Source organism: Nocardioides sp., from assembly GCF_035503875.1.
Lineage (GTDB): Bacteria > Actinomycetota > Actinomycetes > Propionibacteriales > Nocardioidaceae > Nocardioides.
In genome coordinates, this window is sequence record NZ_DATJTA010000078.1 from 109,752 (window position 1) to 156,120 (window position 46,369).

Annotated in this window: 53 protein-coding genes and 1 tRNA gene (1 of these 54 running past the window's edge); 41 read left to right on the forward strand and 13 right to left on the reverse strand. The window is 71.4% G+C overall.

Annotation, left to right across the window (positions count from 1 at the left end):
• Together VMF51_RS18165 and VMF51_RS18170 are read left to right on the forward strand one after the other, a co-directional pair.
• Positions 1-102, forward strand: partial view of a hypothetical protein gene (locus tag VMF51_RS18165; protein ID WP_325475870.1) — the final stretch only. The gene continues 114 nt to the left of window position 1, outside the view; 102 of the gene's 216 nt are visible here — the last part of the coding sequence; the start codon falls outside the window, past its left edge; its stop codon occupies positions 100-102.
• Complete coding sequence (locus VMF51_RS18170; RefSeq protein WP_325475871.1) at positions 95-367, forward strand: hypothetical protein; 273 nt, start codon at positions 95-97, stop codon at positions 365-367. The genes VMF51_RS18165 and VMF51_RS18170 overlap by 8 nt, the downstream gene beginning before the upstream one ends.
• A 111-nt stretch (positions 368-478) precedes the next feature.
• On the opposite strand, the gene VMF51_RS18175 is transcribed toward VMF51_RS18170, so the two are convergent.
• Both VMF51_RS18175 and VMF51_RS18180 read right to left on the reverse strand, forming a co-directional pair.
• A complete protein-coding gene (locus tag VMF51_RS18175) occupies positions 479-835 on the reverse strand; it encodes a hypothetical protein (RefSeq protein ID WP_325475872.1) in 357 nt (118 codons plus the stop codon).
• 4 nt (positions 836-839) lie between these two features.
• Positions 840-1,169 (reverse strand): GNAT family N-acetyltransferase, encoded by a 330-nt coding sequence (locus tag VMF51_RS18180; RefSeq protein ID WP_325475873.1) that lies wholly within the window; start codon positions 1,167-1,169, stop codon positions 840-842.
• Between the two features lie 418 nt (positions 1,170-1,587).
• Here VMF51_RS18180 and VMF51_RS18185 point away from each other — a divergent pair, with 418 nt between their 5' ends.
• The 7 genes from VMF51_RS18185 (at position 1,588) to VMF51_RS18215 (ending at position 7,339) form a co-directional block, all read left to right on the forward strand.
• Positions 1,588-2,199, forward strand: a complete 612-nt coding sequence (locus tag VMF51_RS18185; protein ID WP_325475874.1) for a hypothetical protein — start codon at positions 1,588-1,590, stop codon at positions 2,197-2,199.
• 34 nt (positions 2,200-2,233) lie between these two features.
• Positions 2,234-2,473, forward strand: a complete 240-nt coding sequence (locus tag VMF51_RS18190; RefSeq protein ID WP_325475875.1) for a hypothetical protein — start codon at positions 2,234-2,236, stop codon at positions 2,471-2,473.
• A 306-nt stretch (positions 2,474-2,779) separates the two neighbouring features.
• Entirely contained in the window at positions 2,780-3,133 is a 354-nt protein-coding gene (locus tag VMF51_RS18195) for a hypothetical protein (protein ID WP_325475876.1), read from the forward strand.
• The gene (locus VMF51_RS18200; RefSeq protein WP_325475877.1) at positions 3,133-3,462 is read left to right on the forward strand and encodes a hypothetical protein; all 330 of its coding nucleotides are present in this window, start codon (positions 3,133-3,135) and stop codon (positions 3,460-3,462) included. Before VMF51_RS18195 ends, VMF51_RS18200 begins: the two co-directional genes overlap by 1 nt.
• 244 nt (positions 3,463-3,706) lie before the next feature.
• Positions 3,707-5,053 (forward strand): DNA methyltransferase, encoded by a 1,347-nt coding sequence (locus VMF51_RS18205; RefSeq protein WP_325475878.1) that lies wholly within the window; start codon positions 3,707-3,709, stop codon positions 5,051-5,053.
• Entirely contained in the window at positions 5,053-5,808 is a 756-nt protein-coding gene (locus VMF51_RS18210) for a hypothetical protein (RefSeq protein ID WP_325475879.1), read from the forward strand. The genes VMF51_RS18205 and VMF51_RS18210 overlap by 1 nt, the downstream gene beginning before the upstream one ends.
• 40 nt (positions 5,809-5,848) lie before the next feature.
• Positions 5,849-7,339, forward strand: coding sequence for a hypothetical protein (locus VMF51_RS18215; protein WP_325475880.1), 1,491 nt, complete (start codon positions 5,849-5,851; stop codon positions 7,337-7,339).
• On the opposite strand, the gene VMF51_RS18220 is transcribed toward VMF51_RS18215, so the two are convergent.
• Together VMF51_RS18220 and VMF51_RS18225 are read right to left on the reverse strand one after the other, a co-directional pair.
• Positions 7,304-7,486 (reverse strand): hypothetical protein, encoded by a 183-nt coding sequence (locus VMF51_RS18220; protein WP_325475881.1) that lies wholly within the window; start codon positions 7,484-7,486, stop codon positions 7,304-7,306. The two genes, VMF51_RS18215 and VMF51_RS18220, sit on opposite strands and share 36 nt — an antisense overlap.
• A 14-nt stretch (positions 7,487-7,500) precedes the next feature.
• Positions 7,501-7,734: a hypothetical protein gene (locus VMF51_RS18225; RefSeq protein WP_325475882.1), complete on the reverse strand. Its 234-nt coding sequence runs from the start codon at positions 7,732-7,734 to the stop codon at positions 7,501-7,503.
• Positions 7,735-7,808: 74 nt separating this feature from the next.
• Here VMF51_RS18225 and VMF51_RS18230 point away from each other — a divergent pair, with 74 nt between their 5' ends.
• The 27 genes from VMF51_RS18230 to VMF51_RS18360 all read left to right on the forward strand — a co-directional run bounded on the left by VMF51_RS18230 (position 7,809) and on the right by VMF51_RS18360 (position 29,250).
• Positions 7,809-9,059 (forward strand): phage portal protein family protein, encoded by a 1,251-nt coding sequence (locus VMF51_RS18230; RefSeq protein WP_325475883.1) that lies wholly within the window; start codon positions 7,809-7,811, stop codon positions 9,057-9,059.
• Between the two features lie 29 nt (positions 9,060-9,088).
• Positions 9,089-10,453 (forward strand): head maturation protease, ClpP-related, encoded by a 1,365-nt coding sequence (locus tag VMF51_RS18235; RefSeq protein ID WP_325475884.1) that lies wholly within the window; start codon positions 9,089-9,091, stop codon positions 10,451-10,453.
• Between the two features lies 1 nt (position 10,454).
• Complete coding sequence (locus VMF51_RS18240) at positions 10,455-10,829, forward strand: hypothetical protein (RefSeq protein WP_325475885.1); 375 nt, start codon at positions 10,455-10,457, stop codon at positions 10,827-10,829.
• A gap of 19 nt (positions 10,830-10,848) precedes the next feature.
• On the forward strand, positions 10,849-11,754 hold the full coding sequence (locus tag VMF51_RS18245; protein WP_325475886.1) for a major capsid protein: 906 nt from the start codon (positions 10,849-10,851) through the stop codon (positions 11,752-11,754).
• Complete coding sequence (locus VMF51_RS18250) at positions 11,747-12,508, forward strand: hypothetical protein (RefSeq protein ID WP_325475887.1); 762 nt, start codon at positions 11,747-11,749, stop codon at positions 12,506-12,508. The genes VMF51_RS18245 and VMF51_RS18250 overlap by 8 nt, the downstream gene beginning before the upstream one ends.
• Entirely contained in the window at positions 12,505-12,771 is a 267-nt protein-coding gene (locus VMF51_RS18255) for a hypothetical protein (RefSeq protein WP_325475888.1), read from the forward strand. Before VMF51_RS18250 ends, VMF51_RS18255 begins: the two co-directional genes overlap by 4 nt.
• 1 nt (position 12,772) lies before the next feature.
• Positions 12,773-13,213, forward strand: a complete 441-nt coding sequence (locus VMF51_RS18260; protein WP_325475889.1) for a hypothetical protein — start codon at positions 12,773-12,775, stop codon at positions 13,211-13,213.
• Between the two features lies 1 nt (position 13,214).
• Positions 13,215-13,643 (forward strand): hypothetical protein, encoded by a 429-nt coding sequence (locus tag VMF51_RS18265; RefSeq protein WP_325475890.1) that lies wholly within the window; start codon positions 13,215-13,217, stop codon positions 13,641-13,643.
• On the forward strand, positions 13,640-14,194 hold the full coding sequence (locus tag VMF51_RS18270; protein ID WP_325475891.1) for a hypothetical protein: 555 nt from the start codon (positions 13,640-13,642) through the stop codon (positions 14,192-14,194). Before VMF51_RS18265 ends, VMF51_RS18270 begins: the two co-directional genes overlap by 4 nt.
• A gap of 4 nt (positions 14,195-14,198) precedes the next feature.
• Entirely contained in the window at positions 14,199-15,323 is a 1,125-nt protein-coding gene (locus VMF51_RS18275; RefSeq protein WP_325475892.1) for a hypothetical protein, read from the forward strand.
• Positions 15,320-15,727 (forward strand): hypothetical protein, encoded by a 408-nt coding sequence (locus VMF51_RS18280; protein WP_325475893.1) that lies wholly within the window; start codon positions 15,320-15,322, stop codon positions 15,725-15,727. The genes VMF51_RS18275 and VMF51_RS18280 overlap by 4 nt, the downstream gene beginning before the upstream one ends.
• A complete protein-coding gene (locus VMF51_RS18285) occupies positions 15,727-16,278 on the forward strand; it encodes a hypothetical protein (RefSeq protein ID WP_325475894.1) in 552 nt (183 codons plus the stop codon). Before VMF51_RS18280 ends, VMF51_RS18285 begins: the two co-directional genes overlap by 1 nt.
• Positions 16,227-16,514 (forward strand): hypothetical protein, encoded by a 288-nt coding sequence (locus VMF51_RS18290; RefSeq protein ID WP_325475895.1) that lies wholly within the window; start codon positions 16,227-16,229, stop codon positions 16,512-16,514. The genes VMF51_RS18285 and VMF51_RS18290 overlap by 52 nt, the downstream gene beginning before the upstream one ends.
• A 13-nt stretch (positions 16,515-16,527) precedes the next feature.
• Positions 16,528-18,918 (forward strand): hypothetical protein, encoded by a 2,391-nt coding sequence (locus tag VMF51_RS18295; RefSeq protein WP_325475896.1) that lies wholly within the window; start codon positions 16,528-16,530, stop codon positions 18,916-18,918.
• Between the two features lie 50 nt (positions 18,919-18,968).
• Positions 18,969-19,448 (forward strand): hypothetical protein, encoded by a 480-nt coding sequence (locus VMF51_RS18300; protein ID WP_325475897.1) that lies wholly within the window; start codon positions 18,969-18,971, stop codon positions 19,446-19,448.
• Entirely contained in the window at positions 19,448-20,746 is a 1,299-nt protein-coding gene (locus VMF51_RS18305) for an NlpC/P60 family protein (RefSeq protein ID WP_325475898.1), read from the forward strand. Before VMF51_RS18300 ends, VMF51_RS18305 begins: the two co-directional genes overlap by 1 nt.
• Positions 20,746-21,012, forward strand: a complete 267-nt coding sequence (locus tag VMF51_RS18310) for a hypothetical protein (protein WP_325475899.1) — start codon at positions 20,746-20,748, stop codon at positions 21,010-21,012. The genes VMF51_RS18305 and VMF51_RS18310 overlap by 1 nt, the downstream gene beginning before the upstream one ends.
• Positions 21,012-21,326, forward strand: a complete 315-nt coding sequence (locus VMF51_RS18315) for a GPW/gp25 family protein (RefSeq protein WP_325475900.1) — start codon at positions 21,012-21,014, stop codon at positions 21,324-21,326. Before VMF51_RS18310 ends, VMF51_RS18315 begins: the two co-directional genes overlap by 1 nt.
• Positions 21,327-22,541: a baseplate J/gp47 family protein gene (locus VMF51_RS18320; RefSeq protein ID WP_325475901.1), complete on the forward strand. Its 1,215-nt coding sequence runs from the start codon at positions 21,327-21,329 to the stop codon at positions 22,539-22,541.
• Positions 22,538-23,146 (forward strand): hypothetical protein, encoded by a 609-nt coding sequence (locus tag VMF51_RS18325; RefSeq protein WP_325475902.1) that lies wholly within the window; start codon positions 22,538-22,540, stop codon positions 23,144-23,146. The genes VMF51_RS18320 and VMF51_RS18325 overlap by 4 nt, the downstream gene beginning before the upstream one ends.
• On the forward strand, positions 23,146-24,615 hold the full coding sequence (locus VMF51_RS18330; protein WP_325475903.1) for an SGNH/GDSL hydrolase family protein: 1,470 nt from the start codon (positions 23,146-23,148) through the stop codon (positions 24,613-24,615). The genes VMF51_RS18325 and VMF51_RS18330 overlap by 1 nt, the downstream gene beginning before the upstream one ends.
• A gap of 2 nt (positions 24,616-24,617) precedes the next feature.
• Positions 24,618-26,609 carry a hypothetical protein gene (locus tag VMF51_RS18335; protein ID WP_325475904.1) on the forward strand — a complete coding sequence of 664 codons (1,992 nt, stop codon included), beginning with the start codon at positions 24,618-24,620 and terminating at the stop codon, positions 26,607-26,609.
• Between the two features lie 10 nt (positions 26,610-26,619).
• Positions 26,620-26,817, forward strand: coding sequence for a hypothetical protein (locus VMF51_RS18340; RefSeq protein WP_325475905.1), 198 nt, complete (start codon positions 26,620-26,622; stop codon positions 26,815-26,817).
• A gap of 70 nt (positions 26,818-26,887) precedes the next feature.
• Positions 26,888-27,898, forward strand: coding sequence for a hypothetical protein (locus tag VMF51_RS18345; RefSeq protein ID WP_325475906.1), 1,011 nt, complete (start codon positions 26,888-26,890; stop codon positions 27,896-27,898).
• Positions 27,895-28,356, forward strand: a complete 462-nt coding sequence (locus VMF51_RS18350) for a hypothetical protein (protein WP_325475907.1) — start codon at positions 27,895-27,897, stop codon at positions 28,354-28,356. The genes VMF51_RS18345 and VMF51_RS18350 overlap by 4 nt, the downstream gene beginning before the upstream one ends.
• Positions 28,357-28,358: 2 nt before the next feature.
• Positions 28,359-28,838 carry a hypothetical protein gene (locus VMF51_RS18355; protein ID WP_325475908.1) on the forward strand — a complete coding sequence of 160 codons (480 nt, stop codon included), beginning with the start codon at positions 28,359-28,361 and terminating at the stop codon, positions 28,836-28,838.
• Positions 28,819-29,250 (forward strand): hypothetical protein, encoded by a 432-nt coding sequence (locus VMF51_RS18360; RefSeq protein WP_325475909.1) that lies wholly within the window; start codon positions 28,819-28,821, stop codon positions 29,248-29,250. The genes VMF51_RS18355 and VMF51_RS18360 overlap by 20 nt, the downstream gene beginning before the upstream one ends.
• A 75-nt stretch (positions 29,251-29,325) precedes the next feature.
• Here VMF51_RS18360 and VMF51_RS18365 read toward each other — a convergent pair whose 3' ends face one another.
• The 4 genes from VMF51_RS18365 to VMF51_RS18380 form a co-directional block, all read right to left on the reverse strand.
• A complete protein-coding gene (locus VMF51_RS18365; protein WP_325475910.1) occupies positions 29,326-30,075 on the reverse strand; it encodes a DUF2510 domain-containing protein in 750 nt (249 codons plus the stop codon).
• 43 nt (positions 30,076-30,118) lie between these two features.
• Positions 30,119-30,919 carry a tyrosine-type recombinase/integrase gene (locus tag VMF51_RS18370; protein WP_325475911.1) on the reverse strand — a complete coding sequence of 267 codons (801 nt, stop codon included), beginning with the start codon at positions 30,917-30,919 and terminating at the stop codon, positions 30,119-30,121.
• A gap of 107 nt (positions 30,920-31,026) precedes the next feature.
• Positions 31,027-31,293 carry a hypothetical protein gene (locus VMF51_RS18375; RefSeq protein WP_325475912.1) on the reverse strand — a complete coding sequence of 89 codons (267 nt, stop codon included), beginning with the start codon at positions 31,291-31,293 and terminating at the stop codon, positions 31,027-31,029.
• Positions 31,290-31,646 carry a hypothetical protein gene (locus tag VMF51_RS18380; RefSeq protein WP_325475913.1) on the reverse strand — a complete coding sequence of 119 codons (357 nt, stop codon included), beginning with the start codon at positions 31,644-31,646 and terminating at the stop codon, positions 31,290-31,292. Before VMF51_RS18380 ends, VMF51_RS18375 begins: the two co-directional genes overlap by 4 nt.
• 255 nt (positions 31,647-31,901) lie before the next feature.
• Here VMF51_RS18380 and VMF51_RS18385 point away from each other — a divergent pair, with 255 nt between their 5' ends.
• Positions 31,902-34,619, forward strand: coding sequence for an HAD-IC family P-type ATPase (locus VMF51_RS18385; protein WP_325475914.1), 2,718 nt, complete (start codon positions 31,902-31,904; stop codon positions 34,617-34,619).
• A gap of 103 nt (positions 34,620-34,722) precedes the next feature.
• Here VMF51_RS18385 and VMF51_RS18390 read toward each other — a convergent pair whose 3' ends face one another.
• Positions 34,723-35,469 (reverse strand): PIG-L deacetylase family protein, encoded by a 747-nt coding sequence (locus tag VMF51_RS18390; RefSeq protein ID WP_325475915.1) that lies wholly within the window; start codon positions 35,467-35,469, stop codon positions 34,723-34,725.
• A gap of 105 nt (positions 35,470-35,574) precedes the next feature.
• Between VMF51_RS18390 and VMF51_RS18395 the strand changes: the two genes are divergently transcribed.
• A complete protein-coding gene (locus VMF51_RS18395; protein WP_325475916.1) occupies positions 35,575-37,227 on the forward strand; it encodes an LCP family protein in 1,653 nt (550 codons plus the stop codon).
• Between the two features lie 30 nt (positions 37,228-37,257).
• Positions 37,258-37,331: transfer RNA gene (locus VMF51_RS18400), tRNA-Ile, on the forward strand.
• A 30-nt stretch (positions 37,332-37,361) separates the two neighbouring features.
• On the opposite strand, the gene VMF51_RS18405 is transcribed toward VMF51_RS18400, so the two are convergent.
• From VMF51_RS18405 to VMF51_RS18420, 4 genes are all read right to left on the reverse strand, one after another.
• Positions 37,362-38,339, reverse strand: a complete 978-nt coding sequence (locus tag VMF51_RS18405; RefSeq protein ID WP_325475917.1) for a zinc-binding dehydrogenase — start codon at positions 38,337-38,339, stop codon at positions 37,362-37,364.
• A gap of 70 nt (positions 38,340-38,409) precedes the next feature.
• Positions 38,410-38,616: a hypothetical protein gene (locus VMF51_RS18410; protein WP_325475918.1), complete on the reverse strand. Its 207-nt coding sequence runs from the start codon at positions 38,614-38,616 to the stop codon at positions 38,410-38,412.
• A gap of 79 nt (positions 38,617-38,695) precedes the next feature.
• A complete protein-coding gene (locus VMF51_RS18415; RefSeq protein WP_325475919.1) occupies positions 38,696-41,917 on the reverse strand; it encodes a response regulator in 3,222 nt (1,073 codons plus the stop codon).
• A gap of 53 nt (positions 41,918-41,970) precedes the next feature.
• Entirely contained in the window at positions 41,971-43,374 is a 1,404-nt protein-coding gene (locus VMF51_RS18420; RefSeq protein WP_325475920.1) for a serine/threonine-protein kinase, read from the reverse strand.
• Between the two features lie 119 nt (positions 43,375-43,493).
• Here VMF51_RS18420 and tyrS point away from each other — a divergent pair, with 119 nt between their 5' ends.
• Positions 43,494-44,762: a tyrosine--tRNA ligase gene (gene tyrS / locus VMF51_RS18425; protein ID WP_325475921.1), complete on the forward strand. Its 1,269-nt coding sequence runs from the start codon at positions 43,494-43,496 to the stop codon at positions 44,760-44,762.
• Positions 44,759-45,808 (forward strand): alpha-hydroxy acid oxidase, encoded by a 1,050-nt coding sequence (locus VMF51_RS18430; RefSeq protein ID WP_325475922.1) that lies wholly within the window; start codon positions 44,759-44,761, stop codon positions 45,806-45,808. The genes tyrS and VMF51_RS18430 overlap by 4 nt, the downstream gene beginning before the upstream one ends.
• Positions 45,809-46,369: the final 561 nt, after the last annotated feature.

Consider the following 46,369-nt stretch of genomic DNA (forward strand, 5'->3'; position numbering starts at 1 on the left):
GCGAACGTCACCGCCGTCACCCGCCAGATGGGCTCGCAGCGAGACCCGGTCGAGGCCACTGTCGGCCTGACTGCGAAGTGGAGCGAGGTGCGCCGTGGGTGACGTCCAGACCGAGACTGACGCGGAGATCGAGCGCCTCCGTGCAGAGGTGAAGCACTGGAAGGACCACGCCCAGGAGGCCGGCGAGGGGTTCTCGCAGGCTTGCCGGGACTACGCCCGGGTGAACGCTCGGCGCTCCGAGCTGATCCGCAAGCTCGAAGCGTGGATCCGTCACGGCGAGGCAGTCCCCGCCGACGTCACCACCTACGACCGCGCGATCGTCAACGCCGAGCTGCGCGCCCTCATCGAGGAGGCCCGCCATGGCTGACGTCCAGGCCGAGAAGGGGGCGCACGACGACGAGTGCGAGGTAGGCGACTCGCTGCTCCACCCGCTCGCTTGCCGCTGCGCTTCACGGGCCGCTCAGGCGGACGAGAAGGGTCAGATCTTCCCGAGCAGCTTCCGAACCGTCATCCGGTCGAGGCCGGCCCGGCGTCCCGCCTCGGCCTCGGCCATGCCGTCACGGACAGCGAGGAGCGCGACCTGCTGCGCCGCGATCGAGGCGTGTCGGGCCGCCTCGCGGGTCCGCTGGCGCTTCCGGCCCGCCTCGTCGATGTCGGTCTCGCCGAGCAGGTACTGCGTGAGCGCGGCGAGCGCGGTGTCGCGCTCGGGCTGCAGGTCGGGGTCATCCCCGATGCGTGCGATCGCGGCCTCGGCCTCGGCCTCGAACCGCTCGCGCTGCTCGTCGGTCATGGCCTCGGCGGCGGGGCCGAGCCAGGCAGTCCAGTCGGTGCTCACTGGGTCAGTCCTCCATCATCTCGTGGTAGGTGGCGAGCTCGTCCATGTCGTCGGCGACCGGGCCGCCCATCGCCTCGGCGAACGCCAAGCCCTCCGGGGTGCAGGCTGCGGCCGGCGCGTGCCTCAGCTCGACGAGCTGAGCGTCCGCGGCCTCGTACAGGGCTCGGGCGATGCCCTCGCCCCGGTGGGCGGCGTCGACCTCGATGTTCATGATGATCTCGGTGTCGATCGCGACGTACAGCTCGCCGACCTGCTCGCCGTCGATGACCGCGAACCAGCGGTGCAGGGTCTCGGCCTCGCCGTAGTAGGTGCCGGTGCTGTACGTGATCTCCATGTAGAGCACTCTACAGACGGAACTGTAGAGTTGTCTACAGGTCGGGGCAGGATCCTTCCGCCCGGACCGCTCACGCCCGAGGACGGCACCAGGTGAGCGGCTACGACTGGGTGCGCGCCTGGGACGAGCTGGACGCTGAGGACGCCGCGGCTGAGAGCGAAGCCAGCGAGTGACCGGCCACCCAGCGGCCGGGCTGCTTCGCAAGGTCCTCCCGCGGCGCGCCACCCGGATCGAGATGGACCACGCGGCGTCGAGGTGGGATCGCACCTCGCGGAGCCTCTGTGCAGAGGCCGTCGACACCCTGGAGCACGTCCAGCTCGCCGGGTGGACTGAGGTGGCCGGCGCTCGCCGCTCTCGCGACCTGACACGCGTCCTGGAGCGCAACGGGTGGGAGCTCTTGCAGGGTGGTCCCGGCCCGATGGGGGAGACCGCGCTCGCTGCTGACGGGTCCGTGTGGCTGGTCGTGTCGTGGCGGTCGTACGAGATCGGCCCCGACCTGGGGCCGGGCGACATCGTGGTGTGCACCGTCGCCGTCGTACGGCACCTGCTCACCGGCGAGACGGGCATCATCACCGACGCCCACCTACCCGCCTCCGTCGAGGCCGCCTGGGGAAGCGATCGCGCCCGGCAGTACCGCCTCGCGGTGCAGCGCTACCGCAGCATCGTCACCGACTGGACGGCCAAGCACCGGCCCGACTTCGTGGTGGTGTGGGCCGACTGGAACCTCGACGTCCACAAGGCGTGGGTCCGGGCCTACCTTCGCGAGGCCTGGCCAGAGCTGCAGCTCCCGGCCATCCCAGACGAGAAGGGCACGCACGGCGGGTCAGGACGGTGGATCGACTTCTGCCTCGTCGCGGGCCTGCTGGAGCCGCAGCTGGTCGCGCTTCCGTACACCGAGGCATCCGACCACCGGAAGGTCCGCCTCCGTGGCCGGCTCCTCACCCGCGCCCAACGTCGCCGGCGACGCCGCCGCGCCCGCCGTGCCCGACGCCGTGCTCGACGACGCGCACGCCGCAAGGCACGTCGCTGATCGAGGCACTGACGAGAGCCTGCACACTGATCGGATGCGTGCGAACGACGGGACCGGAACCAAGGGGTACACCGTCCCGCAGCACGTCTGGGTCGCGTTCGATGGCCGGTGGCACGAGCGGAAGCCTGGAGTGCTCGTCGAGTGGCGACGCAACCCGAAGAGCGGCGGCTGGGAGGGCATGGTCGTGTGGTTCTCGGGCGGCGGGAACATCTCCTGGTCTGGCCGTCAGGGCTGGGTCCCGGCCGACCACATCAAGCCTCTCGATCAGACCTAGTCAGACCTCATCATCCCTGGTCAGAGGCCGGTTCGGTCCGACACGCGGGGTCTAGTCCGGGTAGTTGACTTCGTTCACGCTCGTACGTCACCCTCCTGTCACTGTTGCTCGTCTTGTACCTACCGCCCCGCTGACCACCGGTCCGCGGGGCTTCTGCATTTCCGGGGTCCACGTGGTGCGGCTGGGGCCGGCCACGGCGGCAGCGTGACCGGCCCGGTGTCACCGTGACCTCGGGCCGGGCCGGTCACGCGACAACGGCTACTTGAACGAGACAGTTCAAGGCTTCGACGCGAGGAGGTGATCCTCGTGAACCGCATCGTCATGTCCGGCCTGCTGTTGCAGATGAGGTTCGACAAGCGCGTGCTGGTGCTGAGCCCGACCATGCACGACGTTCGCGAGGCACTGCACCTGGCGCGCCAGGACCCGCTGTTCCACGACGAGACCGACTCCGTGCACCTGGCGAACGGGCGCGAGCGCATCACGTCGCTGACTGGCGGATGGATCCGGTTCGAGGTGCTGACCGATCCGCGGCACCTGAACCCCCGTGCCGATCTGGATCTCGTTTACGTGACTACGCCCGCTGCCGGCTGGACCGGTGACCACTACGTCGAGCTCCTACCCCACCTCGATCGCCGCTCCGGAGAGGTCGTGCTCGGCTGATGGTCGTCGACGCTGACCTCTCGCTCGAGGAGATCGACGAGGCGCTGACCCACCTCAGCGCCGGTCGTCTCGCAGCCTGTCGTGCCTCCGACGTGGCTCGGCAGCTCCGGCTCGGCGCGGAGATCGACAGCCTGCTCGACGCGCGCTCTGAGCACGTCTCTCGGGGCCTCGCTGAGGAAAAATTCGGGGACCCCACGTCGTTCCTGACTGCCGCTCAGGCCGTCTCTCCCCGTCATCGGGAAAATTCTGAGGACGGCGTCGGCAGCCGCGGCCTGGCGGCCGGCTCGGGGCTCGACCCGGCCCACCGCCCGCACGGGGAACCGGTGTGAGCAACCCTCGTGGGTGGTCCCACCAGCAGCGCCGCGAGCAGCTGCTTCCGCACGCGCTCAACACGCCGTGTCCGCGGTGCGGCGAGCCGATGCTGAAGGGGCAAGACCTCGACCTCGGCCACTCGGTGGACCTCGCTGACGACCCGAACGCCGTCGGCGACCGAATCGAGCACGCGAGCTGCAACCGGAAGGCCGGCGCCGAAGCAGCGCTGCAGCGCAAGCGATTCAACCCGTCGAGGGACTGGTGAGCAGCGCCGCTCGGGTCGTCGACGGCCTGGCCGCCTCGGCCGCAGTACTCCTCGAGCAGGAGTACGCGCTCGTCGACGTCAACGAGCTGCGACCCCACCCGCGCAACCCGCGCCGCGGCGACCTCGACGGGATCGCCGGCTCGATTGACGTCAACGGGTTCTTCGGCGCGATCGTCGCCCAGCGCTCGACGACCCACGTGCTCGTCGGGAACCACAGACTCGCCGCGGCGAAGGCACGCGGCGCCACGGTGGTCCCGGTGCTCTGGGTCGACGTCGACGACGACGCCGCCCTGCGGATCCTGCTCGTCGAGAACCGCATGAACGACCTGGCATCGACCGACGACGCCGTGCTCGCCGAAGTCTTCGAGCTCCTGCAGGCGAGCGGCGCCGGCACCGATGGCACCGGGTACGACGACGACCTGGTCGCCGAGATCCTGGCGGCCGCCAGACCGGCCGAGGCGCTGACCGACGTCGACGACGCCCCGGACTACCCAGAGGCCGACCCGATCTCGATCGAGGGCGACGTCTGGCAGCTCGGCCCGCACCGGGTGGTGTGCGGCAACGCGACCTCGATCGAGGACGTCCGCGTGGCGCTCAATGAGCGTCCTGCCGGCCTGCTGTTCACCGACCCGCCGTACGGCGTCTCGTACCGCGGGGGCACGGCGAAGCAGCTGACCATCCAGAACGACGACCTGACGCCCGAGCAGCTGCGCGAGCTGCTCGACGGCGCCTTCGCCGCGGCCGCCCAGGTCCTCGCGCCGGGTGCGAGCTTCTACGTGTGCTCGCCCTCGGGGGCGCTGGAGACCCTGTTCCGGCTCGCGCTCGACCAGGCGCGGCTCCCGCTCCGCCAGCAGATCGTCTGGGTCAAGGACCGGTTCGTCCTCGGCCGCGCCGACTACCACGGCCAGCACGAGACGATCTTCTACGGCTGGCAGCTCGACGGGACCCCTGCCGTGCCGCCCCACTTCGAGGACGAGCACGGCACGGTGCTGTACGGGTGGAAGCCTGGCGCCGGCCACACGTGGGAGGGCGGTCGCAAGCAGTCCACCGTGTGGGAGCACGAGCGGCCCGCTCGCTCGGCCGAGCACCCCACCATGAAGCCGGTCGAGCTCGTACGACGCGCGATCGAGAACAACACCCGCCCGGGTGCGCTCGTGCTCGACACGTTCGGTGGATCCGGATCGACGCTCATTGCGTGCCACCACGCCGGCCGTGTCGCCGCGCTCGTCGAGCTCGACCCGAAGTACGTCGACGTGATCTGCCGTCGGTGGGAACAGCACACCGGCGAGCTCCCCGTTCGAGCTGCCACGGGTGAGGCGGTCTCGTTCCTCGAGGCCGCCTGATGACCCCTCCGAAGAAGCGCGCGGCCGCCAAGCCGGCTGCGAAGAAGAGCACCGCGAAGAAGGCGCCTGCGAAGAAGGCCACCGCGGCGAAGAAGACCACGAAGCGCGCGCCGGCGAAGAAGGCTGCGGCTCCACGAGTCACCGCCCGCGATCGCAACGTCCTGGAACTGCGCCGCGCCGGCGTCCCGTTCGACGTCATCGCCGACCGCCTCAACTTCCGCGACGTCTCGACCGCTCACGCGTCGTACCTGCGAGCGCTGGCCGGCAGCCTGCCGCCGGCTCGGGACGAAGCGAAGGCGCTGGAGGTCGACCGGCTGGAGAAGCTGCAGACCGTCCTGTGGCCCAAGGCGTTGAAGGGCGACCTGAAGGCGATGGCGCAGCTCGTCGACGTCGCGCAGGAGCGCATGCGGATCATCTCGACCGACCCGCTGCCCGTCACCGACCAGCTCGGCCCGATCGAGACCGCCACCGCCGAGGAGGTCGACCGGCTGCGGACCGCGGCGCCGGCACTCGCCGCGGCCGCCCTCGTCCTCGCCCGCGTCGTCGACGAGCACCGCGGCGACCCGAACGCAACCGCCACCGCGGCGCGCGAGCTCCGCATGACGATGTCGCAGCTGCGAGGGCTGGCCGGCACGACCAGGACCCCGATGCCGAGCGGCGGTGGCGACGCCCCCGACGGCGAGGGCTCCGGCAAGGGAGGCAGCGTGACCTGGCTCGACGAACTCCGGCAGCGAAGTGGCCGTCGCACCTCCTGAGCACATCCTCGGGTCCCAGGACCCGACCCACCGGCTGTGGGTGCCCGACACGAAGTACTCCCGGGGCGACGAGGCCGTCGAGCTGTGCGACCGCATCGGCCTCGACCTCGATGAGTGGCAACGCAACTTCCTGATCGACGGCTGCGCGATCGTCGACGGGTACGACGCCGCCGGCAACCCGGCCGAGCGCTGGGCCGCCGATGACGTGCTCGTTGAGCTCAGCCGCCAGAACGGCAAGAGCGTGGTGTTCGAGGCCCGCGTGCTCGCTGGCCTGTTCCTGTTCGGTGAGCAGCTGATCGTCTACTCAGCCCACGAGGGCGACACCGCCAAGAACGCCTTCGAGCGCATCGAAGGGCTGATCCGGTCCGATCCCGTCCTGCACGAGCAGGTCGTCAACGACGGCCGCACCAGCGGCTTCCGCCGCACCAACGGCCAGCTGTCCATCACCCTGTGGACCGGCCAGATGGTCAAGTTCCGCACCCGCACGGCCGGCGGCGGCCGCGGCCTCACGGGCGACTGCGTCATCCTCGACGAGGCGCAGGAGATCACCGACGACCACATCGCCGCTCTCGGACCCACCCTCAGCGCCCGCCCCAACCCTCAACTGTGGTGGGGAGGGAACGCCGGCAACAGCCGCTCCGTCGTCCTCGGCCGCATGGTCCGTCGCTCCGAGAAGCGCGCAAGCCGGATGGTCGCCTACCGGTGGGTCGCCGCAGACGAAGACGACCCCACGTCGCCGAGGACCTGGGCGCTGGTCAACCCCGCCTTCGGGCGCCGCATGACGGCGAGCTACATGGAGAGCGAGCTGGGCCGGCTCTCCCTCGAGAAGTTCGGCCACGAGCACCTCGGGATCGGCGACTACCCCCGCGAGGAAGGCGAGGACTGGATCATCCCGCGGATGCGCTGGGAGCGCGCCCAGGACAAGGACTCGACGATCGTCGGCAAGGTCGTCTTCACCATCGAGACCAAGTGGGACCGGATGCGGTCCTCGATCACCGTCGCCGGCCGGCGCGCCGACGGGCGTAAGCACATCGAGTGCATCAAGAACGAGCCCGGCACGCAGTGGACCGTTAAGGAGATCGCGCGGCTCCACGAGAAGCACGACAGCCTGGGCGTCGCGATCGACCCGATGTCGCCGGCGAACAACCTCGTCGGGCCGATCATGGATGAGGGCGTGCCCGTGCACCTCCTCACCGTCGAGGAAGTCACCCGCGCCTGGGGCAACATGCACGACGTCATCGTCGAGGCGGACCCCAACGAGGGACTGCCCGACCTCGTCCACCGCGGCGGGAGCGTCCTCACGTCCGCCCTCGCCGAAGCCAGCGTCCGAACCGTCCGCGGCACCACGACCCTCCGCCGCGCAGTCGCCGCCGACGTCTCCGCGTTCCTCGGCGGATGCTGGGCAGCTGAGGCGCTCGACATCCTGACCGACGCCAAGGAGCCGCCGCCGGACCCCGAGGCACTCGACGAGGAGCGCCAGGGGAAGACGCCCGGGTCAGGTCAGTTCGACGTCAACACCGTCGGCTTCTGACGGCGGCGCGTACTCGTCCAGGAACGCGTTGAACACGGCGCTGATCGTCGTCCCGTCAGCGGCAGCCTTCGCCTTCGCTCTCGCCCACCGCTCGTCAGGGACCCGGATGCTCCGGTGCTGGGTCTTCGGCTGGTTCGGCGGCGTCATGGCGGCCATTGTGCCTAGCCCTCGTCGTCGCCGAGCCTCGCGGCCAGCTGAGCGTGCAGCTTCGCCCACGTCTCGTGCCGCTCGACCAGGCGCGCGTCGCCCGCCCGCCGCCACCACGCAGCCGCCTCCCGGTGCAGCTCGACCGCGTGCAGATTCGCCGTCGGGGTCTTCGCTTTCGCCGCGGCGTCGCTCGCCAAGTCCGCGTCCAGCGACCGCCGGCCAGCGGTGCTCGCCGCCTCCTCGTCCATCCCCGTGTCCCATCCCGCCGTAGGTGTACGTACACCCACGGTAGCGGGCCGCGCCCTCACCGAGAGGAGGTCCGATGACCGAGACGACCACCGAGCCGGCCCCCTCGCCCGTCGCCGTCCGCGAGAAGGGCTACGCCCACGACGACACCGTTGGCGGCCGCGGCTTCTGGAACGACCTCAGCAACGAGGACACCCCCGAGCTCGTCTGGCCGCTTTCGATCCCGATCTTCGACAAGATGCGCCGGCAGGACGCGCAGGTGTCCTCCGTGCTCCGCGCCGTCACCTCGCCGATCCTGCGCACCCGGTGGTCCGTCGACGGCACCGGCTGCCGGCCCGAGGTCACCGAGTTCGTGGCCAGCAACCTCGGCCTGCCGATCAAGGGCCAGGAGTCCGAGGGCAACAACCAGGCCCGGCTCCGAGGCCGCGACCGGTTCTCCTGGAACCAGCACACCCGGATGGCGCTGCTGATGCTGCCGTTCGGCCACATGTACTTCGAGCAGGTCTACCGCTACGACGAGCAGGGCCGTGCCCGGATCCGGAAGCTCGCGCCCCGGATGCAGCGGTCGATCTCGCAGATCAACGTCGCCCGCGACGGCGGCCTGGTGTCGATCGAGCAGTACGCGCCCATGTCGGTGATGACCGGGGCCGGCGGCAGCAAGATCCCGGTCAACCGGCTCGTGGCGTACGTCCTCGACCGCGAGGGCGGCAACTGGCTCGGCACCAGCCTGCTGCGCTCTGCCTACAAGAACTGGCTGCTGAAGGACCGCGCGCTGCGCCACTGGTCGATCGGCGTCGAACGGAACAGCGTCGGGCTCCCCGTCTACACCGCGGCCGAGAAGGAGACCAGCCTCGAGAAGGGCAAGGCGATCGCCACCCAGGCCCGCGGTGGCAGCAACTCCGGCGCGGCCCTACCGCACGGCGCCGAGCTCGCGCTGAAGGGCGTCGAGGGCCAGCTCCTCGACCCCGAGAAGTTCGTCCGATACCAGGACGAGCAGATCGCCCGCGCCGTGCTCGCCCACTTCCTCAACCTCGGGTCGCAGACCGGCTCCTGGGCACTCGGCAGCTCGTTCAAGGACTTCTTCACGCAGTCGCTCGACCACGTCGCCGGCGACTACGCCGACACCTCGAACTTCCACGTCGTCGAGGACCTGGTCGACATCAACTTCGGCCGCACCGAGCCCGCTCCGCTCATCGTGTTCGAGCCCATCGGCACCGCCACCGAGGTCGACGACGAGATCTCCCTGCTCCGGAAGGCCGCCGGTCTCGAGGACGACGACGACCTGGCCGCCTTCCTCCGCCAGCACGTGAGCCGGGCCGCCGCATGACCACCCCGACCGTCCGCCAAGGAGGCGACATGTCCCAGCCCGGACTCCTCACCATCCGCACCCCGCACCAGGTGGCAGCCCAGGCCCAGATGCTCGTCGGCGACCGCTCCCGAGTCGCCGCCGCCGCCGTCGACGACGAGACCACCGAGGCCCCGCCTGCCGGCTCCGTCGGCGAGCTGTGGCTCTACGGGCTCGTGGGCGGCTGGTGGCGAGGCTTCGACGCCGAGTCCGTCAGCAACGCCCTGCGCACGATGGACGACGACGTCATCTACGTCCGGATCCACTCGCCCGGCGGCCATGCCGCTGACGGCATCGCGATCGCCAACCTGCTGCGGAACCACACCGCGAAGATCATCGTCGTCGTCGACGGGCTGGCCGCCTCCGCGGCATCCGTCATCGCGATCGCCGGCGACGAGATCGTGATGTGCCCCGGTTCCCAGCTCATGCTCCACGACGCCTCCACCGGCGGCTGGGGCAACGCCGACGAGCTGCGCGCGGCAGCCGAGTGGATCGACGGGCAGAGCGCCAACTACGCCGGCGTCTACGCCTACCGCGCCGGCGGCACCGCCGAGCAGTGGCGCCAGGTGATGCTCGCCAACAACGGCCGCGGCACCTGGTACACCGCTGAGGCCGCGGTCTCCGCCGGCCTCGCGGACAGCGTCGGAACTCGACCGGCCGCGGGCAGTCCGCCCGTCGCTCCCGAGGACGAGATCGACGAGGACGACGACGAGATGGTCGCGCGGATCGCGCACGACCTCGCGCTCCTGGAGCAGACGGTCCACCCCGCCGCCCGCGCCGCCTGGCAGGGCGAGCGGCCCGCAGCCGCCGGCGCTTCGCGCAGCGGCACCCCCAAGCCCCCGGTCGCGTCCGCGCCCGGGTCCAACAGAACGGAAGGAGCTGCTCTCGTGGATCTCACCGACGAGCAGATCGCAACCCTGCGTGAGCAGGTCGGCTTCCCCGAGACCGCGGACGCCGAGACCATCGTGGCTGCGATCACGGAGGCGCTCGCCGAGCGCGCCGAGGACGCCGGCACGAGCACCACCAGCGCGGCCACCACCGCGACGGCGCCCGAGGGCTTCACCCTCGTGCCCACCGTCGCCTGGGAGACCGCGCAGAGCAACGCCCAGCTGGGTGCCCAGGCCGCCGAGCGGCTCCGCACCCAGGACCGGGAGGCGTTCCTGGACGCGCACCGCGACCGGTTCCCCCCGGCCGCCCGAGCGGCCTGGCAGCAGCAGTACGACCGCGCCCCCGCCGAGACCCGCGCCTACCTCGAGAGCGCCCCCGTGATCGTGCCCATCGAGGAGCTCGGGCACGACGCCACCTCGGCGGAGGCCTCCGCCAGCGACGACGGCTGGTTCCCGGGCTACCCGGCCCCGGCCGTGAAGGGAGCCTGACATGGCGAACGAGAACCACGGGGTCTACGAGCCCGGTGCCGACCTGACCGTGCACGCGAGCGCGGCCGTGATCGGCAAGCGGTTCCTGAAGATCTCGGGCAACCGGACCGGCGGCCTGATCAGCGTGGCCCACGCCGACGCCGCCGGGCGCGCCATGGGCGTGTCCACCCAGGACGCCGCGCTCGGCAAGCCGCTCGGCACCCACCGCGGCAACAGCCGCGTCACCTTCGTCACGGCCGGGGGCAACATCGCGGCCTTCGCCGAGGTCGAGGTGGGCGCCAACGGCACCGCCGTCACCAAGGCCGCCGGTATCGCCGTCGGCTACGCCGTCACGGCCGCCGTCAACGGCGGCGACGCCGAGATCAGCCTCTACTGAGAGCAGGAGAACAACCTTCATGGGAACCGCACCCGTCACCTACCCGCTCGGCCCGCCGGTCGTCACCGGGGACACGCTCACCGTCGACACGGCGCTGAAGCAGCCCACCCGCATCACCCGCCGCATCGCCGACATGACGCTGCAGAACTTCATCGTTACCCGGATCTTCGCCCAGGGCGGAACCGTGGTCGGCGGCGCCGTGATCTACGACCAGGCCGTCCTCAACGAGCTCTACCTCGACCGCGACGTCGAGCGCGTCATGCCCGGCCAGGAGTTCCCCATCGTGGGCTCCAGCCGGCGGGCGCCGAAGGTCGCCGAGGTCGAGAAGTACGGCGGCAAGTTCTACGTCTTCGACGAGGCGCGCGACCGCAACGACGTCAGCCACTTCAACAACCAGGTCACCCTGCTGGCCAACACGATCGTGCGCAAGGTCAACACCCGCGCGATCGCCGAGCTCGAGGCCGCGATCACCGCCCTCGGTGGCGCCGGCACCTTCGTCGGCAACGACTGGGGCAACGTCGTCACCGGCGGCTCGTCGCAGACCAACAACACCCTGTGGCCGGCCGCCGACTTCGCCAAGGCGCAGCTCATCGCTGACCAGGACGAGCTGGGCGTCCAGTACGACACCTGGATCATCAACCCGACCCAGCACTACCAGCTGGTCGTGACGTACGGAGACAAGCTCGCCCAGGTGCTCGAGTCGATGAAGATCAAGGAGGTCTTCAGCTCCAACCGGGTCCCCAACGGCACCGGCTACGCCGTCGCGTCGCAGCAGGTCGGCGAGATGCGCGTCGAGCAGCCGCTGCGCACCGAGACCGACCGCATCGTGAAGAACGAGAAGACCCTCGTCCAGTCCTCGGTGCGGCCGGTCATGTACGTCACCAACCCGTACGCGATCAAGAAGGTGACGGGGCTCGATGGCTGAGCACACCGTCACCATCGCCCACGCGCTGTTCTCCTACGCCCGGGAGAACGGCTCCGAGCGCCTCGCGCGCCGCGGCGACACGATCACGATCGACGGCGAGGACTTCGAGCGCGGCCAGCGCCACGGCGCCTTCGTCGACGACCCCAGCCAGCTGCAGCGCCACGGCGTGCTCGACGTCTTCGCCATGGAGGACCTCGACGACCTGGAGCAGGACGAGCTCAACGACTGGATGCGCTCCGCGTCGGTCAGCGACGTCGAGGGCGCGATCGCCAAGGCCGCGGCCGAGGGCATCGACGTCACGTCGCTGCTCCTCGCCGGCGAGCTCAACCGCGGCTCCGAGGCCCGCCAGGAGGTCCTCGACCTGCTCGGCGGATCGAGTGCCCCCGGGACGGAGCCCACGACGCCGGCGACCCCGGCCGACCAGGCCGCCGTCGACGCCGCCGAGCGGCAGCTGAAGGACGACCAGACGGCCGCGGCCGCCGCGGCCACGCCGAGCGAGCTCGACGAGGCGGCCCTGGCCGCCGCGGCCGCCGCCGGAGACATCACGTCGACGAGCCCCGTCCCGCCGGCCCAGCCGCTGACGGACCGCATCGACGACGTCCTCGCCTGGGTTGACGGCGACGTCACCCGCGCCCAGGTCGCCCTCGACAAGGAGCGCGCGGAGAAGGGCGACAAGGCGCGGCCGCGGCTCGTCACCCAGCTCCAGGAGACCCTGGCCGGCGCCACCCCGCCGACGAGCGGGGTGACGTCGTGATCGGGCACGCGCCCGTGACCTACGTCCGCACCGAGAGCGGCACGGTCAAGGTCCTCCAGGGCGAGCCGATCCCGGACAACGCGCTGGCGAAGCACGTCGCCACGCTGTTGAGCCTCGGAGCCGTCGGGGACAAGCCGGTGCCGGTCGCGCCGGCCGGTGACGAGGGCAGCGAGGGAGGCGGCCAGCCCAACACCGGCGGGACGTCGACCGACGACCCGCCGCCCCCGCCGCTGCCCAAGCCGCCGAAGTCGCAGCGGAGCTGACGTGCTCGACGGCATCGCGGCCGCGGTGAGCAAGGACCAGGTCAGCGCCCTGCTCCTGGCCCGCGCACCGCAGCTGCTCGACAGCGAGACAGAGGAATCCACGCTGTTCGAGGAGACGGTCAGGGGGATCGCCACGGAGGTGATCCCCCTGGCCGGGGCCAATCCCGACCCGGGACCCCGCCACGATCTGGCCGTCTGGTGCATCACCCTTGGCACGGCCGCGCAGCTCGAGGCCGCGCTGTTCCCCGAACAGCAAGGCCCGGGCGACCTCGGCCGTGCCGCGTTCCTCGAGCGCCGCTACCTGCGCGCGCTCGCCCAGCTGCAGGCGATCCCGCTCGGCGAGAACGGCGAGGACGGCGCCACCCCGGCTCTCGGGCCGGTCGGCGACTTCCCGCCCGCCGAGCGGTTCCCCGACCCGGCCGACCCGAGACGGAGGTGCTGACGTGATCGACATCGACGTGGACACCCGGGCCGCCGAGCGGTTCCTCGGCGACATCTTCGACCGTGTCGACCAGCCCCGCCCGCTGCTGCAGCTCCTCGCCGGCGAACTCCGCGCCTACGAGGAGGAGGTGTTCGCGACCGCCGGGTTCGGGACCTGGGCCGCGCTCGACCCCTCCACGGTCCGCGCGAAGGGCAGCAGCCGGATCCTCGTCGACACCGCCGGCCTCCTGGACAGCCTCACGAAGCCCGGCGCCGAGCGAATCACCGAGGAGAGCGTCACCCTGCTCTCCGACTCGCCCGCCGCCGCGTACCTGAAGCGAGGCGCTCGCGGCATGCCGAAGCGCGACCCCGCCCCCGTTCCGCCGGCCAGCAAGGTCAGCGAGTGGGCGCAGGACCTGCTCGGCTACCTGGTCAACGGAGCCGGCGCATGACCGCCCGCATCATCAGCGCCGACGACCTGTGCCAGGCCGCCGAGGAGATCCTGACCGAGCAGCTCCCGGAGCTCATCACCCTGCTGGGCGTCACCGGCTTCAAGCCGGTCACGACCTGGCAGCAGGTGCCGGCGATCGAGGCGCTCACCTCGGCCAACTTCCCGGTCGGCGCCATCACCTCGCCGGGGCTCGTCGACCGTCCCAGCAAGTCCCGCGGCAAGGGCTGGACCGCCACCTGGCGACTCGCCGTCGGGATCTACGACCGTGGCACCGACCACCGCGACACCGCTGCGCGATCGCGGAAGTGGGCGTCGTACGTCCGCACCGTGCTGCTCCAGAACCGAACCCTCGGCGGCGTCGCCAAGACGGTCACCTGGGCCGGCGAGGAGTACGCGCAGCTGCCGCAGAAGACCGCCGCCCGCACCCTCGGCGGCTGCGCCGTCGCCTTCGACATCGAGGTCGAGAACGTCGTCGACCTTGACGCCGGCACCGCCTGGCCGCTCGTCCAGAGCACCCACCCGCACGTCTCCGTCACGACCCCACAGGAGTAACCGCATGTCCCGTCCGCAGATCATCGTCAACGTCACCGGGGCGCTCCCGCGCCGCGGTGACCCGACGCCGACCGGCACCTGCTTCATGGTGTACGCCGGCGCCGACGGTCCCGCCGTCCCCACCAAGTGCCTGTCGTCGGCCGACGCGACCGCGGCCAACGTGCCGGACACCGTCGCCGCGCTCGTCGGCGACGCCCTCGAGCAGGGGGCGCCCCTGGTCGTCATCGTCCGCGCGGCCGCGGCCAACGTCGCCGCCGTCACCGAGGCCGAGTGGACCGCCGGCCTCCGCAAGCTCACCAAGGACCACGGGCCGGGCCAGGTCTGCATCCCCGGGGTCACGACCGCGGCGGCGTACGCCGCGCTGATCGACCACGCCGAGGAGTTCGACGAGCGCGCCGTGCTGCTCGACACCCCCGCCGTGGTGGTCACCGCCACCACGGCCGCTGCCGCGGCGGGCCTCAACGCCGCGGCAGGTTCGATCCGGGCGAGCATGGTCGGCCCCTGGGTCACCGTTCCCGGCCCCGGCGGCACGACCCGTGACGTCCCCGCATCCGTCATCGCCGCTGGTCTCGCCGCCCGCGGCGACGCCGCGGTCGGGCACACCAACCACGCCCCGATCTTCGACCAGGGCCGCGATGTCGGGCTCGTGCGCCGCGGCCTGGGCGTCACGACCGTCTTCAGCGACGTCGACGCCGACACCCTCTACGACGCCGGGGTCAACCTCATCCGACTCCGGAACGGCAAGCCGACCCTCACCGGCTGGCGGTCTCTGTCCGACGACGACACCTTCCGCCAGTTCAACGTCGGCCGGCTCGCGATGTCCCTGGTCACCAGCATGAGCGGCGTGATGCTCGCGTTCCTCGGACGCCAGATCGACGGTCGCGGCCAGCTGTTCGCCGAGATCGAAGGCGCCATCCGGGGTGTGCTCCTCGGGCTCTACAGCGCCGGAGCGCTGTACGGAGAGGCACCCGACGACGCGTTCGACGCGGACTGCAGCTTCGCCAACAACCCCGCCGAGACGATCGCGCTGGGTCAGGTCCACGCGGCCGCCGAGGTTGCCGCCACCGCCCACACCGAGCGGATCACCATCGCCGTGGTGACCGCCGTCGCCGAAGGAGCAGCCGCGTGAGCACGCAGAGCCAGTACCTGATCACCGCCGTGATCGACGGCACGCCCACCGAGGCGTGGGACACCCTCAGCGGGGGGGAGACCACCGCCGAGATCACCAAGCGCCGGCCCGGGGGGACCACGAAGGAGAAGTCCTACGCCTCCCGGCCCACGACCGGCGCTGTCACCATCGGTCGCGGCTACGAGCGCGAGCGGGACATCGCGCTCGGCCGCCGGCTCCGTGCGCGAGTCGGCCGGGCGCGCGTCGTCATCACGGAGCAGCCCCTCGACGACGACGGCCTGCCCTGGGGCAAGCCGACGATCTACATCGGCCGGCTCGCCTCGATCAACACCGGCGACGTGGACTCCAACAGCGACGAGCCGCGTGAGTGCGAGCTCGTCGCCGAGATCGAGGAGGTGGCCTGATGGGGCACGAGAGCGACCGGTTCGAGGCCGACCAGGTCGGCCACGGCGAGCAGCCCGAGCCCGGCGAGGCGCCCGCCGCGCCGGGCAGCATCCTGGACGGCATCCGTGCCCGTCGAGACCGGGCCAAGGCCGCGCTGTTCGTCGACATCAAGGTCCCGCGCTACGAGCCCGAGCTCTGGGTGCGCTTCAAGCCCACCGAGCAGAAGCGCATCGACGCCGCAGGTGAGAAGGCCCGCAAAAGCAAGGACGACCACCGCATCGTCAACGCCAACGCCACGCTCCTGGCCGAGGCCTGCATCGGCGTCTTCGAGGTCGACGCCGACGGCGAGAAGGTGTCGATCGACCCGGCCGACCGGTCGACCAACCCGGACGACTGGCCGCAGTTCGACAAGCGGCTCGCGCGGCTCCTGGAGATCCCGGCAGGGAAGGCCGTCGAGGTCGTCCGCGGGCTCTACCTCACCGACGGTGACATCATCTCCACCGCCGCCGAGCTCGGTGAGTGGTCCGGCTACTCCCGCGACATGCTCGAGCAGGACACCGCGGGAAACTGACCGGCGACCCCGCCCTCATCGAGGGGGCGGCGGTCGCCCTCACCCTCGGCTTCGACCCGCTGCGCTACCTCGGTCTCCACCCCGACGACTTCGAGCTCGTCACCGCGGTGCTGAAGAAGGCCCAGCAGCTCCGTCAGGACAGCGAGAAGTCCCTGGCCGACTACCAGGCCGGCAAGACCGCCGGCCTGACCGCACGGTCCATCACCCGGTGGATCGCGCGGGCCTTCAAGAAGTGAAGCGAGGTGAGTCGTGGCTGAGGAAGAGGTAGGGCTCAGGCTCTCGCTGAAGGAGCGCCGGGCGGTCGCCAAGGGGCTCGGTGACACCCAGGGCGAGCTGCAGGACGTCGCTGAGACCGCGGACGAGGTCGGCCAGGCCGGCAAGCGGGCCGAGCGTGGTCTCCTCGCCGTTGCGTCCGGCAAGGTGAAGTCCGGGCTGCTGGCCGTCGCTCGCGGCGGCCGCAGCGTGGTCAGCGTCGTGGGCCGCGGCATCCTCGGCGCGTCCAAGGTCGGCGTGGCCGGCCTCACCGCGCTCAGTGTCGCCGCGGCCGGGGTCAGCGTGAAGGCGATCAGTCTCGCCGGCGACGCCGCCGAGACCGCGTCCGCCTTCAACACGGTGTTCGGTCCTTCTGCGCGTGGGGTGCAGAAGGACCTCAACCGGCTCACCCGTCAGTTCGGGATCTACAACCCCGAGCTCCAGGACGCCACCCGCCAGTTCGGCGTCTTCGGCAAGGCCGCCGGTATCGCGAAGAAGGAGCTGCCGGGGTTCTCGACCGATCTCACCAAGGCCGGCCTCGATCTCGCGTCCTTCTACAACCAGGACCCCGGCGAGGTCTTCCAGGCACTCCAGTCCGGCCTGTCTGGCGAGGCGGAGCCCCTGAGGAAGTTCGGCATCTTCATCTCCGACGCCGCCATGAAGGCGAAGGCCGCGGAGATGGGTCTCACCGGGACGCTGACGGAGCAGCAGAAGGTGATGGTGCGGCACAAGCTGATCCTGGGCAGCCTGGGCGACGCGCAGGGCGACCTCGCGCGCACGTCGGGCGGTCTGGCGAACCAGCAGCGCGGTGCTGAGGGGCGCATCAAGTCGTTCTTCACGCTGCTCGGCGGGCCGATGGCTACCGCGGCGACCGGGTTCTTCCGTGGCTTCAACTCCGTCGCCAAGGTCGCGGTCCGCGAGCTGCGGGCCGCGCTGCCCGGCATGGAGAGCAGCGCCGAGAGCCTGTCGACGAAGTTCGCCCGCTGGGGCCGCCAGCTCGCCCACCAGCTGCCCGGCGCGATCGACACCACCGTCGACCGCTGGGACTCGCTCAAGAGCCGCTTCGACGGCTTCAGCCTCGGCCAGACTCAGAACCAGGTCGGCCAGCTCGCCGACGACGTCCGCGACCTCGGCCCCGTCTTCGAGGAGGTCGGGCGGCAGCTGCCCGGGATCTCCGACATGCTCGAGGTCACCGGGGTCGTCACCGGGTTCCTCGCGGATCACACCGACCTGCTCGCCAAGGCCGTCCCGTACCTGATCATCGGGTACGGCGCGCTGAAGGTCTCCCAGCTGGCCGCCAACGTCGTGCTCGCCGCGTCGCTGCCGCTGAAGGTCGCCGAGCTCATCACCAACCGCCAGCTGACGAAGAGCAACGCCGCGCTCGTCGCCAGCCGCACCGCTGTCGTCGCGAGCACGGTCGCCGAGACGGCCGCGGTCACGGCCAACACCGGTGCCCACAACGTCGGGCTGCTGGCACGTGCACGGGCCACCGCCGGCGCGATCGCGCACTCGGCCGCGACGAAGGCCATCGCGCTGGCCACCGGCATCTGGACCGGCGCGCAGTGGCTCCTCAACGCCGCTCTCACGGCCAACCCGATCGGCCTGGTCGTGGCCGGCATCGCCGCTCTCGTGGGTGGCTTCATCCTGGCCTACAAGAAGAGCGAGACCTTCCGCTCCGGGGTCGACTTCGTGTGGAACAAGGTCCTGAAGCCGTTCGGGTCGTTCATCGGTGACGTGTTTGTGGGCTACTTCCGGCTCCTTGCCTCGGCCTACCTGATGATGGCCCGCGTCGGAATCAAGGCCTTCACCTGGCTGCTGAAGGCCGCGTTCTCTGCCTTTGACGGGATCCTGTCGGCCGCGGAGAAGGGCATGGGCTGGGTGCCTGGCATCGGCGACAAGATCAAGGGCGCCCGCCGGGCTTTCGACGCGTTCGGTGACGCCACGATCGACAAGCTCGACGCGCTCGGGACGAAGCTGAAGGGCGTGCAGGACCGGGTCGACAACCTGGGCCGGGACCGCAGCGCCACGATCACCATCAACACCGTCCGCAGCGGCGACGAGTCCCGGCCCCGCGGTGTCGGCGGTGCGGCTCCGCGTGCGCGCGGCGGTCCCGTGATCGCTGGCCGGCCGTACATCGTGGGGGAGCACCGCCCCGAGCTGTTCGTCCCCGAGCAGAGCGGCACGATCGTGCCGCGCGTGCCGTCGCGGCTCACCGCGGCGGCGCCGCTCAGCCTCCCGTCCGACGAGCTCGACCTCGACGAGGGCGAGCTCACCGTCGGGCCGGCCTGGCCCGGTGGCCCGATCGTCATCCAGCTCATGCTCCCCAACGGTCGCGTCCTCGGCGAGGCCGTCCTCGACGACCTCCGCTCGCAGGAGGCGCGGCTGTGACGACCCGGGTGTCCATCCGGCCGGTGACACCGACAGTCCGGCCTCCCATCGTGTTCGAGCTCATCGGCGACGACGAGCCCAGCGGCGGCGTGGGTGGGTGGCAGACGCTCCCGCGGCCGCGGCGCACGACGGGCGTCTACTGGGGCGGCACACCGGAGGTCACCTGGACGCTCCCGCTGATGCTCGACGGGATGGAGGTTCGGCCCGGGGTCGACCGGGTCATCGAGGCCGAGCTGGCACGGGTCGCGAGCTGGGGGAGGAGCATCCGGCCGAAGCGCGTCACCCTCCCGCCGCCGGTGCTGCAGGTCTCCGGTCCGCTGCACTTCCCGTCGACGACCAGGTGGGTGCTCCAGGACCTCGCGTACGGCGCCCGCGAGCGCAACTCCGCTGGCCGGCGGATCCGGCAGGAACTGACCCTCACGCTGTTGGAGTACATCGAGCCGCAGCTGGTGAAGAGCCACGCGAAGAAGTCCCGCGGAAAGGACAGCAAGGACAAGGACCGGGACAAGGGGAAGGGCGGCAAGGGCTGATGCCCACGGACCCGACCCTCGTCGCCGGCGTGCTGGAGAAGCTGGAGCTGGTCAGCGGCGGGAAGCGCGGCATGCGCGTCGACCTGGTCGAGGCGATCGCCGGCGACCCCACGGTCAAGCAGACCATCGACGGCGCGTCCACCCTGGAGCTCCAGGTCCTCGACCAGCACCGCAAGCTGCTGCGCGGCCGCACCCCGCTCGACGAGCGGTGCTGGGTGGTCTTCGACGGTATGCACTTCGAGCTGGTCCGCGTCGCGAAGGGCTCGGACATCCTCACGCTCACGTTCGAGGACGCGATCGTCGCGGCACTGCGCCGCCGCAAGAAGCGGCTCTCGATCAAGCCCGGGAGGATCACCCGCCGCGAGCTCGCAGAGCGTCTCGCCCGCGAAGCAGGCATCCCGGTCGCCGTGGACCCGGCGAAGCGTGGTCCGATCCAGCGGGTCGTCGAGCGCTCCACCGGCGGAGATCGCACCAGCTCGTGGGAGGTCCTCGGTGAGGCCGCCGAGGACATCAGGTGGCGGAGGTTCTCCGACGGGCGCCGGCTGGTCATGGGCGGCGACGACTGGCTGATCGACCGCGACGCCCGGCCCACCAGGCTGCAGGAGTACACCGGGGGCTGCCACGACATCGACTTCAACCTCGACGTCGGCCGGCGCGCCAGCGAGGCGACCGCCACCGTCGACGTCGGCGCCTTGAAGTTCCCGGCCGGGTCCGTCGTGCTCGTCGAGGACATGGGTCCCGCGGACGGCCGGTGGCTGGTCTCGGAGATCTCCAGAACCGTGACCTCGCCGCGCGCGTCAGTGTCGCTCGTGCGGGCCAAGCACGCACTGCGAGAGCCCAAGCGGGAGCGCAACTCCCGGAAGGGCGACGGCGGCGACCCGGACTTCATCCCCGGCCAGGACGGCGCCGACGGCGGCGGCAAGGCGTCCGGCGCACGAGCGAAGATGGTCGACTTCGCGCTCGCCCAGCAAGGCGACCCCTACGTGTGGGGTGCCTCCGGCCCCGGCTCATGGGACTGCTCCGGGCTCGTCCAGGAGGCAACCCGCGCCGGCGGCAAGGTCCTCGCCAAGCCATCCGCGGCTCAGTGGGCCGCCGTCCAGGCGGCCGGGAAGACGATGAGCGTCGACAAGGCACTGAAGACCCGCGGGGCGCTGCTGTTCATCCAGACCGAGGACATCCAGCACGTAGCGATCTCCCTCGGCAACGGCTCCACGATTGAGGCCAAGGGCACCGCGTACGGCACCGGGATCTTCAAGGCCTACGCGCCGCAGTACACCGGCGCCGGGTGGTGGCTCTGATGGCCGTCGACGACCTCGTGCAGCGCCGCCCCCGATCGCTCACCCGGCCGCCAGCAACAGGCACCGTCAGCAGCGTCGACGACGACGGCGTGTACGTCACCGTCCTCGACGGCGACACCCGCGCCCCGCACGGCCCCTGCTACGGCGGCACCCGCCCCGTGCTCGTCGACGGCGAGCTCACCACCGAGCCGCTGCCCGTCGGAACCCTGGTGCTGCTCGTCCACACCGACAGCGGTCCCTGGATCGCCGCCTGGGAAGGAGCCTGATGCCCCGCACCCTCGCCCTGCCGATCGTCATCGGCCACGACGACGGTCTCGCGACGCACGAGCAGGACAGCGAGCCGGAGATCGCTCAGTCCGTCGCGCTGCTGATCGACACCCGCCCCGGCGAGCGCACCGCGATCCCGGACTACGGGATGCCCGACCCCATCGGCGCCGGTCTCGACCTGTCCGTCCTCGCCGACGTCGTCCTGGAGTGGGAAGAGCGCGCCGACCCGGTCGACGTCGAGTTGCTCGTCTCGTTCGCCGACCAGGCCGCAACGGTGCGGCCCAGCACACCCGTGACCACCGAGGAGGTCTGAATGCCCTGGGAGGACCCTGAGCTCGACGTCGACGAGGACGGCCTCATCGCGCAGATCCTCAATGGGATCCGTGCACGCATCGAGGGCTGGGAGCCGAACGAAGGCGCCCCCGAGGTCGCCCTCGGTGAGGAGATCGGAGTCGCCGCGGCGGCGATCAACGCGTTCGTGGCCGAGGGCTTCCGCCTCACCCTGGCCGCCATCGGCGAGACCGTGTTCGGGATCGTCCCGCGGACAGACGCGTACGCCATCGCCGACATCACGCTCGCCCTGCGCACGAAGACGTTCCCGCCGTCAACACCACCGACGATCGACATCCCCATCAGCTTCCCAGCCGGCTTCACCGTCGTCGCCAACGGCGTCACCTTCCAGTCGACCGCAGACTTCGACGAGGTCGTCACCTTCAACCGGCTCATGACCAGCGGCGGTGTCGTCACCAGTTACATCGCCGCGGTGACCGTCGAGACGCAGGCGACCGTGCCGGGCACGGTCGGGAACGTCTCGGCCGGCGAGGGCTCGGAGGTGGTCGCAGTGACGAGCCACCCTTACGTCTTCTACACGTCGATGGGCTCGCACGCGTCCGGGGGAGTCGACGGCGAGTCCCTGACCGACTACCTCGACCGGCTGACCGACTACCTCGCCACGCTCCGTCCCGGCGGGGTGCGGGCCGCGGATCTCGCCACCCTGGCCCGGACGGTAAACGGCGTGCAGCGTGCGATGGCGATCGACCTCTATGACCCGGAGGAACCCGGCACCCACGAGCGCACAGCCACGGTGATCGCGATCGACGCGGACGGCGAACCGGTCGGCGGATCCACTGCCGCTGACCTCGCCGACCAGCTCGAGCTGGCCCGCGAGGTCAACTTCCGCATCATCCTCGCCGAGCCGACGTACACCGACCTCGACATCACCGTCACGCTCGAAGCCGTCCCCGGCGCCGACCTCGTCGCCGTCGAGGCCGCAGTCGAGGCCGCGATCACCGCGGCGATCCATCCCGCCACCTGGGGATCGACAGCCGCCGACCCGGACAGCTGGTCCGAGCGGACCACGCTGCGGACCCTCGACCTCGCCGTCGTCGCCGCCCAGGTCCCGGACGTGACCTCAGCGATCGTGGTGACCGTCAACGGCGACGAGCACGCCACCACCCTGACCGGACCCGGCGCCCTGCCCTCTCCGGTCGGCCCCGGCGGGTCGTCCCTCGTGGTGACGGTGTCGTGACCGTCGCTGAGCGGGTCCTGGCAGGGCTCGGCCCGACCTTCCGTCGTCGCGCCGGCGAGCAGCTGCAGCCGCTCGTCGAGGCGCTCACCTCGGTGCTCGAGCGTGCCGACGCCCTGGTGCAGCCCACGGCCCGGGGCTGGACCGCCGGGTTCGACATCAACGAGACCCCGGACCCGGCATGGCTGGGCCGCGCCACCGGAACCCCCGTCCCCGACGGCCTGACCACCGAGCAGCAGCGCGAGCTCGTCCGCAGCCGCGCACAGTGGCGCCGCGGCACCCCACGGGCGATCAAGGGCGCAGTGCAGACCGTCCTCACCGGCGCCACGAAGCGCGTCGACGTGCTCGAGCGCACCGACGGCCCGTGGACCTTCAAGATCCGCGTGTGGGCCTCCGAGGCGCCCGAGGACCTCGCCGACGTCGTCGCGGCCGCAGCGACCCAGAAGCCGGTCGGGCTCCTCATCGACCCCGACGTCGAGGTCGTCGACCACGGCGCCACCTTCGCCCACCTGACCGCAGAGCACGGCACCTTCGCCGAGCTCGCCGAGCGCTTCCCGACCCTCGGCTCCATGACCCCGCACGTGCCCGAGGAAGGAACCATCATCTGATGCCGGAGACCACCCCGAACGGCGCGCCGTACCCCGTCGCTGACGACCCGAACGACGTCCCCGGCTACCTCCGCCAGCTCGCCGAGTGGTCCGACGAGAACCTCGCCGCCGGCGCCACCCTCAACGACGGCACGATGGCCGCCGCGCTGAACGCCGGCGGCGTCTTCGCAGACGGCATCGCGGCCACGATCGCCGGCGCGAGAGACGCCGCCCTCTCGGACGCGAGCCGCGTCCTGGCCCAGCTGGCGAAGGCTCAGCGCGGCCCGGTGACGGTGGTGACGCTCGGGTCGTCGTCGACCGGCGGGGTGGGAGCGACGATCGCGTCACGCCGCTTCGTCAACGTGCTGGCGGCGCGCCTGCAGGCGGCATTCCCCTCGGGGATCTACGGCTACGAGCCGCCCGTGGGCGACCTCACCGGCGCCGTCGAGCGCACCCTGCCGGGAGTGCACGTCCTCAACGGCGGCATCGGTGGAACGACGTCGGCGAACTACGTGCCCAGCGGCACCCTGGCGCAGATCGCTGTCGTGAAGCCGGCCGTCGTGGTCCACATGATCGGCGCCAACAACTACTTCTTCGGTACGCCGGCCGCGACCTTCGAGGCCGAGCTCGACGCCCGCCTCACGGAGGTCTCGACCGCTGCGGGCAACAACCCGCTCCAGGTCGTCTGCTCCACCTACGCCCGCCCCGACGTCGCCGCCCCCGCCGTGCCCTGGCAGGACTTCGTCGAGGCCATGCAGGCCGTCGTCACCGAGCGCTCCGACGCGATCTACGTCGACGGACTCACGCCCTTCGAGGCCGCCGAGGCCTCCGGACCAGGCGCAGCCGACCCGCTCGACCTCATCGAGCCGGACAACATCCACCCCAGCGACGCCGGCCACGCACTGATGGCCGCACGAATCGCTGACGCCTTCGACCTCCCGGCGCCCACCGCCTCTCGCGTCCCCGAGGTCCTGGACCGGTACTCACGCAAGACGCTCGGCAACACCGAGACGGGACACACCTACGAGGCGCAGTCGAGCGGGGTGTTCGTCCCGAACGGGTCGGCGCTCACCTGCACAACCGCCGGCAACGTGGTCGTCGAGACCGGGTTCAGCGACGCGGAGGTCTCCGCGCTCGTCACCTACGTCCCAGCTGTCGTGGTCGGGGTCATCGCCAAGAGCACCGACGCCAACACCCGACTCGGCTGGTACTTCAACGGACCCTCGGGCCGTCTGGAGCTCTACCGCGGCGCGACCATCGTGAACTGGACGACGAGCATCGCCCTCAACCCTGGGCAGGAGTACCACCTGTCTCTGGTGGCCGTGCTCGACAAGCTCCTCGGGTTCCTGAACGGGCGCCAGGTGCTGACCCACACGCTCGCCCCGGGCGAGTCGGCGACGTACAGCGGCCACACGAAGCACGGCGTTCGCTGCAACACGGCCAACGCCTCGGTCCGCATCCGGTGCCTCAACATCTCGGCGAGGAGCTGAGCATGCCGCTGCCCGAAGGGATCAGCACCGCCCAGGTCACGTTCGGCCGCGCGAGCGGGGTGCTCGGCACCGAGGCCGTGGTCAACGCGTGGGTCGAGACCAACGGCGTCGTGATCTGGGCCGCGACCGGTCAGGCGATCTACCCGTTCGCCGAGCCCGTCACCGTCACCGACGGCGTCGCGAGCTTCGCCTTCCCGCACGTCGACCAGGACGGGTTCGTCGACGAGCACGGTGCCACGATCACCGGCTTCTGGGGCGTCTTCACCGCGCGGGTCCAGAACCGTGCGAAGCGCGGCGAGTTCAGCAAGATCACGAAGGAGTTCCAGGTCCTCGTCGACGACGGCGATCAGCTGGAGCTCCGCATGATCCCCGACGGCCAGCGCCGGCCGGAGACCGCGATCGCCGCCCGGGCCTACGCCGACCAGGCGCGCGAGTACCGGGACCAGGCGGCCGCGCAGGTCGGCGAGCTCGTCGACGAAGCGACCGAGCAGGTCGACCAGCTGGTGACGGGCGCGACCACCACGCTCGACACGACCCTCACGCAGGCCGAGATCGAGCTCCAGGCGATCGCGACGGCAGCGTCTGGCTCGGCGTCCGCCGCATCGACGGCGGCAGGTGCGGCGTCGGACTCCGCTGGTGATGCGGACTCGGCCCGGCTCGGTGCGCTGGCCGCGCAGGAGGCGGCGGAGGCGGCTCAGCAGGCGGTGCTCGCGCAGGTGGCGGCCGCGACCGCTCAGGCCACGGCGGCGTCCGACTCAGCGACCGCGGCGTCCGGGTCCGCGGCCACGGCCAGCGAGCAGCGCGCGCTCGCCGAGACCGCGCGTCTGGCTGCCGAGGCCGCCCGGGCCGCGATCCCTTCCATGCCGATCGTGCGGCGCAACCTCGCCCGCACCCCGACGGGCGTGACACTCACGAACTGGGGGAACGTCAACGGCGGCGCTGGCTTCGGCATCGCGCAGTCGCCCGTCGTGTTCCCGGACTCGGGCGAGCCCGGCGTCGCGTTCACATACGGGACCGGCATCTCCAACCTGGACGCGGGCCTGGCTCAGACCTTCAACGTCGAGAGCGGAAAGACCTACACCTGCTCGGTCTCGATGCAGAAGGACGCTCCGCTCGGCGGCGGCCTCCGGGCGTCGGTCTACAGCGCTACCGCCGTTCCAGGCAGCGTGGTGCGCGGCGTCTCCGACGACGCCGTCGGCACCCCTCGCCGCCTCGCCGTCACCTTCACCGCGACCGCGACCGGATCGGTGACGTTCTTCATCAGCAAGCAGACTGCTGGACTGACCGAGGGCGCGACGTACCACGCCGGCGACCTGCTCATGGAGGAGAGCCCGCGCGCGCTGCCGTTCTTCTTCGGCCCGTCCCCGGGTGCCCGCTGGTCGGGCGCCGCGCGGAACAGCATCTCGGACCTGCTCGTCGTGCGTGCAGCCGACGTCATTGGTCTCGGGCAGGCCGGGACGCGCTACAACGAGGGCATCGGCTCCCCGGAGGGCATCGTCACTGCCTCCCCGGGGGCGGAGTACGTCGACCTCGCCAAGACCAACGGCGCGCGACGCTGGCACAAGGACACCGGCACCGGCTCGACCGGCTGGGTCTGCATCTCCGGCGACACCGGCTGGCGGGACGTCTCAGGACTCCTCGCAAACGGCTGGGTCGGGGCAACCGTGGGAGTCGCAGCGGTTGCCATCTGCCGGACGGAGGCAGGAGTCTTCTGGCGCATCGCGGCCCTGAGCCCTGGGTCGTCCACGACGGCGGTCGCGGTCTCCGCGATCCCGACCGGCTTCCGCCCCGACGTCCTCGCCGGGGCCAACCCCGAGCGCCACACGGTCCACACGGTCTCGGGACCTCCCACCGCCCCAACGATCCGCCCCGCATTCTTCGGGACCACCGGGCTGAACATCACCCGGGCGACGACGGACAACCCCTACTACGGATCGCTGTCCTACAAGACCAGCGACCCCTGGCCGACCACCCTGCCCGGCACCGCAGCCTGAGGAGGCACCCATGGACCTGACCACCCTGGACGACGACGAGCTCGACGAGCACCGCCGCGCCGTGCAGACCGAGCAGGAACGCCGTCGACGCCTCGCCGACGTGCCCGTCCAGGTCGCCGACGCCGCGCGCCGCTTCATCGAGGACGGCGGCGACCCCGCCATCCTCCAGGCCGCGATCACCGACGCCGCGGCGCCGACCGAGCCCTGACCGTCGCGCGCGGACTCGGCCGCGCACCACTTCACCACCCCGCCCACTAGATGAAGGGAGGTGGTGATCGGTGACCGACGCGATCTTGCTCGAGGCCGATGAGCCACCGAAGCACGGCACCTGGGTCGACGTCTGCGACGTCCTGGCCCACCCCACCACCGAGGAGCTGACCGCGGGCCACGAGGCCGGCCAGCTCGTCGACGTCGACGAGCCCCCCGCCCGGCTCGTGCTGTCCCGGTCCGCCCGCGGCGCCAGCGACCGGGACCGGGCGCTCGCCAAGGCCCGCGAGCTCCGGACGGTGATGCTCGACCACGGCGTGCCGGAGGCCCGGATCGACCTGCTCCCGGGTCGGCCCAGCGCCTACGGCGTGTGGGACGCGCTGCACGTCGTCGACGAGATGTCGCACCACACGGTGTCGGGATACTCGCCGGGCAACCTCACCCCGGTCCTGGGGCTCTGCCGAGCGGGCCGGCCACACCCGAACCCGGCGCTCGCGCTCCCGGGTCCGCTGTGCAACGGGTACGGCGGCTGGGACCTGACGTACCGGATCATCACGTTCGGGTGGGCCAACCACCCGGGGCAGGGCGGCCCGCTGACCGTGCCGACCGGGCGCGGCCAGCGGTTCACCATCCCGCGGGACTCCGCCCGCCGCTACGCCTGGGGCACCGAGTGGGAGGGCGGCCTGCAGGCGGCCGACTGGGACCGGGTCCTCGTCAACCCCCGCACCGGCGACCGGATGACCATGCGCGAGTTCATGGGCCGCTCGAACGCGGCTCTCCGGTCCTACTTCGAGCTCGCTCACCACTCCGAGCACTCGACCTGGACCAGCCGGAAGATCGACCGGCTCGGCTACACCTCGGCCTCCGGAGAGGCCGAGCTCACCCGCTACCTGGAGGACGACGACGTGACCCCTGAGGACATCGAGAAGATCGCCACCCGCACCGCCGAGAAGGTCCTCGCCGCGAAGGTCGACCAGCGCGGCACCACCGTGAAGGCCGCCCTCCGGCGTGCTGCAGCTGCTCGGCCGGCGGTCTTCGAGCTTGCGCGCCGTCTGGGCAAGCCGCTCCGAGCCGCCAAGTGACGATGGCCGTCGGCGTCCTGCCCTCGGTCCCCGAGGAGCAGATGACCTGGCGAGCTCGCGCCTACCTGGTGATCGCGGCCGCGCGGCACATCCTCGTCGGGGCCGCGTGCATCGTCCTGGTGGCCGACTTCGACGGCGACAGCTTCCAGGTCATCCGAGCGGTGCTGCCCGTGTGGGTGTGGGGCGTGGCCTTCCTCGTCGGGGGAGCGCACCTGACGTACGCCGCGATCCGGGGCAGCGAGGGCCACGCGAGGGTCGCTCTGAGCTTGTCCGCGATCTCGACGTCGGTGTGGGCCGCTGGGTTCCTCCTCGCCTACCAAGAGGGCGGCGCCGTGTCGCCGATCGGCGTCATCTTCGCGACCGCCCTCACCGCGAAGGACCTGGTGATCTGCCGGCAGCCGATGCGATCGCCGTTCGAGCCCATCGTCAGGGAGTACGACGAACCGAAGGGCAGGTGAGTGTGGACCCCTCCGCTCTGCTGCTGGGAGCGGCCGCGGTGATCACCGCGATCGGCACCATCTACGTCAACCGGAACAGCCGCAGGGACCAGCACCGTCAGGCTGCGGCCGCTGCGCAGGTCCAGCGCGACCAGCACCAGTTGGAGGAGACCAAGCAGGCCCTCGAGGCGCTGGGGTCGGCCCTCACCGAGACGCGCACCGACCTCCACGAGGAACGCCGGCTCCGGCGCCAGGCCGAGGCCGAGCTCGAGGAGAAGAAGACCCTGCACCGGCACATGTATGCCGCGCAGGAGTCCCGCTGCCTGGAGTACGCCGGGCAGCTCACCGACACCGTGCTGACGCTGCGCGGTGTCGTCGTCGACGAGATCGCCCGGGCCGCGGCCGACTCCGCGCTGCGGGCGCTCCCGTCCCACCCCCACGATCTGCCGCCGGCGACACCGCCGGCGCTGGAAGGAGAGAAGGATGATCCTGCTGACCGTTGAGGTGTACGCCGTGCACCTCCTGGCCCTGTTCGCGCCGGCCGCGGCCGACTCGCAGCCCGTCGACGTCGTCACGGACGCCCAGATGTGGGCGCTCATCGTCGGCTTCGCCTCGCCCCTGCTGATCGCCGTGGTGCAGCAGCCCACCTGGTCCGGCCGCCGGCGCACCCTCGTCACGATCGTCTGGTCGATCGTCGCCGGCGGCGGCACGGCGTTCTTCACCGACGAGTTCACCGGTCGGAGCCTGCTGTCGTGCTTCCTGGTGATCTGCGTGGCCGCGATCGCGACGTACCAGTCGATCTGGCGGCCGCTGAAGATCGCGCCGGCGATCGAGGCCGCGACGTCGCGCCGCGCCTTCGTCAAGACGGTCGCCGGTGAGGGCGGCACCGAGAAGGTGGTCGTCGAGCGGACCTGACGCCCGAGCTGCTCGACACAGACGTGGCCCCCGCCGACCTTCGGGTCGGCGGGGGCCACGTTCTGTCTGTGGTGCCTAGTCGCGGAAGTCAGGGTGGAGGCCGACGATGTTGTCGATCGCGAGCGCTTCGACGGTGTCCATCTCGGAGGTCATCACGTTGTCGTAGTTGATCTTGCGGATGTCCGAGCCGCGGAAGGTCGTGAAGAACACCTGGCCGTCCTCCTCCTCACCGAACTTGTCGACGAGGGGGAACGTGCCGCGGAACGCGACCTCCTTGACCGGGACGTCGTCGTCGAGCTTGGAGATTTCCTCGGCGATGTCGAACACGTCGATGGCGATCCCACCCCGGACCATGCCCATGCTCAGGTTGTCCTTGACCTTGAACTCCACCAGCCACGACCCACGGCCGCCCCACCGGGAGACAGTCGGGTCGTCGGCGTCGCTCTCGTCGACGGCGTCCTGCACCTGCTCGATCGGCTTCGCCGGCTTGGGCGGAGCCGCCGGGCTCTCGTCGGCCTTCGGCGGCGCGGCACTGGCGCCGGCGTCGGACTTCGAGTCGGACGCCGCCGGCTCCTCGTCATCCCCACCGACGGCAGCGCCGATGATCACGATCAGCAGGAGGGCACCCAGGGCGCCACCGAAGATCTTCAGCGTCCTGGCGTTCGTGGCTCGCCGCTTCGCCATCGCGTCAACCGGGGACGCCGGCGGCTGGTACGCCGCCGACGCTCCCGGCTGCTGCTGATCGGTCCACTGCTCGCCGTCCCAGAAACGCTGGCCACCCTCCGGACCTGGGTTCGGATACCAGCCTGCAGGCGCGTTGCTCATGGCCACGCAGGGTGCCACGGCCGCGCCGGTCTTGTCCGGGTTTCTACGCGACGGCGGCCGCGACCTCGTACAGCTCGTCGTCGTCGAGCAGCGTGTACACCAGGGTCGTGTCGAGCTTCGCGTGGCCCAGCATCCTGGAGACCGCGACGATGTTCTTCGTCCCCTTCAGCCCCTTGGTCGCGAACCGATGCCGCAGCGTGTGGCCGGTGAAGGTCTCAGCGAGCGCTCGCGAGAGGAGCCGGGAGACGTGGCCCGCGGTGATCGGCTGACCGGTCCAGCGGTTCGGGAACGCGTACCCCTCGAGGTCGTCGAGGAGGCGGCACAGGTCCTCCTGCGCGATCGCGACGCGACGCATCTTGCCGCCCTTGCCGACCACCTTCAGCACACGTCGGTAGCGGTCCCACTGGTCGGAATGCACGATCGCGATCTCGCAGCACCGCAGGCCGGCGTACGCGCCGAGACGGAGCATGAAGAGCTCGCGCTCATCCGCGCTGCGCAGCGCGAGCTCCAGGACCGGCTCGGGGGTCGGGTTGGGCAGCTTCTGGGGGATGGTGATGGAGGGCAGGTCCTCGGCCGGGTTGCTGGGCACCCGGCCGGACTTGTGAGCCCACTTGAAGAACGTCCGGTAGGTGGTCCGGACGCTCTTCTTGGTTTCTGCCGCCTTGTGAGTGCCGATGACCTCCAGGAGGAGCTCGTCGGTGACCGCGGAGGGGCCGGCCGGGGCGAGGGCGGCGAGGTCGCGGAGGCGGTAGGCGTAGAGGCGGATGGTCCCCGGCGCGCGGTCAGCAGCGAGCTGCCACTTGCCGAAGTCCCGGATGGAGGAGCCCCAAGTGATGTTCGTCATACAGGTCTGAGGTATCTCAGACACGCCGTAATCGGACACCGTCTTAGGGACCGGGTTGCGGTATGGACCACGCTTCGCTAGCGCGGCTCGAACGGTGCTCACGCGCGTCAGCCGGCCTCGTTTGGCGTCCAGACGAGCCAGTCGAGGTCGTTGTGCCGCGTGTGGATCGTGATGCCGGGCTTCCCGTCGACGAGCCTGTCCAGCGAGAACTCCACGGCGTCGGGGTGGTGCTTCCTCACCCAGGCCTCGGCGGCCTTCATCGCGACGTCGTACGCCGACTGGTCGTTCGCCTCGACCGCGGCGCGGTACGCCGCCCATATCGCGGCCGCGGCGCGCTCCGCTCGCTGCTCGCGCCGGCGAGAGAGCCAGCTCACTGGCTCACCTCGGGCGGAGTGATCGGCTCGGGCTTGCAGCAGGCCGTGAGGTTGTGGCTCGCGTGCTTGCCCATCGAGTGGTACCACTCGACTCGGGCGCGGTGGAACGCAACTTCCGTGGCTGCCACGGCCTGTTCTGCGGCTTCGTATCGCTCACGTGCCTGGTCCGTCAGGTCGTAGCCCTTCAAGGCGCTGTACGCGATGGAGTGAGCAGCGCTGTCGTAGTCCCGCCGTGCATCGTCGCGAGCCTGGCGGGCGCTGTCCCGGTCCTCCCGAAGTTGCTCGATCACTTCGTCGGGCTGCCTGGTAAGCGCGCTTTCGTCCGTGAGCTCCGCCGACGGCTGCCCCATCACGCCACCTGCTCGAGCGAGTGGCGGGCCGCGGGTGCGACCGGGAAGGGGCACACGATCGCGGGCGGGCTGACCTGCGTGAACGGCATACCGGAGGGTTGTTGGTTCGAGTCCAACCGGGGGAGCAGAGAAGGCCCCTGATCCGCGGAGACGCGGGTCAGGGGCCTTCGCCGTACCCGGGGCCGGCCGATGGACGCGAGAGCCCTACTACGCTGCCGGTACCGGACCGCGAGCCACCGACGAGAGCTGGTGCTGACGATGGACGTTCTCCGCGACGCGAGCCCCGGATCCGTCCGGCTCCCGGTGCAGCCGTGGGCGACGCCGGCCGAGGATGTGCTGTCGACGCTGGACGCCACGGCCGAGGGCCTGGCGGGCGAGGAGGTACGCCGCCGCCTCGACGAGGTCGGCCCGAACCGGCTGACGCCCCCGGCACGCACCCCGTGGTGGCGGCGCGTGCTGGCGCAGTTCCAGGACGTGCTGATCTACATCCTGCTGGTCTCCGCCGCGCTCAAGGCGCTGCTGGCCGACTGGGTCGACTTCACGGTCATCCTCGCGGTGACCGTCATCAACGCGGGCGTGGGACTGATCCAGGAGGGCCGGGCCGAGCGAGCCCTGAGCGCGATCTCGCAGATGCTCTCCGTGCATGCGTCCGTGCGGCGCGACGGCCGCTGGCTGGACGTGGACGCCGACGAGCTGGTGCCGGGTGACCTGGTGCGGGTACGACCCGGCGACCGGATCCCCGCCGACGTCCGCCTGACCGAGGCCGTGAACCTGCAGGTGGAGGAGTCGGCGCTCACGGGCGAGTCGGTGGCGACGGTCAAGGACGTGTCCCCGGTGGCGACCGACTCCGGGCTCGGCGACCGCAGCAGCATGCTCTTCTCCGGGACCCTCGTCGCCGCGGGCATCGGGCGTGGCGTGGTCGTGGCGACCGGGCCGAGCACGGAGATCGGCCGGATCCAGGCGATGATCGAGGAGACCGAGCGGGTCGAGACCCCGCTCGCCCGCAGCCTGGGCCGCTTCGGCAGCTGGCTCGCCGGCCTGATCCTCGTGATGGCCGTGGTCATGGTCGTGATCGGCCGGGTGCTGTACGACGACGACGTGCGGGACCTGGTCTCGGCCGCGATCGGCTTCGCGGTCGCCGCCGTACCCGAGGGTCTCCCGGCGCTCGTCACCATCACCATGGCCCTCGGCGTGCAGCAGATGGCCCGCCGGCGCGCGATCACCCGCCGGCTGCCCGCCGTCGAGACGCTGGGCGCCGTCACGACGATCTGCTCCGACAAGACCGGCACCCTGACCAAGAACGAGATGACCGCGAGGCAGGTCCGGACGTCGGGCGCCCTGATGCACGTCACCGGCGCCGGGTACGCCGCCGACGGCGAGGTGCTGCTCGACGACGTACCGGTGACCGTCGAGGACCGCGCGGACCTGCGGGCGCTGGCCGAGGTGATGAGCCTGTGCAACGACGCCCGGCTCGTCCACGAGCCCGACGGGTGGCGGCTGGTGGGGGAGCCCACCGACGGCTCCCTGCGGGCGCTGGGGCCGAAGGCGGGGTTCGAGATCGACGCCTGGCGTCGGGTCGCGGTGATCCCGTTCGAGTCCGACACGAAGTACATGGCGGTCCTGGTCGAGTCGACCGGCGGCACCCGGCACGTGCTCCTGAAGGGCGCTCCCGACCGGGTGCTCGAGCGGTGCACGACCCAGACGGGGGTGGACGGCGAGCCCCAGCCGCTGGATCGGCGCCTGTGGGACGAGCGGATCGACACCCTGGGGGCACAGGGTCTGCGGGTGCTGGCCGCGGCCCGCGCGCCAGGCGGCCCCACGGACGCGCTGGCACCCGAGGACGTGCTCGACGGCCTGGAGTTCGTCGGGCTGGTGGGCATCGTCGATCCGCCGCGTCCCGAGGCGGTCGCCGCGATCGCCGAGTGCCGCGAGGCCGGCATCGCGGTGAAGATGATCACCGGCGACCACGCCGGCACGGCGCTCGCGATCGCCCGCGAAATGGGACTCGGCGACGGCGGCGACACCGAGGTGCTGACCGGCGCCGAGCTCGAGGCGATGAGCGACGACCGGCTGCGCGAGCGGGTGCGTGAGGTCGACGTCTACGCGCGCACCAGCCCGGAGCACAAGGTCCGGATCGTGCGGGCGCTGCAGCACCACGGCGAGGTGGTGTCCATGACGGGGGACGGCGTCAACGACGCGCCCGCGCTCACCCAGGCCGACGTCGGGGTGGCGATGGGGATCAAGGGCACCGAGGCGACGAAGGAGGCGGCGGACATCGTCCTCGCCGACGACAACTTCGCCACCATCAAGGCCGCGGTGGAGGAGGGCCGCCGCATCTACGACAACATCCGCAAGTCGGTCCTCTTCCTGCTGCCCACGAACGGCGCCCAGTCGCTGGTCATCCTCGTGGCCGTCGTGTGCGGGCTGACCCTGCCCCTCCAGCCGGTCCAGGCGTTGTGGATCAACATGGTCACGGCCGTCACGCTCTCGCTGTCGTTGACCAGCGAGGGGGCCGAGCCGGGCCTCATGCACCGTCCGCCCCGGGACTCGCGAGCGCCGCTGCTGACCCGCGCGTTCCTCGGGCGGATCGTCCTGGTGTCGGTCCTCATCGGCGGCGTCACCCTGGCGCTCTTCTACTACGAGCTGGAGCACGGAGCCCCGGTCGACCAGGCGCGCACCACCGCCGTCACGATGCTCGCGCTCGCGCAGCTGGCCTACCTGCTGAACTGCCGCTTCCTGGAGCGCTCCAGCCTCAGCCCCGCCGTCCTGCGGGGCAACCGGGCCGTGTGGTGGTCGGTCCTCGCGCTGCTCGCGCTGCAGGCGCTGTTCGTCTACGCCCCGTTCATGCACAGCTGGTTCGGCTCCGCGCCGCTCGGCGTACGCGAGTGGTTGGTCACCGCCGCCCTGGCCGTGGTCGTGCTGGTCCTCGTCGAGGCGGTCAAGGCCGTCGACCGGGTCCTGGCCCGCCGGATCTAGCAGCGGCAGGCCAGGTCCCCAGGCCGCAATTGCGGCCGTGGAGCAGGTTTCTGCGCCCAGAACCTGTCGTACGGCTGCAATTGCGGCGCTTGGGCACGCGGCGCTACTCGCCCCAGCCCATCGGGAACACCTCGAACGAGGCCCCGAACGCGACGCCGAGGCGCTGGCCGGTGGCCCGGGAGCCGCCCTCGAGGAACTCGCGCGCGTCGAAGTCGGCCCACCCCAGCCCGTCGATGTATGCCGCGTGCGCCTCCAGCGAGGCGACCCCGGCCTCGAAGGTGGCGGTCGTGTCGACCCCGTGGCCGGACTGCGGCGAGCCGAAGGCCCAGACCTCGCGGACCCCGCCCCAGGGCTCGACGTCCTCGCTCAGCTGCTCGGGGAAGACCCACCGGTTGCCCGCGTCCCGGACCGCGTCGAGCACCGCCCGCCCGACGGCGATGTGGTCGGGCTGGTTGAGGTTGCGGCCGCCCCAGGTGTCGCGGAAGTTGCCGGTGATCACGATGTCGGGGCGGGTGCGGCGTACCTCCGCCGCGATCTCGCGCCGCAGCGGCACGCCGTACTCCAGGATCCCGTCGGGGAGGCCGAGGAACGACACGTCGTCGACGCCGACGAGTCCGGCCGAGGCGACCTGCTCGGCCTCGCGCACCTGCCGGCACTCGCCGGGGTGCATCCCGTCGATGCCCGCCTCGCCGCTGGTCACCATGCAGTAGCCGACCCACTTGCCCTGGCCGGTCCACCGAGCGACGGCCGCGGCCGCGCCGAACTCCATGTCGTCGGGGTGCGCGACCACGCACAGCGCGCGCTGCCAGTCCTCGCGGAGCGGCTGGAGAGGGGTGGGCAGGTCGCTCATGGCGGCAGCCTGCCACCGAGCCCCCGCCGCCGCATCCCCACGCGGCACGGGGAAGCGGTGGATCATCCACGATCCGTTGCCCCCTCGGGGTACCTTTTTCGCGCCATGGTCGATGCCCTCACTCCCGCTCCCGCGCCTCCGGCCGCGTCGCGCCCGCAGCGCGGCGGCCGCCGGAGGGCCGTGCCCGACCGCGACGTACGCCGCTCCCGGCGCTCCGCCTCCGCGACCCCGCGCGGCGGGGCTCGCCGCGCCCGGGGGCCTCGCGGGCCGCGCCGCGCGCAGGGCCTGCCGGGCACCCTCGGCGTGACCCTGCTGGGGGCGCTGCTGCCGGGCTCGGGGCAGGTGTGGAGCGGCCGGCGCCTCCTGGGCTGGTTCGTCCTGCTGCCCACGGTCGTCGCCCTCGCCGTCGCGATCTGGTACGTCGGCCGCGACCTGCGGGCCGTCCTCGACTTCGCGACCTCTCCGACCCAGCTGAAGATCGCGGCGGCCGTGATCGGGCTCGGACTGCTCGGGTGGGCCGGCCTCGTGGTGCTGACCTACCGCCAGGTCCGGCCGGTGCTGCGTCCCCGCTGGCACACCCTGGTCGGTCACACGTTCGTACTGGCGCTGTGCCTGCTGGTCGGCACCCCGCTCGCGTACGCCGCCCGCTCGGCGATGGTGACCTCCGACCTGGTCGAGAGCGTCTTCGGCGACAACCAGACCGCGACGTCCCCGGAGGACGTCAGCGAGGAGAACCCCTGGGGCGACCGCAAGCGCGTCAACGTGCTGCTGCTCGGGGGCGACGGCGGTGAGGGCCGCACGGGCGTGCGCACGGACACCGTGATCCTGGCCAGCATCTCGGTGAAGTCCGGACGTACCGTCATGTTCAGCCTGCCCCGCAACATGATGAACGCCCAGTTCCCGGAGGGCAGCCCGCTCCACGACCTCTACCCGGACGGCTACTCCGGGTCCGAGGACGACGGCTTCTACATGCTCAACGCCGTCTACGGCCAGATCCCGCAGCGCCACCCGGGAGTGCTGGGCAACAGCAAGAACGAGGGCGCCGACGCGATCAAGCAGGCCGTCGCGGGCAGCCTCGGCATCCGCGTCGACTACTACGTCCTGGCCAACCTGAAGGGCTTCGAGGACGTCGTCAACGCCATGGGCGGCATCACCGTGAACGTCAACAAGCCGGTGGCGATCAACGGCGACACCGACGCCGGCATCCCGCCGACCGGCTACATCCAGCCCGGCCCCGACCAGCACCTCGACGGCTTCCACGCCCTCTGGTTCGCCCGCGGCCGGTGGGGCTCCGACGACTACGAGCGGATGGAACGGCAGCGCTGCACCATCGACGCCATCATCGACGCCGCCGACCCCACCACGCTGATCACCCGCTACACCGACCTCGCCAACGCGGGTAAGCAGGTGCTCTCCAGCGACATCCCGATCGAGCTGCTGCCGGCCTTCGTCGAGCTCGGGCTGAAGGTCAAGGACGCCAAGGTGAAGTCGGTCGTCTTCAAGCGCTCGGACAAGTTCTTCTCGGGCGACCCGGACTTCGAGTGGATGCACGAGGCGGTCGCCCGGGCCATCGAGCCGAAGCCCGCGAAGTCGGGCACGCCCACCCAGACGCCCAGCCAGACGCCCGACCAGACGCCCGGCGACGCGCCGACCGGCACCCCGACCGGCGAGCCCACCCTTGAACCCGGCGCGGCCGTGGACGCGCAGGACTCGTGCGGCTACCAGCCCGCCGACGGTGTCGAGGCGGCCGCGCAGTAGCACCGGCCATGCTCTAGGCTCGCCCGCCGAGGGGCGGTAGCTCAGTCGGTCAGAGCAGAGGACTCATAATCCTTGGGTCGTGGGTTCGAGCCCCACCCGCCCTACGTAGCGAATCGTCCCGCTGGTGCGCGCGCTCAGGGGCGGAGCAGGATCTTCCCGGTCCGCCCCGGCTCCGCGTTGGCAGCGGCCGCGGCGCGCACGTCCTCGAGCGGGTAGACGCGCTCGACCGGCAGCGTCAGCGAGCCGTCGCCGATCCGCTCGACCAGCTCGCCGAAGAGTGCCCGGCGCTGGTCGGCGGGCATCGTCCGGCTGACCACGCTGCCCCAGAAGCCGCGGATCGTCGCCTGCTTGAAGATGACGTCGCCCGACCCGATCTCCATGACCGGCGACTGCATCGCGCCGAAGACCACCAACGTCCCGTCCTCGGCCAGGAGCGACATCACCTCGCCGCTGGCCCGGCCGCCGACGGAGTCGACGCCGACCTTGATCGGAGCGTCATCGGCGAGCGCGCGCACCCGGCCGGCCCAGTCGTCGGCGTCGGTCGCCACGACGTTCCCGATGCCCTGGGACGCCAGCTCCTCGACCCCGGCGCCACGACGGACCAGACCGATCACGTTGATGCCGCGCGCCTGCGCCAGCTGCGCGACCATCCGGCCGACCGCGCCGTTGGCGGCGTTCTGCACCATCCAGTCGCCGGGCGTGAGCTCCAGCGACTCGAGCAGGCTGATGGCGCTGAACGGCATCGAGACCAACTGCGCGGCGACCTCGTCGGTGAGCTGGTCCGGGACCGGGATCAGTCCGCGCGCCGGCACCACCAGCTGCTCGGCCCACGCGCCGAAGGCTCCGCCGCTGGCGACCCGCTGCCCGATCGTCAGGTGCTCGACGCCCGCGCCGAGCGCCTCGACGACGCCGACCGCCTCGGTGCCGGCGCGAGCGGGCAGCTCGGGCTTGAACCCGTAGCTGCCGCGGATGGTCCACAGGTCGTGGTTGTGGACCGCCGCCAGCAGGATCCGGATCCGCACCTCCCCGGGGCCGGGCTCCGGCGACTCGACCTCCTCGACGGCGAGGACCTGGGTGGGATCTCCGAACTCGGTGTGCATCACGGCGCGCATGGCTCCAGCATCGCGCGCCCACGCAAGTCCGGGACCTCGGTTCGAGCCCCGTCCCGGCGCAGCGACTCGCCTACTGCGAGGGCTCCGGAAGATCCCCGCAGTCGATCTTCGGGTTGACGCCGAAGTAGTTCATCGGGCCGGCCACGATGGTGAGCGCGGTGTCGCCGGTGGTCTTGCAGCTGACGTCGCGGTCGTCGCCGAAGTAGCCGCGCTGGGCCGCGGCGACGGCTCCGATCGCCAGCCAGGCCAGCACCAGCAGGATGATCAGGCTCTTCACGGTCCCTCCTCCGACGCCGACCGGCGTCCTGGCCGCCCGTTACCCCGTACGACGCCGGCGCACCGCAGCGGACGCGGGGCTACGACGGGCTGCTGCCGCCGTACGACGCCTGGTAGGCCAGTAGCGCCGCGCGGGCGCGCTCCAGGCTCTCCTCCAGCTCCGGCAGCAGCTCCAGCGCCCCGTCGACGGTCTCGGCGTCGCCGATGAACTCCAGCTGCCGGGCGGACTCGCCCGCGAAGGGCACGCCGAGGTTGAGCGCGCTGCCCGCGAGCTTGTGCGCGGACGCGCGCAGGCCGGCGGAGTCGTCGCTGAGGATGGCGTCCCGGATCGTGTCGACCGCCGAGCGCGAGTTGGCCATGAAGTTGCCGATCGCGCGATCGAGGTACGTCGTGTTGCCGGGGTCGAGGTCGCGCAGCATCTCGAGACGCTCGAGATCGAGGCCGTCGACCGGCGAGGAAGAGGACACGGGAGACTCCGATGGTCGTGGGCGGGCGGGGGACACGGGGGACTGCGGGTCGAGCCAGCGGGCCAGCACGTCGCCGAGGGCGGCCGGATCCACGGGCTTGGTGAGGAAATCATCCATGCCCGCCTCGAGGCAGCGCTCGCGCTCCCCCTCGACGGCGGCGGCGGTCATCGCGATCACCGGCACGCGGGTGCCGTGCGCGGCCTCCAGCTCGCGGAGCCTGCGGGTCGTGGTGTAGCCGTCCATGCGGGGCATCTGGACGTCCATCAGGATCGCGTCGTACGACGAGCTGCCGAGGATCTCCAGCGCGGCGATCCCGTCGTCGGCGGTCCGGCCGACGTACCCGAGCGACTCGAGGAGGCCCATCGCCACCATCTGGTTGACGGGGTTGTCCTCGACGATGAGCACGCGGCGCTGCGACACCTCGGGTCCGGCGGCCGTCGTCGCGGCCGGGCGTGCCCCGACCCCGGCGACGTGGTCGAGGAGGGCCTCGCGCAGCACCCCGGCGAGCACCGGCTTGGTCAGGCAGGCCGCGATCCCGGCCTCGCGGGTGGCCGCCGAGTCGGCGCCGGCATGCGAGGTGAGCAGGAGCAGCACGGTGTCGGCCAGCTCGGGTACGGCGCGGACGTCGGCAGCGAGCGAGAGCCCGTCACGCTCCGGCATCGCCAGGTCGAGCAGGACGCCGTCGTACGGGTCGCCGGTGCGCAGCCCGTCGCGGAGCGCGCCCAGCGCCTCGCTCGCGGAGGAGACGCTGTGCGGGCGCACCTGCCACCAGCGCAGCTGCTCCTCCAGCACGAGGCGGTTGTGCGGGTTGTCGTCGACCACCAGCACCCGGGTGCCGCTCAGCCAGGTGCGGGCGTACTCGTCCTCGATGTCGGCCAGCGTGCCCGTCGCCGCGTCCAGCTCGGCGGTGAAGGTGAAGATGCTCCCGCCCTCCGGATTGGGCGCGTAGGAGAGCTCGCCGCCGAGGGCCTCGACGATCTCGCGGGAGATGGCCAGGCCGAGCCCGGTGCCGCCGTACACCCGCGTCGTGGAGGCGTCGGCCTGCGTGAACGGCTCGAACAGGCCGTCGACCTTGGCGGCGTCGATGCCGACCCCGGTGTCGGAGACGTCGACGCGCAGCAGGCTGCGGTCCTCGGGGCCGGGCTCGGCGGTCACGCGGACGAAGACCTCGCCGCGTTCGGTGAACTTCACCGCGTTCGAGACCAGGTTCGTCAGCACCTGCGCGAGCCGGGTCGGGTCGCCGGCGACGACCTCGGGGACCTCGTGGTCGCACGAGCTGGACAGCTCCAGGCCCTTCGAACGCGCGGACTCGGCGAGCACGCCGATCACCCGGTCCAGGAGCGGCCGTACCTCGAAGTCGAGCACCTCGAGCTCGAGCTTGCCGGCCTCGATCTTCGAGAAGTCCAGCACGTCGTTGATGACGCCCAGCAGGGCGCGGCTCGCGACCTGCACACCCGAGGCGAGCCGGAGCTGCTCGGGCGCCAGCTCGGTGCGCAGGAGCAGGTCGTTCAGGCCGATCACGCCGTTGAGCGGGGTACGGATCTCGTGGCTCATCGTGGCCAGGAACTCCGACTTCTGCCGCGAGGCCTCCATGGCCTGGTCCCGGGCGTCCGCGAGCTCGCGCTGGTACCGCTCCCGCTCGGCCACGCGGCCGAGCTGGACGGCGACCTGCTCGACCATCGACTGGATCATGTCGAAGCGGTAGAGCGGCGGTGCCGAGGTGATCGTGGCGACCGCGCGGACCTCGTCGTCGAGGAGCACCGGGAAGGCGATGGTCAGCATCGTCTCGGGCTCCCAGACCGAGGCCCGGGCGTGGAACGACTGGTTGGCGAGCTCCAGCTCCATCGCGGACTGCTCCGGGGTGGCGGCGTCCTCCTGCCGCTCCTCCTCCGAGAGGTACAGGGGTACGACGCCCGACCCGTCCTCCGTGGGCACGAACGCCCGGCCGCGCTCCCAGTCGTCGTGCAGCAGCACCAGCGTGCGGGCGTGTGCGAGGACGTCCTCGAGGGTGACCGCCTCGTTCGCGGCGCTGGCGACCATCTGCAGGAGCGTGTTCTGGGCGACCTGGTCCTCGAGGGCGATGGCGGCGAGCCGGGCCTCCGTGACGTCCTGGTGGGTGCCCGACATCCACACCCGGCCGTCGGGCTCGCGGTGCACGACGCCGCGGCCGCGGGTCCAGACCCAGTCGCCGTCGTCGCCGCGCACCCGGGCCTCGAAGGTGAGCACCCCGGTGCGGTCCAGGGCGTCGTCGATCGCGTCCTGGACGCTCGCCCGGTCGTCCTCGTGGATCGACCCGAAGAAGGCCTGCAGTCCGGCCGAGGTCTCCGCGGTGGACACGCTGTACAGGGAGTACAGCTCCGCGGACCCGGAGATCTCGTCGGTGGCGATGTCCCACTCCCAGCTGCCGATCCGGGCGATCCGCTGCGCCTCGGACAGCCGTCGCTGGCTCTCCTGGAGCTCGTCCAGGACGGCCCGACGGGCGCCGTAGTCGATGAACCGGTGCAGGATCCCCACGATCCGGCCCTGCTCGTCGCGCAGGGCGCTCTCCCGGACCAGCGCCCAGAGGGACTCGCTGTCGCGGCGGACGAAGCGGACCTCGACCTCGCCCTCGTTGAGCCGCCCGGCCCGCACCTCCGCGAGGTGGGCGGCGAACTGCTCGCGGCCCTGCTCGTCGAGGGTGTCGAACACGGTCAGGTCGGCCGTCTCGGCGTACGGCACACCGGCCATCTCGGCGATGGCGGCGTTCGCGAAGAGCGTTCGTCCCTCCAGGTCGAACACCCAGATGCCGTCCGGTGACGTCTCGACGATGTCCCGGTACAGCCCGGCCAGATCCATACATCCCTCCTGGCGCTCACGATAGGGGGAGACGGGACCCCGGGCCGGTGGATTCAGCGGGGCTCTCCGTCGATGAGATAGGTGCCGGCACTTTCATCGAAGGTGAGGCGCAGGGTGGGCGTGTCCTCGGTCGGCGGGCCCTGGGCGAGCTGGTAACGGTACCGGTAGGTCACCGTGAGGCTGTCCGGGTCGGCGTCGACGACCTCGATGTCGGAGACCCGCTTCACATCGCCCCAGAAGCCCTCGTAGCCCGACAGCCCGCCACTGGCGTCCTGGAAGGAGGGGGTCAGCATGGCGAAGCCCGCCTCGGGGTCGGTGGCGGCCGTCTCCAGGTAGTCGGTGACGAAGGTGCTCATCCCCTCGGCGGTCGGCTTCTCGACCTCCGGCGGGCTGGAGGACTCGACGGGTGCCGGTGTGTCCGAGGTGGAGGGGTCGGGATCGGCGTCACCCGAACCGAGTCCGATCGAGAAGCCGATGACCGTCAACAGTGCCACGACCGCGACGCCGACGAGGACGGCGAGCGCACCCCGCCTCCGCTGTCGCGGGGGCGCGGGCGCGGCCGGTGCCGTCGTGATGACGGGCCGCGACAGCACCTGCGTCCCGTGCGGGTCGCGCAGGTCGTGCTCGGCCGTGTCGGCCCGGCGGACCGGCAGGGGAGCGGGCAGCGGAGCGCCCGGCCCGGCCTGCAGGAAGTCGCGGACCTGGTCCATCGTCCAGCGGTCCGCGGGGTCGTGGGTCATCGTCGCCTCGAGCAGCGGTGCGAGCCACCCGGCGTCGGGCAGCCGCGGCGGCTCCTCGTGGACGATCCGGTAGAGCCCGCCCAGCAGGTTGTCGCCCACCTCGTACGGCGGCCGGCCCGACAGCGCGTGGAAGAGCGTCGCCCCGAGGGACCACACGTCGCTCGCGTCGGTGGCGGTCCGGCCCGAGGCGACCTCGGGTGCCAGGTACGCCGGCGAGCCGGTCACCAGGCCGGTCTGGGTCAGCGACGGGTCCGCCTCGGCGCGGGCGATCCCGAAGTCGGACAGCTTCACCTGGCCGTCGGTCGTCACGAGCATGTTCGACGGCTTCACGTCGCGGTGCACGATGCCCGCCTCGTGGGCGGCGCAGAGCCCGTCGGCCGCCTGGCCGACGATCTGCGCGGCCTGCTCCGGGTCGAGCGCGCCGTGGTCGCGGATCAGCTGGGCGAGCGTCGAGCCCTCGACGTACTCCATGACCAGCCAGTGGTCGTCGCCGTCCTGCACCAGGTCGAAGACCGCGACGACGTGCGGGTGGCTCAGCCGGGCGGCGAGCCGGGCCTCGCGACCCGCGCGCTCCAGGTCGGGGGCCGTCGCGCCGGGGGCCAGCCCGATCCGCTTGAGGGCCACCGGCCGTCCGAGAAGCTCGTCGCGACCGAGCCACACGGCTCCCATGCCGCCTCGTCCGACCTCGCGGTCGAGCGAGTACCTGCCTGAGATCACGATCGGTTCCTTCCGTGCCGCCGCCACTCTAGAACGTGTGGTGAGACGACCCGGTGGGCGCCGGTCGGGACGATGCGGCAGGCTTGGGCTGACGGTACCCACTGCACGGAAGGCGCATCGTGTCCATCGATCCCACCCTCCTCGACGACCTCGAGTGGCGCGGTCTCATCGCCCACTCGACGGACCTCGACGCACTGCGCGAGGCACTCCGCGAGGAGAGCGTCCGCTTCTATGTGGGGTTCGACCCGACCGCGCCGAGCCTGCACATGGGCAACCTGCTGCAGATCGTCACCGCGATGCGCCTGCAGCGAGCGGGGCACACGCCGTACGTCCTGGTCGGCGGGGCCACGGGCCTGATCGGGGACCCGCGGGACTCCGGTGAGCGCACCCTGAACGACGCCGGGACCGTGGGCGACTGGGTCCAACGGGTACGCCGCCAGATCGAGCCGTTCCTCTCCTTCGACGGCGCGAACGCGGCGACGATGGTCAACAACCTGGACTGGACCGCGGGGCTGTCGACCATCGACTTCCTGCGCGACATCGGCAAGCACTTCCCGGTCAACCGGATGCTCGCCCGCGACACCGTCAAGCGTCGCCTGGAGTCGGGGATCAGCTACACCGAGTTCAGCTACATCCTGCTGCAGTCGATGGACTACCTGAACCTCTTCCGCACCCACGGGGTCCAGCTGCAGTTCGGCGGCTCCGACCAGTGGGGCAACCTCACGGGCGGCGTCGAGCTGATCCGCCGTTCCGACGGCGAGACGGTGCACGCGTTCGCCACTCCGCTGGTGACCAAGGCCGACGGCACGAAGTACGGCAAGACCGAGGGCGGGGCGCTCTGGCTCGACCCGGAGATGATGTCGCCGTACTCCTTCTTCCAGTTCTGGCTCAACGTCGAGGACGAGAAGGTCGGCGAGCTGCTGCGAGTGTTCACCTTCCTCTCCCGTGAGGAGATCGAGGCCCTGGAGGCCGAGCACGCCGAGAAGCCCTTCCTGCGCGCCGGTCAGCGGACCCTGGCGCGCGCGATGACGACGCTGGTGCACGGCGAGGACGAGACCGCCCGGATCGAGACCGCCTCGGCCGCGCTCTTCGGTGGCGGCGACCTGCGGGCGGCCGGGGCGCGCACCCTCGACGCAGCGCTGTCGACAGCGCGTCCGGTGCTGGAGGTCGACGGCCTGGGCGCGAACATCGTCGACCTGCTGGTCGACTCCGGCCTCGTCTCCAGCAGGGGCGAGGCGCGCCGAGCGGTCGGCGAGGGCGGCGCGTACCTGAACAACGAACGCGTCGAGGACCCCGACTACATCCCGGTCGCCGGCGACCTGATCGAGGACCGGTTGCTGGTGCTGCGGCGCGGCAAGAAGAACTTCGCCGGGGTCCGCGTCCGGTGAGCCCCGACGCCCGCTGGCTCGCACAGCTCGAGGACCGTGCCCGGGCCGTGCTGCCGGCGCCCGTGCTCGACTACGTGCTGCAGGCCGCGGGTGACGGGATCACGGCCTCGGAGGCCACCCAGGCGTGGCGACGGGTACGACTCCTGCCGCACGTCATGCGGGACGTCACCGAGCTCGATCTCGGGGTCTCCCTGCTCGGCCAGCACGTCGACGTCCCGTGGGGCGTCGCGCCCACGACCTGGCAGGCCGGGGTGCATCCGGACGGTGAGTTGGCGACGGCCCGGGCGACCGCGGCCGTCGGCGGCCTGATGGTCGTGTCCAGCAACGCCGGCACCCCGTTCGACCGGATCGCCGGGACCGGGGTGGACTGGTGGCTGCAGGTCTACCTGCCCGCCGACCGGACCCTGGCCGAGCCGATGCTGGCCCGCGCCGTCGCGGCCGGTGCGACGGCGGTGGTGCTCACGGTCGACACTCCGGTCGTCCCCGTTCCGTCGCAGCCGGCCGACACACCGGATCTCCCCGAGCCGGGCGCGCTGCGGATCAACTTCGACGACGGGTACGACGCCGAGCCGGGCGCCGACAAGGCCACGGACCTCGGTCCGCACGACCTGGACTGGCTGGCGGAGCGCACCGGCCTGCCGGTCGTCGTGAAGGGGGTACTGCGACCCGATGACGCTCGGCGGTGCGTGGACGCCGGCGCTCGCGCGGTGTGGGTGTCGAACCACGGGGGCCGCCAGCTCGACCGGACCGTCGCCACGGTCGACGCGCTCCCCGCGGTGGTCGCGGAGGTCGGGGGAGAGGCCGAGGTGTACGTCGACGGCGGTGTGCGGAGCGGGCTCGACGTCGTGGCGGCAACAGCCGCCGGTGCGGCGGCCGTCTTCCTCGGTCGCTCGCCGCTCCTGGCACTCGTCGACGGGGAGGCGGGTGTCGCGCGACTCCACCGGGCGCTGACGGAGCAGGTGAGCGAGGCGCTCCGACTCACCGGCTGCCGCACCATCGCCGACACCCGCGGGATCCTGGCCGCGGAGCCCGCACACCGCGTCTGACCTGCCCGGACGGCACTGTGGCCCGAGTCACGGCGAGCCGATTTGTCTGGTGCGCGCTGCTCCCCTAAAGTTCTCCGAGTCGCCAGGGAGCGGCGGGGAGCAAGACCGGTCAGGTCGGGCTTCCGGCCCCGGTGTGATCACCCCACCACCTCAGATCGATCCGGTCGATGAGCATGCGCCCTGAAGAGGGGCCACTCAGAAGCCGAGACAGAACTGCGCGTGAATGAGGTGAGCGGCCCAGATAGCCCCGAAATTGCTCGGGGAAATCAAGACCGCTAAAGTACGAATCGCCGAAAGGGAAAGGCCGAAAGGCTCGAACTTCGAGGCAAGTGGCGAGAAAGTCCCGAATTGCACGGGGCGAGGAAAGCCGCTAAAGTATGACAAGTCCTGAGGGGCCGAGGCGAGAGCCGAAACCCAGCAGTGTGCGTCTGATTCTTGAGAACTCAACAGTGTGTCATAGTCGACGAATTAGTTTGTTATGCCCCGTCGGCCGGCGTGATCCTCACTTTTGTGGGGTGAGTGTTGGTTGATGGTTTCTTTGGTAAGACAATGATTCTGGCA

Bases quoted from the DNA above. Each gene is read 5' to 3' on its own strand.
- VMF51_RS18360 (WP_325475909.1), top strand. From the start codon at position 28,819: ATGATCCTGCTGACCGTTGAGGTGTACGCCGTGCACCTCCTGGCCCTG.
- VMF51_RS18365 (WP_325475910.1), bottom strand. From the start codon at position 30,075: ATGAGCAACGCGCCTGCAGGCTGGTATCCGAACCCAGGTCCGGAGGGT.
- VMF51_RS18370 (WP_325475911.1), bottom strand. From the start codon at position 30,919: ATGACGAACATCACTTGGGGCTCCTCCATCCGGGACTTCGGCAAGTGG.
- VMF51_RS18330 (WP_325475903.1), top strand. From the start codon at position 23,146: ATGCCGGAGACCACCCCGAACGGCGCGCCGTACCCCGTCGCTGACGAC.
- VMF51_RS18415 (WP_325475919.1), bottom strand. From the start codon at position 41,917: ATGGATCTGGCCGGGCTGTACCGGGACATCGTCGAGACGTCACCGGAC.
- VMF51_RS18395 (WP_325475916.1), top strand. From the start codon at position 35,575: ATGGTCGATGCCCTCACTCCCGCTCCCGCGCCTCCGGCCGCGTCGCGC.
- VMF51_RS18220 (WP_325475881.1), bottom strand. From the start codon at position 7,486: ATGACGCCGCCGAACCAGCCGAAGACCCAGCACCGGAGCATCCGGGTC.
- VMF51_RS18245 (WP_325475886.1), top strand. From the start codon at position 10,849: ATGGGAACCGCACCCGTCACCTACCCGCTCGGCCCGCCGGTCGTCACC.
- VMF51_RS18210 (WP_325475879.1), top strand. From the start codon at position 5,053: ATGACCCCTCCGAAGAAGCGCGCGGCCGCCAAGCCGGCTGCGAAGAAG.
- VMF51_RS18230 (WP_325475883.1), top strand. From the start codon at position 7,809: ATGACCGAGACGACCACCGAGCCGGCCCCCTCGCCCGTCGCCGTCCGC.
- VMF51_RS18320 (WP_325475901.1), top strand. From the start codon at position 21,327: ATGCCCTGGGAGGACCCTGAGCTCGACGTCGACGAGGACGGCCTCATC.
- VMF51_RS18305 (WP_325475898.1), top strand. From the start codon at position 19,448: ATGCCCACGGACCCGACCCTCGTCGCCGGCGTGCTGGAGAAGCTGGAG.
- VMF51_RS18405 (WP_325475917.1), bottom strand. From the start codon at position 38,339: ATGCGCGCCGTGATGCACACCGAGTTCGGAGATCCCACCCAGGTCCTC.
- VMF51_RS18235 (WP_325475884.1), top strand. From the start codon at position 9,089: ATGTCCCAGCCCGGACTCCTCACCATCCGCACCCCGCACCAGGTGGCA.
- VMF51_RS18385 (WP_325475914.1), top strand. From the start codon at position 31,902: ATGGACGTTCTCCGCGACGCGAGCCCCGGATCCGTCCGGCTCCCGGTG.
- VMF51_RS18310 (WP_325475899.1), top strand. From the start codon at position 20,746: ATGGCCGTCGACGACCTCGTGCAGCGCCGCCCCCGATCGCTCACCCGG.
- VMF51_RS18390 (WP_325475915.1), bottom strand. From the start codon at position 35,469: ATGAGCGACCTGCCCACCCCTCTCCAGCCGCTCCGCGAGGACTGGCAG.
- VMF51_RS18340 (WP_325475905.1), top strand. From the start codon at position 26,620: ATGGACCTGACCACCCTGGACGACGACGAGCTCGACGAGCACCGCCGC.
- VMF51_RS18315 (WP_325475900.1), top strand. From the start codon at position 21,012: ATGCCCCGCACCCTCGCCCTGCCGATCGTCATCGGCCACGACGACGGT.
- VMF51_RS18250 (WP_325475887.1), top strand. From the start codon at position 11,747: ATGGCTGAGCACACCGTCACCATCGCCCACGCGCTGTTCTCCTACGCC.
- VMF51_RS18275 (WP_325475892.1), top strand. From the start codon at position 14,199: ATGTCCCGTCCGCAGATCATCGTCAACGTCACCGGGGCGCTCCCGCGC.
- VMF51_RS18270 (WP_325475891.1), top strand. From the start codon at position 13,640: ATGACCGCCCGCATCATCAGCGCCGACGACCTGTGCCAGGCCGCCGAG.
- VMF51_RS18185 (WP_325475874.1), top strand. From the start codon at position 1,588: ATGGGGGAGACCGCGCTCGCTGCTGACGGGTCCGTGTGGCTGGTCGTG.
- VMF51_RS18285 (WP_325475894.1), top strand. From the start codon at position 15,727: ATGGGGCACGAGAGCGACCGGTTCGAGGCCGACCAGGTCGGCCACGGC.
- VMF51_RS18190 (WP_325475875.1), top strand. From the start codon at position 2,234: ATGCGTGCGAACGACGGGACCGGAACCAAGGGGTACACCGTCCCGCAG.
- VMF51_RS18335 (WP_325475904.1), top strand. From the start codon at position 24,618: ATGCCGCTGCCCGAAGGGATCAGCACCGCCCAGGTCACGTTCGGCCGC.
- VMF51_RS18200 (WP_325475877.1), top strand. From the start codon at position 3,133: ATGGTCGTCGACGCTGACCTCTCGCTCGAGGAGATCGACGAGGCGCTG.
- VMF51_RS18240 (WP_325475885.1), top strand. From the start codon at position 10,455: ATGGCGAACGAGAACCACGGGGTCTACGAGCCCGGTGCCGACCTGACC.
- VMF51_RS18225 (WP_325475882.1), bottom strand. From the start codon at position 7,734: ATGGACGAGGAGGCGGCGAGCACCGCTGGCCGGCGGTCGCTGGACGCG.
- VMF51_RS18180 (WP_325475873.1), bottom strand. From the start codon at position 1,169: ATGGAGATCACGTACAGCACCGGCACCTACTACGGCGAGGCCGAGACC.